64 protein-coding genes (1 of these 64 running past the window's edge) are annotated in these 54,260 nt (G+C 67.5%); 48 read left to right on the top strand and 16 right to left on the bottom strand.

Translation table 11 applies throughout. From position 1 onward, the window contains the following. The 8 genes from RMO01_RS09360 to RMO01_RS09325 form a co-directional block, all read left to right on the top strand. A protein-coding gene (locus tag RMO01_RS09360) for an isoaspartyl peptidase/L-asparaginase (RefSeq protein ID WP_309628783.1) crosses the window boundary here: on the top strand, window positions 1-216 show its 3' portion. 843 nt of this gene lie to the left of the window's left edge; 216 of the gene's 1,059 nt are visible here — the last part of the coding sequence; its start codon lies off the left edge, out of view; the stop codon is at window positions 214-216. Further along, entirely contained in the window at window positions 213-689 is a 477-nt protein-coding gene (locus RMO01_RS09355; RefSeq protein ID WP_309628782.1) for an isoprenylcysteine carboxylmethyltransferase family protein, read from the top strand. Before RMO01_RS09360 ends, RMO01_RS09355 begins: the two co-directional genes overlap by 4 nt. Beyond that, window positions 680-946, top strand: coding sequence for a hypothetical protein (locus RMO01_RS09350; protein ID WP_309628781.1), 267 nt, complete (start codon window positions 680-682; stop codon window positions 944-946). Before RMO01_RS09355 ends, RMO01_RS09350 begins: the two co-directional genes overlap by 10 nt. Before the next feature lie 114 nt (window positions 947-1,060). After that, window positions 1,061-1,828, top strand: a complete 768-nt coding sequence (locus RMO01_RS09345) for a hypothetical protein (protein ID WP_309628780.1) — start codon at window positions 1,061-1,063, stop codon at window positions 1,826-1,828. 59 nt (window positions 1,829-1,887) lie between these two features. Then, entirely contained in the window at window positions 1,888-2,895 is a 1,008-nt protein-coding gene (locus tag RMO01_RS09340) for a fumarylacetoacetate hydrolase family protein (RefSeq protein WP_309628779.1), read from the top strand. An 83-nt stretch (window positions 2,896-2,978) separates the two neighbouring features. Beyond that, the gene (locus RMO01_RS09335) at window positions 2,979-3,515 is read left to right on the top strand and encodes a CcdC protein domain-containing protein (protein WP_309628778.1); all 537 of its coding nucleotides are present in this window, start codon (window positions 2,979-2,981) and stop codon (window positions 3,513-3,515) included. 25 nt (window positions 3,516-3,540) lie between these two features. Next, window positions 3,541-4,326, top strand: a complete 786-nt coding sequence (locus tag RMO01_RS09330) for a hypothetical protein (RefSeq protein ID WP_309628777.1) — start codon at window positions 3,541-3,543, stop codon at window positions 4,324-4,326. A gap of 4 nt (window positions 4,327-4,330) precedes the next feature. Further along, window positions 4,331-5,140, top strand: coding sequence for a hypothetical protein (locus RMO01_RS09325; RefSeq protein ID WP_309628776.1), 810 nt, complete (start codon window positions 4,331-4,333; stop codon window positions 5,138-5,140). 3 nt (window positions 5,141-5,143) lie between these two features. On the opposite strand, the gene RMO01_RS09320 is transcribed toward RMO01_RS09325, so the two are convergent. From RMO01_RS09320 to RMO01_RS09250, 15 genes are all read right to left on the bottom strand, one after another. Beyond that, window positions 5,144-6,187: an LLM class flavin-dependent oxidoreductase gene (locus tag RMO01_RS09320; RefSeq protein ID WP_309628775.1), complete on the bottom strand. Its 1,044-nt coding sequence runs from the start codon at window positions 6,185-6,187 to the stop codon at window positions 5,144-5,146. Then, on the bottom strand, window positions 6,184-7,137 hold the full coding sequence (locus RMO01_RS09315) for an alpha-L-glutamate ligase (protein WP_309628774.1): 954 nt from the start codon (window positions 7,135-7,137) through the stop codon (window positions 6,184-6,186). The genes RMO01_RS09320 and RMO01_RS09315 overlap by 4 nt, the downstream gene beginning before the upstream one ends. Before the next feature lie 437 nt (window positions 7,138-7,574). Then, window positions 7,575-8,819, bottom strand: a complete 1,245-nt coding sequence (locus RMO01_RS09310) for a site-specific integrase (protein WP_309628773.1) — start codon at window positions 8,817-8,819, stop codon at window positions 7,575-7,577. Window positions 8,820-8,909: 90 nt separating this feature from the next. After that, on the bottom strand, window positions 8,910-9,092 hold the full coding sequence (locus RMO01_RS09305; protein ID WP_309628772.1) for a hypothetical protein: 183 nt from the start codon (window positions 9,090-9,092) through the stop codon (window positions 8,910-8,912). A gap of 71 nt (window positions 9,093-9,163) precedes the next feature. Next, window positions 9,164-9,394: a hypothetical protein gene (locus tag RMO01_RS09300; RefSeq protein WP_309628771.1), complete on the bottom strand. Its 231-nt coding sequence runs from the start codon at window positions 9,392-9,394 to the stop codon at window positions 9,164-9,166. Further along, window positions 9,391-10,107, bottom strand: a complete 717-nt coding sequence (locus RMO01_RS09295) for a DUF2786 domain-containing protein (RefSeq protein WP_309628770.1) — start codon at window positions 10,105-10,107, stop codon at window positions 9,391-9,393. The genes RMO01_RS09300 and RMO01_RS09295 overlap by 4 nt, the downstream gene beginning before the upstream one ends. Next, window positions 10,100-11,359 (bottom strand): hypothetical protein, encoded by a 1,260-nt coding sequence (locus tag RMO01_RS09290; RefSeq protein WP_309628769.1) that lies wholly within the window; start codon window positions 11,357-11,359, stop codon window positions 10,100-10,102. Before RMO01_RS09290 ends, RMO01_RS09295 begins: the two co-directional genes overlap by 8 nt. Beyond that, window positions 11,356-11,721, bottom strand: coding sequence for a hypothetical protein (locus RMO01_RS09285; RefSeq protein WP_309628768.1), 366 nt, complete (start codon window positions 11,719-11,721; stop codon window positions 11,356-11,358). The genes RMO01_RS09290 and RMO01_RS09285 overlap by 4 nt, the downstream gene beginning before the upstream one ends. 98 nt (window positions 11,722-11,819) lie before the next feature. Beyond that, window positions 11,820-12,095: a hypothetical protein gene (locus RMO01_RS09280; protein WP_309628767.1), complete on the bottom strand. Its 276-nt coding sequence runs from the start codon at window positions 12,093-12,095 to the stop codon at window positions 11,820-11,822. 19 nt (window positions 12,096-12,114) lie between these two features. Next, window positions 12,115-12,408, bottom strand: a complete 294-nt coding sequence (locus RMO01_RS09275; protein ID WP_309628766.1) for a hypothetical protein — start codon at window positions 12,406-12,408, stop codon at window positions 12,115-12,117. Further along, complete coding sequence (locus RMO01_RS09270) at window positions 12,405-12,935, bottom strand: hypothetical protein (RefSeq protein ID WP_309628765.1); 531 nt, start codon at window positions 12,933-12,935, stop codon at window positions 12,405-12,407. The genes RMO01_RS09275 and RMO01_RS09270 overlap by 4 nt, the downstream gene beginning before the upstream one ends. Further along, window positions 12,932-16,186 carry a ParB/RepB/Spo0J family partition protein gene (locus RMO01_RS09265; protein ID WP_309628764.1) on the bottom strand — a complete coding sequence of 1,085 codons (3,255 nt, stop codon included), beginning with the start codon at window positions 16,184-16,186 and terminating at the stop codon, window positions 12,932-12,934. The genes RMO01_RS09270 and RMO01_RS09265 overlap by 4 nt, the downstream gene beginning before the upstream one ends. Window positions 16,187-16,193: 7 nt before the next feature. Next, entirely contained in the window at window positions 16,194-16,562 is a 369-nt protein-coding gene (locus RMO01_RS09260) for a hypothetical protein (protein WP_309628763.1), read from the bottom strand. Beyond that, window positions 16,559-16,798, bottom strand: coding sequence for a hypothetical protein (locus RMO01_RS09255; protein ID WP_309628762.1), 240 nt, complete (start codon window positions 16,796-16,798; stop codon window positions 16,559-16,561). The genes RMO01_RS09260 and RMO01_RS09255 overlap by 4 nt, the downstream gene beginning before the upstream one ends. Further along, window positions 16,798-17,217 carry a helix-turn-helix domain-containing protein gene (locus tag RMO01_RS09250; RefSeq protein ID WP_309628761.1) on the bottom strand — a complete coding sequence of 140 codons (420 nt, stop codon included), beginning with the start codon at window positions 17,215-17,217 and terminating at the stop codon, window positions 16,798-16,800. Before RMO01_RS09250 ends, RMO01_RS09255 begins: the two co-directional genes overlap by 1 nt. 213 nt (window positions 17,218-17,430) lie before the next feature. On the opposite strand from RMO01_RS09250, the gene RMO01_RS09245 reads away from it, so the two are divergent. Then, on the top strand, window positions 17,431-17,883 hold the full coding sequence (locus RMO01_RS09245) for an Ltp family lipoprotein (RefSeq protein WP_309628760.1): 453 nt from the start codon (window positions 17,431-17,433) through the stop codon (window positions 17,881-17,883). 22 nt (window positions 17,884-17,905) lie between these two features. Here the strand turns inward: RMO01_RS09245 and RMO01_RS09240 are convergent, their stop codons facing one another. Next, window positions 17,906-18,676 (bottom strand): helix-turn-helix transcriptional regulator, encoded by a 771-nt coding sequence (locus RMO01_RS09240; RefSeq protein WP_309628759.1) that lies wholly within the window; start codon window positions 18,674-18,676, stop codon window positions 17,906-17,908. 132 nt (window positions 18,677-18,808) lie between these two features. Between RMO01_RS09240 and RMO01_RS09235 the strand changes: the two genes are divergently transcribed. From RMO01_RS09235 to RMO01_RS09045, 39 genes are all read left to right on the top strand, one after another. Further along, window positions 18,809-19,123 (top strand): hypothetical protein, encoded by a 315-nt coding sequence (locus tag RMO01_RS09235; RefSeq protein ID WP_309628758.1) that lies wholly within the window; start codon window positions 18,809-18,811, stop codon window positions 19,121-19,123. Then, window positions 19,120-19,458, top strand: coding sequence for a hypothetical protein (locus RMO01_RS09230; protein WP_309628757.1), 339 nt, complete (start codon window positions 19,120-19,122; stop codon window positions 19,456-19,458). Before RMO01_RS09235 ends, RMO01_RS09230 begins: the two co-directional genes overlap by 4 nt. 78 nt (window positions 19,459-19,536) lie before the next feature. Beyond that, the gene (locus RMO01_RS09225) at window positions 19,537-20,001 is read left to right on the top strand and encodes a hypothetical protein (protein ID WP_309628756.1); all 465 of its coding nucleotides are present in this window, start codon (window positions 19,537-19,539) and stop codon (window positions 19,999-20,001) included. Beyond that, window positions 19,994-20,896, top strand: a complete 903-nt coding sequence (locus RMO01_RS09220) for a 3'-5' exonuclease (RefSeq protein ID WP_309628755.1) — start codon at window positions 19,994-19,996, stop codon at window positions 20,894-20,896. Before RMO01_RS09225 ends, RMO01_RS09220 begins: the two co-directional genes overlap by 8 nt. Next, window positions 20,893-21,480 (top strand): ASCH/PUA domain-containing protein, encoded by a 588-nt coding sequence (locus RMO01_RS09215; RefSeq protein WP_309628754.1) that lies wholly within the window; start codon window positions 20,893-20,895, stop codon window positions 21,478-21,480. The genes RMO01_RS09220 and RMO01_RS09215 overlap by 4 nt, the downstream gene beginning before the upstream one ends. After that, a complete protein-coding gene (locus RMO01_RS09210; RefSeq protein WP_309628753.1) occupies window positions 21,477-21,728 on the top strand; it encodes a hypothetical protein in 252 nt (83 codons plus the stop codon). Before RMO01_RS09215 ends, RMO01_RS09210 begins: the two co-directional genes overlap by 4 nt. Next, window positions 21,725-22,390: a hypothetical protein gene (locus tag RMO01_RS09205; protein WP_309628752.1), complete on the top strand. Its 666-nt coding sequence runs from the start codon at window positions 21,725-21,727 to the stop codon at window positions 22,388-22,390. Before RMO01_RS09210 ends, RMO01_RS09205 begins: the two co-directional genes overlap by 4 nt. Further along, window positions 22,387-23,106: a hypothetical protein gene (locus tag RMO01_RS09200; protein ID WP_309628751.1), complete on the top strand. Its 720-nt coding sequence runs from the start codon at window positions 22,387-22,389 to the stop codon at window positions 23,104-23,106. Before RMO01_RS09205 ends, RMO01_RS09200 begins: the two co-directional genes overlap by 4 nt. Then, window positions 23,103-24,911: a bifunctional DNA primase/polymerase gene (locus RMO01_RS09195; RefSeq protein WP_309628750.1), complete on the top strand. Its 1,809-nt coding sequence runs from the start codon at window positions 23,103-23,105 to the stop codon at window positions 24,909-24,911. The genes RMO01_RS09200 and RMO01_RS09195 overlap by 4 nt, the downstream gene beginning before the upstream one ends. Beyond that, a complete protein-coding gene (locus RMO01_RS09190; RefSeq protein WP_309628749.1) occupies window positions 24,911-26,587 on the top strand; it encodes a phage/plasmid primase, P4 family in 1,677 nt (558 codons plus the stop codon). Before RMO01_RS09195 ends, RMO01_RS09190 begins: the two co-directional genes overlap by 1 nt. 278 nt (window positions 26,588-26,865) lie before the next feature. Next, window positions 26,866-28,035, top strand: coding sequence for a hypothetical protein (locus RMO01_RS09185; protein WP_309628748.1), 1,170 nt, complete (start codon window positions 26,866-26,868; stop codon window positions 28,033-28,035). 232 nt (window positions 28,036-28,267) lie between these two features. Next, window positions 28,268-28,864: a hypothetical protein gene (locus RMO01_RS09180; RefSeq protein WP_309628747.1), complete on the top strand. Its 597-nt coding sequence runs from the start codon at window positions 28,268-28,270 to the stop codon at window positions 28,862-28,864. 268 nt (window positions 28,865-29,132) lie between these two features. Beyond that, complete coding sequence (locus RMO01_RS09175) at window positions 29,133-29,879, top strand: hypothetical protein (RefSeq protein ID WP_309628746.1); 747 nt, start codon at window positions 29,133-29,135, stop codon at window positions 29,877-29,879. Between the two features lie 3 nt (window positions 29,880-29,882). Next, the gene (locus tag RMO01_RS09170; RefSeq protein ID WP_309628745.1) at window positions 29,883-31,913 is read left to right on the top strand and encodes a terminase gpA endonuclease subunit; all 2,031 of its coding nucleotides are present in this window, start codon (window positions 29,883-29,885) and stop codon (window positions 31,911-31,913) included. A gap of 3 nt (window positions 31,914-31,916) precedes the next feature. After that, on the top strand, window positions 31,917-33,545 hold the full coding sequence (locus RMO01_RS09165; protein WP_309628744.1) for a phage portal protein: 1,629 nt from the start codon (window positions 31,917-31,919) through the stop codon (window positions 33,543-33,545). Then, complete coding sequence (locus RMO01_RS09160) at window positions 33,523-33,783, top strand: gpW family head-tail joining protein (RefSeq protein WP_309628743.1); 261 nt, start codon at window positions 33,523-33,525, stop codon at window positions 33,781-33,783. The genes RMO01_RS09165 and RMO01_RS09160 overlap by 23 nt, the downstream gene beginning before the upstream one ends. A gap of 55 nt (window positions 33,784-33,838) precedes the next feature. Then, window positions 33,839-34,963 (top strand): head maturation protease, ClpP-related, encoded by a 1,125-nt coding sequence (locus tag RMO01_RS09155; protein WP_309628742.1) that lies wholly within the window; start codon window positions 33,839-33,841, stop codon window positions 34,961-34,963. A 73-nt stretch (window positions 34,964-35,036) separates the two neighbouring features. Continuing rightward, the gene (locus RMO01_RS09150; protein WP_309628741.1) at window positions 35,037-35,702 is read left to right on the top strand and encodes a head decoration protein; all 666 of its coding nucleotides are present in this window, start codon (window positions 35,037-35,039) and stop codon (window positions 35,700-35,702) included. 56 nt (window positions 35,703-35,758) lie between these two features. Continuing rightward, the gene (locus RMO01_RS09145) at window positions 35,759-36,793 is read left to right on the top strand and encodes a major capsid protein (protein ID WP_309628740.1); all 1,035 of its coding nucleotides are present in this window, start codon (window positions 35,759-35,761) and stop codon (window positions 36,791-36,793) included. Between the two features lie 4 nt (window positions 36,794-36,797). Then, entirely contained in the window at window positions 36,798-37,202 is a 405-nt protein-coding gene (locus tag RMO01_RS09140) for a hypothetical protein (RefSeq protein ID WP_309628739.1), read from the top strand. A gap of 2 nt (window positions 37,203-37,204) precedes the next feature. Next, a complete protein-coding gene (locus tag RMO01_RS09135) occupies window positions 37,205-38,017 on the top strand; it encodes a hypothetical protein (RefSeq protein WP_309628738.1) in 813 nt (270 codons plus the stop codon). Window positions 38,018-38,020: 3 nt separating this feature from the next. Continuing rightward, a complete protein-coding gene (locus tag RMO01_RS09130; RefSeq protein ID WP_309628737.1) occupies window positions 38,021-38,575 on the top strand; it encodes a phage baseplate assembly protein V in 555 nt (184 codons plus the stop codon). 21 nt (window positions 38,576-38,596) lie between these two features. Then, a complete protein-coding gene (locus RMO01_RS09125; RefSeq protein ID WP_309628736.1) occupies window positions 38,597-38,986 on the top strand; it encodes a GPW/gp25 family protein in 390 nt (129 codons plus the stop codon). Continuing rightward, entirely contained in the window at window positions 38,983-39,867 is an 885-nt protein-coding gene (locus tag RMO01_RS09120; RefSeq protein WP_309628735.1) for a baseplate J/gp47 family protein, read from the top strand. The genes RMO01_RS09125 and RMO01_RS09120 overlap by 4 nt, the downstream gene beginning before the upstream one ends. Then, on the top strand, window positions 39,864-41,120 hold the full coding sequence (locus RMO01_RS09115; protein ID WP_309628734.1) for a phage tail protein I: 1,257 nt from the start codon (window positions 39,864-39,866) through the stop codon (window positions 41,118-41,120). Before RMO01_RS09120 ends, RMO01_RS09115 begins: the two co-directional genes overlap by 4 nt. 11 nt (window positions 41,121-41,131) lie before the next feature. Beyond that, on the top strand, window positions 41,132-43,405 hold the full coding sequence (locus RMO01_RS09110; protein ID WP_309628733.1) for a hypothetical protein: 2,274 nt from the start codon (window positions 41,132-41,134) through the stop codon (window positions 43,403-43,405). Between the two features lie 14 nt (window positions 43,406-43,419). Next, window positions 43,420-43,641, top strand: coding sequence for a hypothetical protein (locus RMO01_RS09105; RefSeq protein WP_309628732.1), 222 nt, complete (start codon window positions 43,420-43,422; stop codon window positions 43,639-43,641). An 11-nt stretch (window positions 43,642-43,652) separates the two neighbouring features. Then, a complete protein-coding gene (locus RMO01_RS09100) occupies window positions 43,653-44,648 on the top strand; it encodes a hypothetical protein (RefSeq protein ID WP_309628731.1) in 996 nt (331 codons plus the stop codon). A gap of 119 nt (window positions 44,649-44,767) precedes the next feature. After that, window positions 44,768-45,478 (top strand): glycine-rich domain-containing protein, encoded by a 711-nt coding sequence (locus tag RMO01_RS09095; protein ID WP_309628730.1) that lies wholly within the window; start codon window positions 44,768-44,770, stop codon window positions 45,476-45,478. 3 nt (window positions 45,479-45,481) lie between these two features. Then, a complete protein-coding gene (locus tag RMO01_RS09090) occupies window positions 45,482-45,952 on the top strand; it encodes a hypothetical protein (RefSeq protein WP_309628729.1) in 471 nt (156 codons plus the stop codon). Window positions 45,953-46,071: 119 nt separating this feature from the next. Next, window positions 46,072-47,322, top strand: a complete 1,251-nt coding sequence (locus RMO01_RS09085) for a hypothetical protein (protein WP_309628728.1) — start codon at window positions 46,072-46,074, stop codon at window positions 47,320-47,322. A 50-nt stretch (window positions 47,323-47,372) separates the two neighbouring features. Then, window positions 47,373-47,909, top strand: coding sequence for a phage major tail tube protein (locus RMO01_RS09080; RefSeq protein ID WP_309628727.1), 537 nt, complete (start codon window positions 47,373-47,375; stop codon window positions 47,907-47,909). 3 nt (window positions 47,910-47,912) lie between these two features. Then, window positions 47,913-48,236, top strand: a complete 324-nt coding sequence (locus RMO01_RS09075; RefSeq protein ID WP_309628726.1) for a hypothetical protein — start codon at window positions 47,913-47,915, stop codon at window positions 48,234-48,236. A 113-nt stretch (window positions 48,237-48,349) separates the two neighbouring features. After that, entirely contained in the window at window positions 48,350-51,031 is a 2,682-nt protein-coding gene (locus RMO01_RS09070; RefSeq protein ID WP_309628725.1) for a phage tail tape measure protein, read from the top strand. Then, entirely contained in the window at window positions 51,031-51,453 is a 423-nt protein-coding gene (locus RMO01_RS09065) for a phage tail protein (protein WP_309628724.1), read from the top strand. Before RMO01_RS09070 ends, RMO01_RS09065 begins: the two co-directional genes overlap by 1 nt. Beyond that, on the top strand, window positions 51,450-51,677 hold the full coding sequence (locus RMO01_RS09060; RefSeq protein ID WP_309628723.1) for a tail protein X: 228 nt from the start codon (window positions 51,450-51,452) through the stop codon (window positions 51,675-51,677). The genes RMO01_RS09065 and RMO01_RS09060 overlap by 4 nt, the downstream gene beginning before the upstream one ends. A gap of 3 nt (window positions 51,678-51,680) precedes the next feature. Next, on the top strand, window positions 51,681-52,754 hold the full coding sequence (locus RMO01_RS09055) for a contractile injection system protein, VgrG/Pvc8 family (RefSeq protein WP_309628722.1): 1,074 nt from the start codon (window positions 51,681-51,683) through the stop codon (window positions 52,752-52,754). 18 nt (window positions 52,755-52,772) lie between these two features. Continuing rightward, window positions 52,773-53,327, top strand: coding sequence for a DUF1353 domain-containing protein (locus RMO01_RS09050; RefSeq protein WP_309628721.1), 555 nt, complete (start codon window positions 52,773-52,775; stop codon window positions 53,325-53,327). A 53-nt stretch (window positions 53,328-53,380) separates the two neighbouring features. Further along, window positions 53,381-54,061, top strand: a complete 681-nt coding sequence (locus tag RMO01_RS09045) for a hypothetical protein (protein ID WP_309628720.1) — start codon at window positions 53,381-53,383, stop codon at window positions 54,059-54,061. Window positions 54,062-54,260: the final 199 nt, after the last annotated feature.

Genomic DNA, 54,260 nt, shown 5'->3' with positions numbered 1-54,260 from the left:
CGCGACATCTGCGCCCGCATTGCCGGCGGTGCGACCGGACAGAGCGCAGCCCGGGCCGAGGTCGATGACGCCCTGTCGCTGGGCGGATCCGGCGGCGTGATCGTTATGGACGCGAACGGCGCACCCGCTTTCGCCATGACCACCTCGGGCATGTATCGTGGCTCCATCCGCCCGGAGGCCCCCGCAGAGGTCGCCATCTACGCGGACGAGCCATGACGGCGCCGCGTCCCGAAGTGCCCGGCGTCCTCGCCCCGCCGCCGCTGATCTTTCTCGGCTTTCTGATCGCTGGCTGGGGCCTGGGCCGCCTGATCGGCGAGCCGTCTCTCGGCCTCGACGTCCCGATCCGGCGCGGCCTGGCCATCGCCGGCCTGGTGATCGGCCTCGGGATCGAGGGCTGGGCCATCGGTCTGTTCCGCCGCGCCCGCACCGCCCCCGAGCCATGGAAGCCGACTACGGCCCTGGTCACCGACGGCGTCTATCGATTCACGCGCAACCCCATCTACCTGGGCTTCGCTGTCACCTATCTGGGCCTGGCCTTCGGCCTCGACAGCCCCCTGGCGATCCTGCTGCTCCTGCCCTGCCTCGTCGTGGTCGACCGCTTCGTGATCCAGCGCGAGGAACGCTATCTGGCCGGCCTGTTCGGCGACACCTACGATGCCTACCGCCGCCGGGTGCGCCGATGGCTGTGACACCGCCCGACGAACTGACTGTCATGGCCCAGGAGGAGCTGAACGCCGCCTGTTCCCTGAGCTGGCCCGAGCTGAAGCGGATCACCCCCTGGGGCGACAGTTTCGAGGGTTTCGCCCCGTCCGGCCGCACGGTCGAGGTCGAGCGTCGCTACCTCTGGGCGCTGGATCCCGAGGGCGCGATCATCGTCGAGGTCGAGGTCCGAGACGCCGCCGCCCGCGAGGGCGTCGAGACCCGCGCCATCCTTCACGCGCCCTGAGTCGCCGGGTGGGGACGCCCACAACCTTCACAGTCCGCCGTTAACCTTTTCCGTGGTCAGGCGTTCGCCCCTGCGGCATGATCGCACGGCGTTCGACGATTGCGGGGACCGGGCATGTATCCATCGGATTTCGAGGCCGCCGACGCGGTATTCACGCCCCAGGACGACAGTCCGTTCCTCGGCCTGCCGCCCCTGATGGCCCTGATCCTGTTCCTGCTGCTGCTCGCCATAGCGGCGGGCATGTTCTTCTTCGGCCGCTGGCACGCCGAACAGTCGGACGGCAATGACGCCGACCGCGCCCCCGACGACATCCACCGCGCCATCCTGCATGCCTCCGTGGCCGCCATGGCCGCCTCCTCCGACGAGCTGAAGTCCCGCGCCAAGGCCCTGCGCACCACCATCGACGACCACCTCGGCCCGGTGCTGGAAGTCGGAAAGGGGGTCAACGGCCCGGTCAGGGATCTCGATGCAGCGCTCAAGGGAGAGATCAAGGAAACACCCAAGGCCGATGACAAGGGGCACGGGCACGATCACGACCACGCTCATCCAGCCGCGCCGGCCGGCGTTCCCCCCGTGACGGTGAACCAGATCTTCGTCGGCGGCACGACGCCTCCACCCCATCCGCCCCACGGCAGTCACGACGACGGCCACAAGCCCGACAAGCCGAAGCACGAGCCGAAACCGGAGACGCGTCCGATGACCGGCCCCGAACAGATCGAGGCCCTGTCCAGGGCCGTCCGCGCCTTCCACGACCACTGGTCACGCGGCCCGGAGCGGATCCGCGAACTGCGCGAGGCCCGTCGCGCCCTCTCGCGCCGCCCGTCTTCCGCCGCCCTGCGCGCGCCGGGCGGTCGCGTCCGGGACCAGTCCCGGTCCAGGTGATCGTCGATCAGGCGACGGGGACGGTTCACCTCCGCGTCGATCCGGCCTAGACCAGAGGCATGAAACTCGCCTCGCTCAAGCACGGCCGCGACGGTCGCCTCGTTGTCGTCTCTTCGGACCTCGCCTGGTTCACCGACGCCTTCCTGATCGCCCCGACGCTTCAGTCCGCGCTCGACGACTGGGAGCGTTGCGAGCCCCGCCTCCGCGCCCTGGCCGAGAGCCTCGACCACGAGGCCGTTCCGCGCGGCCGCTTCCATGAACGGGACGCCGCCGCCCCCCTGCCGCGCGCCTATCAGTGGGCGGACGGTTCGGCCTATGTGAACCACGTCGAGCTTGTGCGACGTGCGCGCGGCGCCGAAATGCCGGCCAGCTTCTGGACCGATCCCCTGATGTACCAAGGCGGGTCCGACCACTTCATGGGAGCCCGCGACCCGATCCCGCTCGCCGACGAATCCTGGGGTTGCGACCTTGAGGCCGAGATCGTCGTCGTCACCGGCGACGTGCCCCAGGGCGTCACGCCGGAGGAGGCGCGCGGCCATATCCGCCTGGTCGGCCTCGTCAACGACGTGTCCCTGCGCAACCTGATCCCCGGCGAACTGGGCAAGGGATTCGGCTTCGTCCAGTCCAAGCCCGCCTCGACCCTGTCGCCCGTGTTCGTCACCCCCGACGCGCTCGGCGATCGCTGGAAAGACGGCAAGCTCTCCGGCGCCCTGTCGGTCCAGTTGAACGGCGCGGACTTCGGCAGTGCCGACGCCGGCGCCGACATGACCTTCGATTTCGGCGTCCTGATCGCCCACCTGGCGAAGACCCGGTCCCTGGGCGCAGGAACGATCATCGGATCGGGCACGGTCTCGAACAAGGGCGCCGACGGCGGCCCGGGCAAGCCGGTCTCCAAAGGAGGCCACGGCTATTCCTGCATCGCCGAGATCCGCACGGTCGAGACCATTACCGGCGGCGCGCCCGTTACCCCGTTCCTCAAGCACGGCGACACGGTCCGCATCGAGATGCTCGACGACAAACACCACTCGATCTTCGGCGCCATCGAACAGGTCGTTCAACCCGTCTGACGAGATATTTTACCTCTTCCCGGCACACGCTGGACGCGCTTATCTGACTCTCAGGGCGACACGTCGTCGCGGAGAGGCCGGCCATGACGCCGCAACAGTACGCACCCCTGATCGCGCTCGTGATCATGCTGCCGATCATCCTGCTGCGGAACCGCGCGCCCCGGACGCTGCGACCGGAATGGATGTGGGTCACCCCCGCGATCATCGTCCCCCTGATGGGTCTGGCCCTCTGGGGAACCAGTCTGGAGCCCGGCGTCGATCACACGCCGTTTGATGCGATCGCCTGGGCTATTCTCGCCCTCGGCCTCGGCCTCGGCTGCGCCGCCGGCTGGTGGCGAGGCAAGATGACGACGATCGAACGCCACGCGGACGGCACGCTGAAGGCCCAGGCCTCGCCCCTCGGCGTCATCCTGATCATCGGCCTCTTCCTCGGCCGCAGCACCCTGCGCTCGGTGCTGGAACCCCATGCCGCCGCCTGGCATCTGAACGCCTTGGCCGTCGCCGACGCCTTCCTGCTGTTCGTCGTCGGCATGATCGTCGTCCAGCGGATCGAGATGTTCATCCGCGCCCGCCGCGTCCTCGCCGGGGGAACCGACAGCCACGTCGAGGCCGCCGCCTGATCCCCTTCCAGTCGAGAGTAAGCGTATGCGTTCCAGAGCCCTGACGACCCTCTTCCTTCTCGCCGGCGCCGGCGGCGCCCTGGCCCAGGACGTGACCGACGACTGGGAGATCGTCCGTCAGCCGGAAGACAAGACCGTCTTCGCCTTCGTACCGACCACCACCGGTCTCACCATCGCCTTCCGCTGCGTCGACGGAGTCTACGGCGCCGTCATGGCAGGCCTGCCCGTGGCCCCGCGCCAGGCCCGCATCCGGACCCTGAGAATCGGTCCCTCCGCCGAACACCTGCATGACTCGGTCTGGAGCGTCACCACAGACCGCACGGTCGCCATGGCCGACTATCCCGCCAGCCTGGCGCGTTCGCTCCGTGACGGCGGCCCCGTCAGCATCGTCGTCCCCGGCGGAGGCGGCGAAGGCCGGAACCTGCGCCATGACCTCACCCTGCCGGCCTCATCGGCGGCGATCGACGAGACCCTGACGGCCTGTGGCCGGCCATTGGAAGATCCACGCGACGCCCTCCTTCCGGAGATCGAGGAGAACGGCCTGCCTCGCGGCGTGGTGTGGACCCGACAACCGCGGCCGACCTATCCCGCCACCAACTATGCCGAGGGCTTCGCGGTGCTCACCTGCGTGGTCCAACCCGACGGAGGGGTCGATCAATGCCAGGTCGAGTCCGAGTTCCCGCTTGACGGCGGCTTTGGCCGGGCCGCCCTGCGCTCCACCCGCAACGCGCGCCTGACCAGTCCCGGCGAGACCGCCGGCCAGTACGCCCCCCGGATGATCGGCTTCCGCGTCAACTACAGGATGCGATAGGTCCATGATCATTCGGACACGCAGGTTCGCGTCGGGCGGCATGGCCGTTCTCCTCGCCGCAGGTCCCGTCTCGGCCCAGGACGCGGGCGAGGACTGGGATTTCGGCCAGGACCCGTCTCGCGAACTCAGTATCGCGGCCGTGACCTTCGACACCTTCGGGGTCGCTGTCCGCTGTCAGGACGAGACGCTGAGCGTGGTCGTCTCCGGCCTGCCGACGCGCCAAGGCATCCAGACCTTCGACTACCAGATGGGCGAGCGAACCGACGACGACAGCCTGTGGGTCAGCGGCGGCCGGAACCAGGCCGCCTTCGCCCTGTGGCCGGCCCACGTCGGGCGGGATCTTCGAGGCGGCGGCCGTTTCGCCCTCGGGGTTCCCGACGGTGAGCGGGTTCGACGGATCGCCGTCGACCTGCCAGCCTCGCCCTCGGCGATCGGACGCGTCTTCGAGGCCTGCGATCGCGAAATGCCGGAGGACAGTACGGATGCGCCCGACCGGGAGAACCTTGCGGGGCTCCAGTGGCGCAGCAGGCCCACGCCCACCTTCCCCGCGCGGGCGAACTCTGAGATGGGCGTCGCGGCCGTGATCTGCGGGGTCGAGAGCAGCGGCGCACTCCGCCAATGCCGCGTCGAGAGCGAATTCCCGGAGGGCGGCGGCTTCGGCCGCGCCGCCGTGCTCGGCGCGCACCGGACCGGACGGGTCGAGATCAAGGACGGCGAGACGGGAACGATGGAAGACCGCCGGGTCTCCTTCTACGTCCGCTATGGCCTCGGGCTCGACCTGCCGCCGATCCCAAGTCGCCTGCCTCCGCGCTGACCCTCAGTTCGCCCGGATCACCTGGGCGGAGAACCGTTCCATCTCTTCTTCCTGCGGCGACATCTGCAGCAGGACAAGGTCCAGGCCGGCGGCCTCGAACGCCTCCATCCGTTCCCGGACGGTCTCGGGCGTGCCGACGAACCCCGGACGCAGGCCGCGGTTAGAGACGCTGTATTCGCGGATCTTGAGCTCCCGCTCCAGCTCGGTCCCCGACAGCCACTGGTCGAAGTTGGCGAACCCCGCCGGCGGTGTCCCGTCCGCCAGCCCCGGGATCGTCGTGATCCGCTCCAGCTCGGCTTCAGCCTCGGCCTCGGTGTCCCGCACGATCGCATAGCCGGCCATGCCGTACGACATCGGCGGCAGGCCGAAACGCTCGCGCCGTTCGCGCATGTCGGCGATCTTCGCCGCGATATGCTCCGGCTCGTCGCCGTGCATGACATAGGCGTCGCAGTGTTTCGCGATCAGGGTCTTGGCCGCCTCGGACTCGCCCCCGGCATAGATGACCGGGCGCGGCCGTTCGGGCGACGACGTCGGCTTGGGCTCCACGATGGCGTCTTGCAGGGTGTAGTATTTCCCCTCGAAATCGACCCGCTTCTCCGTCCACAGACGATCCAGCACCTGCAGCCATTCGGTGGTGCGGGCATAGCGGTCGTCATGCTGGTCGAACTGCAAACCATAGCTCTCCGCCTCCTTGGCCCACCACGACGAGACCACGTTCAGCGCCAGCCGACCGTTCGAGATCCGGTCGATATTGGCCGCCTGTTTGGCGAACAGGGCCGGCTGGTGGAAGTTCGGACGGACTGCGACCATCAGTTCGATCGTCTCGGTCACGGCCGCCAGGGCCGCCGCCGTCGACCAGGCGTCCAGGGCCGGCGCCTCGATCCCCTTGATGTCGTTCAGGTTCAGCTCGGCGATCAGGGTCAGGTCATAGCCCAGGGCCTCCGACCGTTTGACCAGCCGCGACGCATTCTCCCACGAGGCCTCGCGCTCGTCGGCGATGTTCCTCAGCCAACCGCCGAAGACCGGCGCCCAGTATCCGTACCTCATGCTTCGGCTCCCTTGGCGCGCTTCGCCTTCTCTTCGGCCACGATGCCCTTGAGCCATTCGACCAGATTGTCATGCGGGTCGAAGCCCAGCACCTCGACCGGCTTCGCCACGAAGTTGGACAGGCCGTTGATATCGTAGAACAGGGCCGACCCGTCCCGGTCGTCGATCAGATATTCGATCCCCCCGACCTCCAGCTCACCGGCGACGGCCAGCCGTTCGACGGCCTCGATGATCTCAGGCGGCGGCGTGGTCTTCGTCATGGTCAGGGTCGGCGCGCCCGGCCGCACCAGACAGGCGTCGGCCGGGCACAGGTCGAAGGCGTCGCCCGGGCTCTCGATGTCGATGGCGTACAGATACTTCCCGTTCAGCGTCTCGACCCGGGTGATCTTGCCGTCCCGGCGCGGCGCGTATTCCTGGATCAGGGAGATGCCGTTGACCCCGACCGGGCACCATTTTTCACCGGCCGCCTCGGCCAGCTTTTCCGGCGTCTCATAGCGGGTGATGCCCGCCCCCGCCCCACCGATGTCCGCCTTGACGAGCACCGGATAGCGCAGCCCCTCGGCCGCCCCCGGAATGTCCGCCTGGCGATGCGCGACCCGCGTCGCCGGCCCCTTGAGCCCCAGCCGGGCGATCAGCGACATCTGCCGCGCCTTGGAGGTGTCGATGTTCAGGGCCGAAGCGTTGACCACCCGCGTCCCCTGCCCCTGCCAGTGCTCGAACAGGCTCTGGGCGTAGAAGATCGGATGCTCGGGCTCCCTCAGGAAGGACGACATGGCCACGCGGCTGAACACCACCGTCCCCGGTGCCGGCGACCCGGCCGGATCGAACGTGCTCCCCGCCAGCGGGACTTTCACATAGCTGACCCCATGCCGGTCCAGCGCCGCGAACAGCGGCTCGAACCATTCGGGGTGCTCGTAGACGATGGCGAGGTCGGGCAGGGTCTCAGTCATGAAGGCGCAAATGCGTTACACCACGATGGAACGCAAGGGGCGACGCCGAGAATCTGGCTCAATCAGCGAGCGATCGCGTCGCGAGCGGTAGCCCACCACAAATGGGCTCAAGCAGCGAGCGACCGCGTCGCGAGCGGTAGCCCACAAAAAATGGCAGGCTTGCTGTAGCGCGAGGCCTTCCCTCGCTCTACAGCAAGCCTGCAGGCCCCTGTGGTGGAATTGGTAGACGCGCCGGACTCAAAATCCAGTCCGCTGCCCCCTATAGACAAACGTCGCGGTCGATTAAGTCCCATGAAAAACAAATAGTTAGGCCGGCTGCAAGGTCTATTCTGCGGCGCTGGAAGCGATCTGCGGCGTCCCTTGATTTTCCTAGGCTTTCCGAGCGTTTCCGAGGCTTCCCGTTTTCTCCGAGCGCCGCAAGAGCGCCGCAAGGTTCCTCAAACGTTCCGCTTTCCAGGCGCTGCGATCAGGCGCTCGGAAGCTTGGGCGAGAGCCGCGTCCTCGGCTTCGTCGCGCCAGAGGTGGCCGTATAGATCCATGGTCATTGCGAGGGTCGAATGCCCTAGCAGCTCCTGGACTTTCTTCGGCTTCAAGCCCTGCTCGATCCAGAGGCTGGCGGCGACGTGGCGCAGGACGTGCGGCCCGAAGGCGATCACCGGCCGGATCTTGCCCTTGGCGTCCGGAAGGTACTCGACCAGCTCGGCGCGTTGCATCAGCTGCAGCCAGCATCGGCGCATGAACTCGTCATAGTCCCAGAGGTCAGCGCCCTCGGGATTGGGGAACAGGCGGCCGGGGACGCGTTGCGGCTTCCCCTCGCCGGACTTGTGCACGAACGCGGCCGAAGGTCCGCGCTTGAGCCTCCAGGCTTTCACGGCGCGGGCTGCGGCCGGGCCGATCGGAACGTCCCGCCGCGCCTTGGCCGACTTGACGCGCCCGAGCTGCGTATATTGGCGCTCCAGCTTCTCGCGGATCTTCACCGTCGCACCGGCGCCCGCGAACGCGATCGCGTCGTCGGCCAGGCCGCGCAGCTCAGAGATTCGCAGGCCGCCGAACATGAGCAGACGAACGATCGCGGAATCCATGATCGGCTGCGGGCCGATCTCGGCGGCCGCGAGCAGAACGGCCAGCTGATCCTTGCTCGGGATCTCCAGCCGCTCCTCCCCCGCCTCGGGCCGGACCATCCGCTCGACCGTGCAAGCCTGCGCCGGGTTCGCGATCAGCCAGCCCTTGCGCTGGCCGAACTTGCACCAGGTCACAAGGCTGCGGCGCAGTCGCTTGACGATATCGATCGAGCCCGATCGGGGGAGGAGATCGTCCAGGAACTGCTGACACTTCGGCGTCGTGAGTTCCGACAGCCTGAGCTTCGCAAAGTCGCGATCGGTCTCAAGGTGGCGGCTGATATGCAGGCCATAGCCGTCCCGGGTCGACGTCTCGCGGATCCCCTCGCGGACCAGGCTGTCGAAATAGGCGTAGTGAGCGCGCGCGAGATCCAGAACGGACATACTGGCCGAGCCGCCGACCAGGCCCGAGCCGATCGACTTGAGGAAGGCGTCCGCGTCACCTTTTTTCGGGAAGTTCCTCGACTGGCGCTGGCCGTCGGATCCGGCCCAGGTCGCGCGCCAGCTGACCTTTGTCGAGCCGTCTTTCCGCGCGCGTTGTGTGACCTTGCGAACATTCGCCAAGGCGTCCTCCTGTCGTGTCGCCTTGTGTCTTAGACGGCTTAGGCCGCCCTGGTCGAGCAAAGAGGGGCCGCCCTAAGGCGACCCCCGATTTCAGGCGGCCACTCGGCCGAGCCGCCACTTTTCGCCGTTCTTATCCGTCGCGATGATCTCGCCGGCGTCGATCACGATCGTATCGACGTTCGGGACTTTTTCGGGGTGGCCTGTTTCGTCGAGGCCGTTGATCGTGATGCGGCCGCCCGAACGGCGCGCGCTCCAGTTCTTTAGTGTTTCCATCTTCGTTTCCTTGCGCTGGCGGATTGAGCGACGACGTCGGCGGCCAGCTGCGCCGGGTCGAAGTCGTACACTCAGGCCGCCTTGGCCGTCGGAAGGGTCGAGGCGTCTTTAAGCCAGATCTCCAGCTCAGACCGAAAGGCATAGAGGCCGAGGCCCTCGCGCTTGCGGATCGGGATCGTCCAGCCTTCCTCCCGGGCCCGGTAGACCTTGCGGGCGGACCAGTTCAGGAACCCGGCGATCGCCTGGACGCCCTCTAGAAGATCCTCGGCGACACTGGCTGGATCTGCGGTCGCGGCGGTCATCGTGAAACTCCCTGATCGAGTCGGCCGGCCGGGCGCGAGGCCGTCTGCAGGCCGGGGTTAAGGGCGACGGCGTCGGCGGCGCGGCGGCCGAGCGCGTATTCCGGATCCAGATCGCGCGATCGCGGCGCGGCCGAGGACCGGATCTGGATCCCGGCCTGGGCCAGGCCTTCGGCGAGCAGCTGGTCGCGGACAACGACTAGGCCGGTCCCCGTCGCCGGCGGCGGCTTGAGCGCGCGGATCCTCTGGGCCAGACGGTCGCCCATACCGTCGAGATAGGCGCGGATCCGCCGGTCCCTGATCGTCGGGCGAAGGATGGCCAGCCCAACCTGGAGCTTGTCCGAGGCCGCGTTCATGGCCCGGGCGCAGATCTCCAGGAGATAGGCCGAGATCTCGACCTCATGGGCGAAGCCGAAAAAGTCGACCTGGACCGGATGAACGCCGGCGGGCGAGGTCCAGTAGGTCGAGCCGACCAGGTCCGCGATCGCGCTCGCGACCTTCCAGAGCTGTTTTCCGACGGCGTCGACGTGGCGCTCGCTATGGCGGGCGAACGGCGTCTCGCGCAGCTCGGCCTCCTCAAGCGTCAGGTTGTAGTCGCGGAGCAGCTTCGCAGCGAGGGCGGCGGCCGAGAGGGCCTCCTCCTCCGTGCACCCGGCCGCGACGGTCTTGGCCCGCAGCGCGCGGATCCGCGCCGAGATCTTGTCGCGCTCAGCCATGGGCCGCGGCTCTGAACCTGATCGGGCCGCGCCAGTGCTGGCCCCGGTTGTTCTTTCCCTTGGACAGGATCCCGTAGTGCTTGAGGGCGCTCCCGAAGGGGGCGATCAAAAGCGGCCGAACGACGCCGTGCTCGGCGCACCAGGCGCAGTAGGAGTCGTAGAGATCGCGGGCCAGCTCGCGAGCATCCGGGAGGCAGGCCGGGCCCGTCAGGCAACGCGCCTGCAGCCAAGCCTGGACCGGGTCATTGGCATACTGAAACGGGTTCCCAGCGAGGGGAGCCTCTATGTCTCGCCCGGCGAGCAGGACCACGGTCTCTTTGCGGAGAGGTTCGCCGTCCGGATCGACCATGTTGGCGGCGCGCATGATGTTGGCGATCTCGCATGCGACGTCCCCCTCGACGCTTTCAGACCCGTCGCCCTCGGTCCACGCCTCTGCGCCGAGCTGGCGACCGACCTGATTGAGCGTCCAGCTGATCGCGCGCTGCACAATCGGATCGTAGAGGTCGATACTGTCCTCCCCTCCCGCCTCGGGTGGGGCTTGGGTGCGGAGGGATGCGCGAGCGGTCTGGGTGATCAGCTCGTGCTTGAGGTTGATCAGGTCTTTCCGAAGGACCAGCGCCATTTGATCGGGAGCGCGCGGGTCTGCGATGTCGCCGGCGAAGTTCAGGCGGCGGACAGCCAGATCAAGGCCTCCCCCGCGCAGCGGCGGGTCGTTTCGCCAGTTCCATTCTTCTGACGTCTTGGGATGGCGGTCGTGTCTGTCTTCATCGGTCCAGTGCGGGGGCGCCGTTGTGCTGTCCACCTCCCCGCCGACGGGCCGCCAGCCGACGACGTCGATCTCTATGCGATCGGCGGAAACATCGAGGCCCGCCGTCAGCAACACGGCCTTGCTGGCCGGCGCGATCGAGGCTGCAACGAGGATCCGGGACGATACGGCTAGGCGCGCGGCGTGGATCCCGACCCGCGCACCGTGAACGTCTGGGCTCGGACGGCTCAGGCGATCATCTGCGTCGCGGAGCATGGTGACGACCGGGTCATCGCTCGTTTCCGCGTGAGCGCAGACGGCTTCGTGATCGCCCCTGGCCGCTAAGCCGTGCGGCCGCGTCGCGGGGCAAAGGGCGTTATCGTGATACGGCGCTTCGTCGACTTGGCCGCAGGCGATGCAACGGACCGTCCCGTCGCGTACCTCCTGAGGCGGGGTGACGAAGCGTTGAACCCTCCGATTGCCGATCCTGACTAGACCGCCGGTCATGCCGCCACCTGTCCGCGCGGCTTGTGACCGTTCCGGATCCCGGCCTGGGTCAGCGCATAGAACAGCGCCTCGCGGCCGCCGCCCTTAAGCCAGGCGAAGCCGAGGGACCGATCTCTAGAACCGTCCGGAAGCAGGGTGAAGATCTGGACGCCGCGATCGCGCAGGCCTTCCGGCGCGCGAGGGCTGTCGCCGACGACCATCCGCCGGCGTTCGTGAATGTCCTCAATCTCGTCGAGGACGATCGTCCGATCATCCCGCTGGCGCTCGACATAGGCAGCCAGCTTGTCGAGCGAGGGGAAGGCGACCGGAATCGCGACGGCGTCGACGCGGGTCAGGAATGCGAAATCGATCTGCTGTTTCATGAGACGTTTCCAAGGGGTGTCAGGTTTAGGGAGAGGCCCGGCGGCGAATCCGGCCGAGGCGAGGAGGGCGGAGCCCTCGGACCAGGGGCGGCCGCGCATCAGCTGTCTTCACGAAGGCGCAGGCGGGCCCCGGGCTGATCGCCGCGCCATTCGTCATTGAAACGCCGGTCAACCTCTCTCTGGTTGGTCCCCGTCAAACAGGTCCAGCCCCGCCGCTGCGCGACCGGGACCGCTCGGGCGATCCGGGTTTTCCCGCTGGCCGGCGGGCCGACCATCGTGACCAGACGCTGGCTCGCGTCGACCGTGATCTTGATATTCGAGGGGACGGGCGTTCCGAGCGCTGTGCGGGCGGCGGCATTGATGATCTCACGCATCTTGGATCTCCGGTGAAGGTCAGTGGAACCGGCGCGCTTGGCGGGCCGGGAGGGGATGGGCGTCGTTCGCCGCGATCGGGGTGCGCGCTCGCCTGGTCGCCCAGCCGCGCAAGGCTTGTTCCCGATTGCAGCCGCCGGTTTTCGGGCGCGGCCCGTCGAAGCGGACGCCGCAGTCACGCGCCCGGCCGATCACGGTGTTTCGCGTGACGCCGAGGAGCAGCGCCGCCCCGGCCGTCGACAGGCCCGCGTCGGCGAGCGGCTGCAGCTGGGTGCGCATGGCCGCGAGTTCGCAGGGTTTGCGCGGCGGCTTCATCCCCGGCCTCCCGGGATGACGCGCAGCCGGAAAGGCCGGCTCTCGGGATCCGCTGCGGTCGCGCGGGCTATGTCGGCGATCAAGGCGGCATGCCGCGCGATGGCGGCCGCGCGTATCGCGTGATCCGGCTCCTCGGCGAGGAGATCCGAGGCCACGGCCGCGAGCGCCGTCAGCGTCAGGTCACGATCCCTGATCACCCGCCCCTGATCGTCACGCGGGGCGCAGCAAATCGCGGCGGACTCGAGTCCCTCGATCATCGACTGCAGAGGCGACGGCGGTTCGACCCGCCCCTCGGCCTCGCGGAGAATGTCCGAGACGATCGTCCCCAGATAGGCCGCTATCTTGTCGCGGCCCGCTCCGGGATCGCGGCGATCCCAGACCAGCCGGACCAGGGCGCAGAACGCCCCGATCGTGAAGCTCCCCGCGTGGTGATCCGGCGGGAGGGTGGCCAGATTGGCGAGCATGGCCGAGCGCAAGGCGCCATGGCCGGCGGCGTAGTCGTTGAGGTTAAAGGCGGGGCGGGTCATGCGGCTTCCGTGGCGGGCCAGTGCGCGGCGCTGCGCGCGAAGGCGTTGAGGGCGAAGGCGATCAGCTCGGCCCGGGCGCAGGCCAGATCCTCGGGCTCCAGGCGGTGCGGATCGGCGGCGGCGACGTAGACAAGCGTCCCGCCGCCCTTTGGGCTGAGCGTGATCCCTGCATCCGCGTCGGCGACGAAGTCGCCAGCCAGGCCGACCAGCTTGAGCAGCTTCTCCGGATCCGGGGCGCCGGCGGCCAGTGCTGCGCGGATCTCGATCAGGAGTTCGGACTCCTCGGCCGCGTCGTCGTCGCCGCGATCCACGCCCAGCTGCTCGCCGATCGGCGTCCCTGCGTGACGCAGCCATGCGCAGGAGTAGCCCTCGCGCTCGACCCGCATCGTCAGGGCGAGAGGATCCATTTCGACGTTGAGCAAGCGGACGACGTTCCGGCCGACGTCCGTCAGGCAGACGGTCCAGGTCGAGCCGGGGGCGGCGGTGAACGACAGGAGCGGATCGGGCGCGCGCTTCCACAGACCGACCGCATCGGCGTCGAGCCAGTATTGGCCGACGGGCACCGGCTCCCCCAGCCCGGCGGCCGAGGCCTGCTCCGCGAAGCCGACCTCGCGCAGGACGCGGATCTGCGGCTTCGTGAGGTCGCCGAGGATCGCGGGATCGTCCGCGCCTGGGGCTTCGCCGTCACGCGCGGCTCTAGCCTCGGCTGCACGGCTGGCGTTGTAGTAGTCGTGTCCGTCGACGACATGATCGCCCTGCAGCTGGTCGAGCCAATCCATGACTTCGACCGGAACGACGTCGCGCAGGCGTCGCTGCAGCCCCTCGGCCTTCCGGGCGAGCGCAAAAGGCTGGTTCGGGAGGAACTCCGTTGCCTCAACCGTCTGGGCGGATCCCAGGCGGGCGATCGCCCGATAGCCGGTGTTGCCGGCGGCATCCTGCAGCTCGACGATCGTGACCCAAGGCAGGCGCCAGGCTGGAGCGAGAACCGGGCATTCCAGAACCTGGCCGGTCCGCCGTGGTTCAGCTTGAGGCGTCGCGGCGGCGGTGTTCAGCCATGGCGTGGCGTAAAGTTCGCCCTCGGCCAGTGTCTCCAGATCCGCCTGAGAAAAGCCTGCCTCAAGGCGCGCCTTCTCAAGCGCGGCCTGACGGTCCGAGTAAAACCCGAGGCGCGTCAGCGCCCCATGGATCCCGCCGCTCTCCGTCGCGGTCCCCGCCGAGAAATGCAGCTTCGCGGCCGGCTGCAGCACTTCGGAGTCGGGACGGAGCGCCTCCCCGAACGTGACGATCCCGCCGTGAAGACCGCCCAGCTCGGACGCCGGCGGCGCGGAGCTGATCGCCGTCCAGTCCGCCGCATGGGCGACAGTCTGGGGGTCGTTCAGGCTCTTGTCCGCCAGCTCCAAAAGGATCAGGCGTTCGGCCGGGCTATGCCAATCGGTCCCTGAGTGCGAACCGTATGGATCCTTGGCGGCGGCTCCGTGTAACGGAGAGCGCCAGCGGGCCAAGTAGTCGTGGGGCGACGCGGTCGGCGGCGTCGGGCTCGGGCGCGAGGTCTGCCCCCGGAAGCTCAGCCAGTCCGTCGCGTATTCGCCAAGAGCAAGGGCGCGGGGTGTCCAAGCATCCGACCAGGTTCTCGCGATCCGGAGCGCCGTGTCGGCGTCCATATCGTCGCGCCAGAAGCCGCCAACGGACAGAGCGGCCTCAACGGTCGTGTGAAGGCGGACGTATTGCTTTCGCTCGCCGCCGTCGAAATCGACGATCGTCATGATCAGGCCCGGATAGTAGGCCCGCTCGAACCGCTCCGGGAGTTCATGGAACAGCCGGGCGGCACCATACGCGACGTGCTGCTTGCGCTTCACGCGGGCGGCGATCTCGACCAGCGCCAGAAGGTCCGAGGCCGGGATCGCGCCAAGCCTGGCGACCATTTCGGCGACGGCGGGATCCTCTGCGGCCGTCGCCGGCGGCGTCAGGCTCAGGAAGGGCGTCGCCCATTGATCGAGCTTCTGCAGCTGACGCGCCTGATCGGCCGAGAGTCCCGCCTCTCGCCTCAGGTGAAACAGCGCGCGGGGATTGTCGGCCGGGTGAAGATTCTCAAGGCGCAGCCTCAGATGGCCGAGATCCTCCACGCGCGCCCCGGCGGGTGAATCTTCGGCCTGGCCGTCGATCAGGAGGGCGGCGAACTTGGCGCTGCTCAGTCTGCCGAGCGCCTCGCTGGCGACAGCCTTCTCCGAGTCGACGTCGACGACGGGGCGCGGCGAGTCTGGGAAGCGCACTGAGCGCCGGGCGACAGAGGCGGCTGCGATTTCGCCGAGAATCATCAGCTCGCGCGGCGTCAGCTTCGGCTTGCGGGCTGCGGCTTCTGCCTCAGCTGAGACGGCCGCGACGTCCGCGCCCGGGGCAATCTCCTCGATATCGCGCTGATCCAGCGCCGCTCCCGAGATCTGGCGCAGGTGCTGGACCATTTCCCGAGCCCGTGACGGGGTCAGGTGTTCGGGATGATCCTTGGCCAGCCGCATCCGGCCTTGCTGGACCGGCGTCAGCGTCAGGAGATCGAGACGCTGCTCGATAAAGCGGCGCGTCTTGCTGGCCGTCTTGGCGATCCGCCCGACGCCCCAGCCGTGAACGACCTTGAGCGTCCGGAAGGCATCGGCCTCCTCCAGAGGATGCAGCTTTGCGCGCTGCAGGTTCTCGACGACCTGATCCGCCAGGATCTCGGCGTCTTCGGTCTGGACGCTCAGATGATACGGAACCGACCGATCGGCGGGCCAGCGGGGATCCGCAGCCGCGATCAGGATCCCGATCGCGCGCCAGCGACGCTCGCCGGCGACCAGCTGGGCCGAGCTATCGCTCGTCAGGCGGACAAGGATCGGTTCGAGCAGGCCGCGATCGGCGATGCTCTCGGCCAGCTCCTCCAGCTCAGCCTGATCGAACTGCTTGCGGGGCTGGTCCGGATCCGGCGTGACCTGGTCGCGGGTCAGGACGGGAAGGCCAGCTTGCAGGCGACCCTCGGCGACATAGATTCCGGCCAGAACCGCTCGGCCGGCTTCCGTCAGCGCCGCTTGCGGCTCGCCCGGGCTGGCGGCGACCTGGAGGATCCCCTCGGCGGCCAGGCCCTTGAGGCTCTTGCGCAGGTTCGACGGGTCGCGCTGCAGCTGCTTCGCGAAGGCGTCCAGCGTCGACGGCGCGGCGTTCTGGTCGAGAGACTCGAGGATCGCGCGGTTTTCGATCGCGAGGCGGGTCAGGGTAACGGTCATGGGGGCCTCAAGCCTTCTGTTCGCGGCTGAGCCAGGTCAGGGACTCGGCGATTTCGTCCTCGGAAAAGCCCTCCAGGAAGGCGACCGGCTGGACAGTGTTGGGTCCGTATTCGCGAGGGGCGTCCGCCGGCATGCGCCGCAGGATCGCGACGTCGCCGAGCATCTGGGCCCGGGCCTGGAGGAGGCTGGGCGAGATCTTGAGCACCCGGAGCAGGCTGCGGACGGCGGTGTCGGCGTCCTTCGCCAGGGTGGTGATCCAGATCCGGCTATCGCCGATGAGGGCGAATGGCGTCGTCCAGGCCGTGACCAGTCGACCGCCGATCGCGGGCTCAATGCGAACCGGGTTCGCATCGTGTCGGGCGTCGGCGGTTCTCACGCGGACCGCCGCAGAAGCCGAGCGAACAGGACGTGAAAGCCGCGACGGCTGCGCAGGACTTGGACGACGCCGGCGGCCACGGCGCCCTCGGCGGCCTGCAGCTGGCGGTGCTGGCGGTCACGGATCCGGGCGAGCCGCTGGGCCGCGTCGCTGGTCGCCTGTTCCTGCGAGACGGCGAACGTCCCGCTGCGGGGATCCCATGCGCCGACGGGATCGAGATCGACGGCGGCGCGCATCAGGCGACGGCCGGGGCTTGGCGGGCGAGGGCAGAGGCCAGATCGGCGACGGCGCGTCGCATCGTCTGATCCATGCGCGGGAAAGCTCGCAGGATCGAGCGGCCCTCCGGGGACTCCAGGATCCCGGCCTGTTCATTGGTGAACTCGCCCGCGCCGTCAGTGTCGAGGCCTTCGAAGAACCACGCGGGCGGGGTGTTCAGCGCGGCCGCGATCTGGACCAGGCGGGAGTAGGAGACGCGGTTCGAGCCGCGCTCGTACTTCTGGATTTGCTGGAAGGTGACCCCGCATTTCGAGGCAAGGTCGGTTTGGGTCATGCCGAGGGTTTCCCGGCGCTGTCGGATCAGAGCGCCGGCGCGGCGATCAAGGGGGTTGGAGGTTGCCCGGCCGTCGGCGGGGTTCTCGGCTTGCTGGTGAAACATGACGTTGTCTCCGAACCGCGAAATGCTCGCGTCGGAGGCATACCGAACCAAAACGGTTCGCACGTCAATGTTGCTAGGCGAACTTTTTTGGTTCGACTCCCTCTGCTTTTCCGAACCGGCAGGGGCTAGGGGGTGGTTTAACGCGCAATCAGGAGGCTTGCTTGAAGACCTGGACGCTCGGTAAGGGTGCTTAAGCCTGAGGGGGTTCGCGCCATGAAGTTGAAGCTTTCGATCTTTGCAGCCATGGCCGGGGGGGCGATGCTCGTGTCATCGTGCGGGGTCGATACAACGTCGACTGACACTGCCGCCGCCGAATCCGCCGATCAGGAGGAAGCCGCTGAAGCGGTATCCGCTTTGACGGGCCCGCAACGGAACGCGGCGCGGTCGGCGCGAGATTATCTGACGGTCGCCGGCTTCTCGCGGGATGGCCTGATCCAGCAACTTTCATCGAGCGCCGGCGACGGCTACAGCGAGGCTGATGCGACGGCGGCCGTCGATAGTCTCGACGCTGATTGGAATGCAAACGCCGCCAGATCGGCCCGTGATTATCTGGAGATCTCGGGCTTTTCGTGCAGCGGCATGGTGCAGCAGCTGTCATCGCGTTCGGGCGATAAATACACCCGAGAGCAAGCCGAGCATGGCGCGAGAGAGGCAGGCGCGTGCTGATCTCCGGGGCGGACGTGATCCGCTAGCCGAACCGCCGGTGAAGGCCGATCACAAGGCCACGGATCCGCACCTCGATCTCCTCACCGTCGCCCGTTCCTTCCCGCAGCTCCAGCGGTTGTGACCAGCGCTGATTGGTCGAGCGAGGCCAGAGAAGCATGCCGTTCGGGACAAGCTCGATCTGCTTGATCGTCAGCTCGCGCTCTGCCCCGCCGTTACGGATGCGCTCCACCTCCACCACGTCGTCGGTCCTCGGGTGGTAGCCGATCGCAATCGCGTCCACGAGGTGGACCATGTCGCCTTCGAAGATGTTCAGGCGGTTGACGCTATCGCCCATCACTTCCGACAGCCACTGATCAGCGTAAGGATAGCGCCCGTCGCGAACAGCCGGAAACGTCCTGTAGCTGGCTTGTCCCGTATCGTCGGCTTCTAGCCAGTTCCCCGCTTGGACGCGGTCGCGCACGATCAGGCCGGCGTCGCTGGGTGACGGGGTGTAACTGGCGACGCGGTCCAGATGGCTGCGCGCCGTCTGCGGGGCGGGAGAGCCCCCGACAACGGCCGCCTGTTCCATCAGCAGCGTGTCTCTGTCGAACCCGATCGCCTGAACAAGCTCGATGAGTTTGTCCAGGGTCACGCCGCGCATGCCCTTCTCGTACCGGCGCCAGGTGATTTCAACGATCTGAGCGCGGTCTGCCGCCTCTGCCTGGCTGATCCCGGCTCTCTGACGAAGGCGCTTGAGGGCTTCGCCGAGACTTTTCTGCTCCGAGGGCAAGTCGGTTCGTTGGGTGCTGGTCATGCCCCACAAGGGCATAAGCGCCCGGTTCGCAGTCAGACCCGCCATGGCTCCCTTGTAACCGAACCAATTTGGTTTGCAAACCGGACCAAATCAGTTCCCTTTTTGTCGTCGCACCGAATCACAGAGCGACAAATGGACTGCCAAACCGCCCCGCCGCCCCTCGACTGGTCCGATCGACCAGATCTGGCCCGGTTCATCGCCGAGCGAGATCTGACGTTCGTCGCCGTCGGGGCCGTGATCGGCGTCGGGCCGCAACAGGTTCGCCACTATTGCCGGCGCTGGGACGACCCGAAGCGACAGATCCCCCGACAGGACGTTCTGGAGCGGATCGTCGCCTGGTCTCAGGGCCTGCTGGTCGCGGGAGGCTTCTACCCGCCGCATCTGCGCAACGCTGCCGACGGCGCAAACGACGACAGGGCTCTCGCTTCGCTTGAGGCGCGGCCGTGAAGACGACCGTGATTGATCCCGCACCCTGGCGTCGGCTCGCGAAAGAGGCTCGCAAGGCCGCTGACGCGCCAGGCCAGACGGCAAGCCCGCTCGCTCGCGCCGAGAAGGCCGCGCGCAAGGCTGCGGTGATCGGCGAGCTGTCGAAATCCAATCCCTGCGTCCAGTTGGTTCGCCAGTCCCGCGCCTTCGTCGCCGCAACGGCGCGTGGCCGCCGTGAGCTGACGTCGCGCCTCTTGGCCCTGGTCGGCCAGGTCGAACAGCTGGCCTCGACCCCCAGCCAGACCGCTGATCCCGATCCGCCGACCCTGCCCTACCGCGCCGATATCGACGGCTGAACCGTCGGACGGCCAGACCATCGCGGGCCCGTCGGGGGCCCGCTCCAGCGAAATCATCGAACGCTTAGGGGTGTCATAGTGACCATAATCGACGATCAATCCCTGCTCGCTATGCAGGCCGCGCGCATGTCGCGAGCCTCGATCGCGCAAACCATGGGCTGGCGACTGGCCCGCGTAGAAAAGCGCCTCGACGAACTCGCCGAGATAGCCAGCCGCGCAGCATCCGCTTTCACGACACTGGGCGAGGGTTTGGGCGCAGCTGCGGCCGCCATGGAAAGCCGGTTCGCCGCGCCTCGGGAGAACCCAGTCGTCGCGGAGAAGCCGATCGCAGCGGGTCAGGCCCTGATCCTGCGCAGCTGGAGCGTCTGGGGCGGCGGCCACGCCTCGCATGGGGAGCTGGCGGATGGGCGACGCGTCCGGATCTGGACCGGGGAGCCGAAGCTGTCTCCCGGTTCGCGGCCGAAGGTCGAGGCCATGCCTGACGACGCGGCGAACGCTGCGGACTTCAAATGGCGCGCGATCATGGAGATCGCCAATGCTTGAGGCCCGCTTCGCTCTCAAACCCGGCTGGGTCCGCAGCCGCCATGATGGCCAGTCCCACTACATCGGCGTCAGCCGATTGCAGCGGCTTTACGGCCTGCAGTGCGGCGAGTTCGTCCACCTTCTGCCCTGCCATCACCCGACGCATCTGGACTTCCTGGCGCGCGGCCGGATCGTCCTGGGTCCGCGCGAGGATGGCCTCTACGCAGCGGCGAAAACTGAGGCAGTGATCGCCCATGCCCAGACCCGGCTGACGCAGATCGACCGCTCACTGCGCGGGCTGGAGAGCCGCCACCGGAAGCCGCGTCGGCGCTCTCACGTCATGGTCGATCTGGAGACCATGGGGACAACGCCGGGCTCGGCGATCGTCTCGATCGGCGCGACCGTATTCGACCCGGTCGAGGGGACTATCGGCGAACAGCTGTATGTTCCGATCAAGCTGTCGTCCTGCGCCAGTTGGGGCCTGACCGAAGATCCCGCTACCCGGAAATGGTGGGCGGGCCAGAGCCCGGAAGCTCAAGCCGTCCTGACGGATCCGGATCAAGTCACCCTGACGACTGCGCTCGACCGCTTCGACGCGTTCTGGCGTCAGGTTGGCGGGTCCGAGTTCTGGGCCCATGGGCCGAACTTCGACGATCCGATCCTCGCTGCGGCCTATCGCGCCGTCCGTCGGCGGCCGCCGTGGTCATTCTGGAACGCGCGCTGCACCCGCACCGTCTACGCCGCCGCGCGCATCGCGCCGAACCGGGCCAAGGGCGTCCATCACAACGCTCTGCAGGACGCGGTCAATCAGGCCGAGGCCGTGATCGAAGGCTTCCGGATCCTCGGCCTCGGCCGTCGTCCGCTGGCCTGGACGCTGCGCCGGATCTGGCGCCGGATCGTCGAGGGCCGGTCATGAGCGTCGAGCATGAGATCAAGATCTGGCCCGCCTATTTCGACGCGATCGAGAGCGGCCGGAAGCCCTTCGAAGTCCGGTTCAATGATCGCGACTTCAAGGTCGACGACGTCCTGCACCTGCGGGAGTTCGATCCGACGGAGAACAGCTACAGCGGTCGCGAATGCCGGCGGAGGATCTCCTGCGTCCTGACGGAGGAGCGGTTCGGGATCCAGACGGGGGCGTGCGTCCTCGGCCTGGACCAGGGCGTCGCCGAGCTGGAGACGGAGGTTGCTCGCCTGGTCGATCTCCTCAACGCGCCTGAACTGGTCGACTTCGCAAGCGGCGTGGTCCGCGAGGCGGCGCATCAACGCGAGCGCTGGGCGGCCGATCATGACGGCGGCAAGCAGCCGCAGGACTGGTTCTGGCTCCTCGGATACCTCGCCGGAAAAGCCCTGGCGGCCGCGCTCTCGGGCGACCGCGACAAGGCCCTGCATCACTGCATTTCGTCGGCGGCCGTTCTGGCGAACTGGCATGCGGCCCTGCTCGGCGCGGATACGCGCATGCGGCCGGGGATCGAGACGCCCGTCGGGGAGCCGGCGGCATGAGTGGCGACTGCAAATGGCCCGGCTGCGGCGATCTGGCTTCGCGTCAGGGCTGGGGCTGCCCAACGCATTGGGGCCGCCTGCCGGTGAAAATCCGCCAGGCGATCGGCCATTCGTATCAGCCCGGCAAACCGGCGGACGTCTACCGGCTGCGCGCCGAGGGTTCGGCTCGCGACTTCATCGTTCGCGAGGCGAGCCGGACCGCCAAGGTCCGAAAGGGCGGCTCAGGCGACACGGATCCGCTCGTATGAAGCCGCGCGGTTTCAGCGCCACCATGGCGCACGTCAACCCGGCGCGCGACGCCGTGAACCTGTTTCCGACCGCGCCCTATGGCGGCCGCGTGATCGGCGAGCTGATCCGACGGCTGGATCCGCGCGCGCGGACGGTTTGGGAATGCGCCTGCGGGCCCGGCATGCTCGCGCACGGCCTGCGGGACCATTTCGAGGCCGTCTACCTGTCGGACTTCGTCCAGTATGGCGCGCACCGGATCTTCGACTTCGTCCGGGATCCGGAGGACCACGTCCCGTTCGAGGCCGACTGGATCGCGACGAACCCGCCGTTCGACCTGGTCGAGGAGTTCGTCCGCCTCGCCCTCGCCCGGGCCCGTCGCGGCGTGGCCATGCTGGTCCGCCTGCAGCTTCTGGAAGGTCAGGAGCGCCACCAGCTGCTCTATGACGACTGCCGATATTATGCGGTCGCGCCTTTCTCCGAGCGACTGCCTCTGGTCATGGGGTGCTGGGATCCGGACGCCTCCTCGGCCGCCGCCTATGCGGTGTTCCTCTGGCTCAAGGATGGCGTCGGGCCCCGGATCCGGCCGCCGCATCCGTACGTCATCGATATTCCGCCGGGGACGAAGGCGCGCCTGTCGCGCCCCAGCGATCTGCAGTTCGCGGCCATGAGGGCTGCGGCATGAAGATCCTGATCGGTTGCGAAACCTCGGGCGTCGTCCGCAACGCCTTCGCCGCTCTGGGTCATGACGTCTGGTCCTGCGATCTCCTGCCGGCCGAAGATCGTTCGAACCGCCACATCATCGGCGATATCCTCGACGTCCTCGACGATGGCTGGGATCTGCTCGCGGTCATGCACCCGCCCTGCACCCGACTTTGCAACTCGGGCGTCCGCTGGCTGAACAAGCCGCCGAAAAACCCGCCGAACATGGCGACCGTTGACGAACAGCGACGCTGGCCCGGGATGAGCGAGAGCGAGCAGCTGACGATCATGTGGCGTCTCCTCGACGAAGGGGCGGCCCTGTTCTCGGCCTGCTGGAACGCCCGTATTCCACGCATCGCGGTCGAGAACCCGGTCATGCACCGTCACGCAAAGGCGCGGATCGCAAACTTCGAAAGCGCAACGCAGACCGTTCAGCCGTGGTGGTTCGGCGAGCGAGCCTTCAAGGGGACCGGCCTCTATCTGCGGGGCCTTCCGCCGTTGGCTGCGACGAACCGCCTGACGCCGCCGAAGGCCGGGACCGCTGAACACAAGGCGTGGTCGGCGATCCATCGGGCCCCGCCGGGCCCGAACCGCTGGGCGTTCAGGTCGAAAACCTTCCAGGGGATCGCGGACGCCATGGCGGACCAGTGGGGGAACCTTGACGGACTTTCCGTCGAGGCCCGGGAGCGGGCGGTATGACGGCCGAGATCAGCACCCTTCCCGGGGCCCGCTTCTCCGCAGCCGCCCAGGCTTACGCGCGGATGGGGATCGCTGTCTTTCCGCTGCGCGAGCGCGAGAAAAAGCCCTTGGCGTTCTCGACCGGGCTCTCGGCCGCCTCTGCGAACGACAGCGTCGCTGCTCAGCGCTGGGCGGGGGAGGCCGACATTCCGATCCGGGAGCCCAAGTTCGAAGGCGAGCGTCTGCCGAAGCGGATCCGGGCGAACCGGGCCTGCAACGTCGCCTGCGCGACGGGCGAGATCTCGGGCTTCTGGGTTCTGGATCTCGACGGGCCTGAGGCCGAGGAGGATCTCGCGTCCCTGGTCGCCGTCCATGGCGAACTGCCGGAGACCGTCGAGCAGGGGACCGGCAAGGGCCGTCACCTCTGTTTCGCCTGGGATCCGGCGTTCGACGTCAAGAACTCGGCCGGCAAGATCGGGCGCGGGATCGATGTCCGGGGCAACGGCGGATACATCGTCCTCCCGCCCTCCATCCATCCCGGCGACGCGGCCAAGGGCATTCTCCCGGGCAGGATCTATGCCTGGACGGCGGGCAAGTCCCCGCGCGAACGCCCTTTCGCGGCCGCGCCGGAATGGCTTCTGCAGCTGGTCTGTCCGCCCGCGCCGGCGGCGTCGTCGACGCCCGCCAAACCCCGGGAGTTTCGCGCCAGCGGGGGGACGACCAGGTTCGGGGCCGCGACGCTGCGGACCGCCTGCAGGACCGTCGCCCAGGCCCAGCCGGGCCAGCAACAATCTTCGCTGTTCGGCTATGCGGCGTTTATCGGGGCGTACGTCGCCGGCGGCGAGATCGAGCATGCGCAGGCTCGCGACGAACTGATCGCGGCCGGACTGCAGATGACGGCCGTCAAGGAGGCCTGGACCCGCAAGGACGTCGAGAGCGCCGTCGTTCGCGGCATGGAAAAGGGCGCGGCGCATCCGAAGTCCGCGCCGACGCCCGAGACGTTCCGATCGGCGGGCCAGCGTGAGCCGTCGAGACCGGCCGAGACCGCAGCCCATGCCGCCGGCGAAATCCAGGGGGCGCGTCGTCTCTGGGACGGCGCGCAGTCGGCCGACTGCAGGGCGGTTCGCTCCTGGTTCAAGCATCACGGCCTTGATCCGGACGGACTGCCCGGCGGGCTTGCCATGCTGCGCGCCCATGCAGCGGCGCCCATAGGGGTCGGCGACTATGGCGAGGAGCTGACGGGCCCGGCGATCCTGATCCCCATGATCGCCACCCTGGACGATCTGAGCTGGAACCAGGCCCCGGACGCGCTGGCGATCCTTCCGCTGGAGGGCTCGCGCATCGTTCAGTTCGTCGGGCCCGCGCGCGGCCGCGTCGGCTGGCTGTCGCCCTTGCCTGAGGACGGCTCGATCCTGATCGGGATCGACTTCCTGGACGTCTGGACCCTTGCCGAGAACGCTCAGGGGAACGGCCACCAGCTGGCGGCGATCGTCGCCCCTTCCCTGCGCACGTTCGCCGGCGCGGCCCTCGGCGATCGCTGGGGGCGCATCGATGCGCGGGCGCCCCATGCGGATCCGGCGAACCCGCCCTGGACGCTGGACGGCGAGCGGCCGGTCTTTCTGGCCGTGCGCGGAGATCTTCGATCGCCCGAGTTCAAGGGCCGCCGGACGTTCGGCGGGTCCGAGCGCTTTCGCCTGCAGGGCGAAGCAGCGGCGCGATTTTACGGCGGCTTGGCCGATCAGGCCTGGCGGCGCGCGGGTGCGAACCCGGTTCGCATCCTCAAGCCCTCGACCGGGGCCGGTTTCAGTGAAGGGAGGCCTGCGTAGTGGCCGCGAGTAATGTTGTTGAGCTGTCCGCGTTCGGGGACCGCGTGAAAGAGGGCGGCGGGGGGCCGAGCCCGGGCGAGCTGGCCGCATTCCCCCTGAACGATATCGGCAACGCCATGCGGCTGATCCTGCTGGCCGGCGGGGCCGTGCCGCGCAGCGGCGTCGTCGACTCCACGAACTCGACGCTGCTCTATCTGCTCGGCGCGGGCTGGGTGGGCTTCAACGGGGTCTATTGGGACTCCAAGTTCGGCGAGGATCTGGCCCGCAAGCTCGCGCACCAGGTCGCGCACCAGCTGCCGTCGCTATTCGAGCATCTGACGTCCGGCGTCCCGGCCAAGGATTTCTACAAGTTCGCGAACGATGCCGGTTCGGCCGGAAAGACGTCGGCGATGCTGCGCCAGGCGCAGTCCTATTTGACGGTCGAGATCGGCGTGTTCGATGCGGATCCCTTCGCGATGAACGTCACGAACGGGACACTGAAACTCAAATGGACGCCGCCCGTCGAGGATCAGGAGGGGGAGTTTGACGTCGAGCTGATGCCGCATGATCCGTCCGATCGGATCACCCGCGTTTGCGGAACCGCCTATGAGCCGAGCGCGACGGCGCCGCAGTTCCTGAAGGTGGTTCGCGAGTCGATCTCAGACCCGGCTGAGCTGCGGTATGCGCACCAGTCGCTCGGCTACGGCTCGACCGGCTGCGCGCATGAGCAGGTGTTTTTCATGTTCCAGGGGCGGGGTCGCGACGGCAAGTCGACGATCCTGGACGCCTGTCGCGAGGCGCTGGGGACATACGGCTTGGCTGCATCGCCGGACACCTTCCTCGAGGGCGGGATCCGCTCGGGCTCGGATGCCGCACCGGATCTGATCGCGCTCTCGGGCGACACCCGCCTGGCCGTCCTGTCCGAACCCAAGCGCGGGTCCAAGATGAACGAAGGCCTCCTCAAGGCCTGGACGTCCGGCTCGCCGATCTCGGCGCGCGATCTGCATTCGAAGCCGATCAACTTCCGGCCGAAGGCGAAGCTATTCTTTGAAATGAACAGCTTCATGGTCGCACGCGGCGATGACGACGGGATCTGGCGTCGGATCCGCCCGATCCTGTTCCGGCGACAGGTTCCCAAGGATCAGATCGACCGCCTGCTGCCGCAGAAGCTCGCCGAGGAGAAGGCGGGGATCCTGAACTGGTTGATCGAGGGCGTCGGCGACTGGCTTCGCGCCGGGAGTCTGCAGCCGCCCGCGAGTCTCGATCAGGTCCTTGAGGATTATCGCCGCGCGTCGAGCCCGTTCGGCGACTGGCTGGCTGAACGATGCCTGACAGGGGACGCCTGCAGCGCGGGCGATCGAGAGCTTTCCGGGGTCCTCTACAAGTCGTTCCAGGACTGGAGCGAGGAGAACGGCAACGATCGGGTGATGAGTACGAAGGCCTTTGGCGACGCCCTGCGTGACCGCCAGGTCGGCGTGGCCGGCAAGAACGCGGCCGGGCTCAAGTATCGCGGGCCAATCCGACTCAAGTCACTGGAGGAGCGCGCGGCCGAGTCCAACGCGGCCGAGGCTGCGCACCGCGCTCGAACCGGGGCGGCGGCTGATGAGCCCGCCGTGAGCGTCGGCGACGGAATCGAGGTCGATCAAGCCCCGGCGGACGGCTTCACGGACGACCCCGCTGATTGGGCGGGCCAATGACGGACGATAACGGACGAACGGACGATGCCGTCGCGCTCGGACGGGCAAGGGGGCGGCGCAGGCCGCGAAAACGGACGGTCGGTCGTCCGTCCCTACCGGATCGTCCGTTCCGTAACCCCCTGACCCGCAAAGGGAAACGGAGGGAACGGACGATACGGACGATGGTCCCGCCCTAACCGCTATGCCTGCTGCGCCCATGCGAGACACGCCTGTTCTGTGTGTTGTCCGTCCGTCCGTTCCCTGCCTTCGGCTCTGCCTTTCCCTTCGGGATTTGAGAAATGATCAATCAAAATAAAAACTGCTTCCAAAGCTTGGGAACCAGCGCCAAGGGCGCGTTCCAGGTCCTCTCCGTCGGCGGCGTCGCCTTCGTCCAGCCGACGTCGTCAGTCCTGTCCGGGGCTCAGGTCTCGGCCCTCAACGGGGCGGCGCGTCTCGCCGGGATCGGCCGCCGCGCCGTCGCCGAGGCGATCGTCGCCCATGTCCAACGCGAGCTGGGCGTAAGCGGAGAGATGCACGTTGCCGGCGTCGAGCTGGCGGCGGCGGCCGTCGCCCGGGCCCAGCGTGAGGCGCGTCGACGTCAAGTCGGCCAGGTCCGCCGTCGCGTCGTCCAAGCGAACCGCGACGTCGCAGCGCCCGAACCCTCCAAGGAAGTCCGCCGGGCTGTCGCCGCCGTCGAGGAGGCGGCCGTCAGCCTGCGCGTCGCCCGGGCCCATGTTCAGAAACTGAACGCGGGGATCGCCCAGCTGCGAAAGCAGGAGGAGGAGATCCCGGCCGTGATGCTTGCGGATGCGAACCGGGCTCGCACCGCGAGCTGGGAAGCGCTCGGCCTGGTGCGAGAGACATCGGCTGTCGCCGCCCGCCTGCGTCATGAACAGCTGGAGGCGACCTGGTCTGAACGCGCGACAGTCGAGACGTCGGCACGGGCCGAGCAGCGGGGCGAGCAGCTCGGCAAGGTCTCGGCGGCCGACCTGGAGGGCCGGGTGTCCGAGGAGGGCGTTCACAAGCCGGTCCGGATCTCCAGCCGCGACGGCCTGGCGACCCTGTTCGAGACCGGCAAGCTTTCGAACGGCCAGTATGGCGCGCTGCGGACTTATCGGATCGCGTTCGAGCTGGCGTCGGCCGGCTTGCGGGTCGCCAACCTGAACCCGTCCGGCGTCTCGGCCAGCCGCCAGACGGCGGGACTGGTCGCCCGGTCGGCGTCCGAGCTGCAGCGCGCGTACGTCCTCGCCCGCCTTCGTCAGATCGAGCTGGCGGTCGCCGGGAAAGGGGAGCGCGAGCTGCGCGTTCTGCGGGCGATTGCCGGTGAAGGGCGGACCATCCGGTCGCTCGGCGGGAGCGGAAACGCGCGCGAGGCCGATACGAAGGCTCTGGTTCGGGCGGCTGAGGCGGCGCTCGACGTCCTGACGAAGCCGGTCCATGCCGGGCTAAAGAAATCGGCGACCACCTAAAGCCGTCGCTCAAATGGGACTTGAGGGCGGGGCCGAATCGAGGCCCTCTTAGGTCACGTCCAGAAAAACGACTGAAACCCGCCCGGGGTCTCCCGAGGCGGGTTTTTCGTGTCTGAAACCCTGGTGCGTGAGTGGGCCTAGTGGTCCAGAAGCCCTCCCCTAAGGGCGTCCGAGTATCGAGGGGCGGCGCGTGGTTAACAGCCGCGCGCCGCTTCGGTTCCGGGAGGGTCGAATGTCCCGCCAGGTCCTGACGATCAAGGCGGGCGACGAGGTCCTGCGCCGGTTCGAGAACGGCCTCGGCGCGCTCGGCAAGGATCGGGCCCAGAAGGTCATGGCCCGCGCCCTCAACCGGACGGGCGGGCCGACGCTGACGAAGATCCGCCGGGTTCTCGCGCAGCGAACCTCTACGCCCATGAGCATCATCCGCCGTCAGGTTTACGCGTCCAAGGCCTGGGCTGGGGCGGCGGGAGGCGAGGGCAAGCTAGATTTCAAGATCATCGCATCCGGGCGGCCCTTGCCGCTGGCGGTGTTCAAACCGACTGAGTTCAAGTTCGGCGTCCGGGCGAAGGTCTGGGGCCGCGTCCAGCGGTTCGACGGCGCGTTCATGCGCGGCGGCAAGTGGCCGAACCGCGTCGAACTGAACATGGGAACGGGTCAGGTGTACGTCAGGGCCTCGGCCAGACGGACGCCGATCGAGCGGGTCTATGGCCCGTCACTCCCGAAAGAGCTTGTCGAGGAGGAAGTGTTCGACGCGTTCGAGGCATCCGTCGCCCGCCTGGGCGGCGACATCGCTCATGAACTCGATCGGGAACTGTCCAAGTTCGACTGACGGCCTCGCCCTTCCCTCCCCGGAAGGGCTGAGCGCCTGCGGCCTGGCGGTGCGCGCGCGGCGTGCTGCACCTGTCGGGCCGCAGGCTGACCCCTTCACCCTGTCGAGGTCGAACCCTCCCCTTATAGGGCGGGGGGTCCCCCCCCTATCGCGGGTCCTCTCCGGGGTCGGCCTGTATGCGGCGGCGCGGCGGCCCGGGTCAGGGCCAGTTGCAGTCTAAAATCGAAGCCTAAACAGCTAAAGCCCCGGCTAAAGAGGAGGGCTGCGCATGACTGCAGAAGCCTTTCTCCAAGCCCAGCTCGTCGCGGATCCGATCGTCACGAAAGGCCAGTTCGCCGAGCTGATCGGCGTCTCGCCCGGGCGCGTTTCCCAGATGATCGCCGAGGGCAAGATCGGTCCCGAGGCCCTGGTCGGCGAGGGCCGCAGCGCAAAGATCCGCATCGAAACCGCGCGCGCCCAGCTGCGCGAGCGTACCGACCTGGGCCAGCGCCTCGGAAACGGACTGACAACGCGCCTGGACGGCGCGTTGTCAGTCGTCGCCGACACTCCGCTGATCGACCGCTTCGCGGAAGCCGCGCCGCGGCTGGCCGGGGCCGAGGATAGTTTCCGCATATCGCCGACGCCGCAGCCGAGCCCGACGGACCCAGTCGCGGACCGCCTGAAGCAGCTCAAGCTGAACGACGCCGAGCGCCGCGAGCGCCAGGCGCTGGAGGACGATCTCGCTCGCCGAGGCGTCTACATTCGCGCGGACCATTCCCGGGCCGCGCTCCTGGGCGTCGCGCAGACGATGCTCAACGTATTCGATGGGTGCGTCGCTGACCTGGCTCAGGCGCTCGCAACGGAGTTCGAGATCCCGCAGCGGGATCTGGCTCACGTCCTGCGCCGGGAGTTCCGGGCGCTGCGGTCGAGAGCCGCTGACGCCGCCAGGAAGAAGGCGGGGGAAATGCCGCTGCTCGTTATCGATGACGGCTCCGCAGGCCTGGTCGAGGAGGCGACGGGAGCCGAGGAGGGCTGACGAATGTCGATCCACCTCATGAACCCCGAACGGATGATCGCCGAGGCGGTCGCCGAGGTTCTGGAGCCGCCGCCGCCCGTCGATTATCGCTCCTGGGCGATCGACAATATCGAGTTCAGCGATCGGGAGAGCCCGATTCCGGGCAAGTATAATCCGGAGCTGTTCCCGGAGTTCGATGAGATCCTGCGGGCCGCGAGTCCGGAGGATCCTTGCCGGATCGTGACGCTGGCGAAGTCGGCCCAGCTGGGCGGGACGATCCTGGCGAACATATTCACGCTGGGCTCCCTCCATATGGACCCCTGCGACTTCCTCTACACGCACCCGACGGACGACAACGGCCGGCGCTGGTCGAAGCTGAAACTCAAACCGATGCTGCGGGGGACCGCTGCGCTGGCGGCGTTGTTCCCTGAGCGCTCGCGCGACGGCGGCGACAGCGTCATGTTCAAGGAACGCGCGGACGGCCGGGGCTCGATCCAGGTCTCGGGCGCGAACTCTCCCGCGTCGCTGTCGCAAGTCAGCATGCGCCGCCAGGTCCAGGACGATCTGTCGAAATGGGAAATGAACTCGGCGGGCGATCCGGAGCGCCAAGCCGACAGCCGCTCGCGGGCGTTCGAGTTCGCGAAGATCCTCAAGATTTCGACGCCCTTGGTCCTGCCTGGCTGTCGGATTTCCCGCTCGCTGCTGGCGGGATCGCAGGAATATCCGGAGGTCCCCTGTCCGCACTGTGACGCCTTCCAGGTTCTGGAATGGGAAAACATGCGGGCCACGATCGAGGCGAACCCCGAAGATCCGCACTTCACCTGCATCGAATGCGGGTGCGAGATCCGCGAGCATCACCGCGCCGAGATCAAGAAACGCCTGCGCTGGAGCGTCCGAAACCCGAAGGTGAGGGGGCATCATCGCAGCTTCTGGATCTGGTCGGCCTACAGCGTCCTGCAGTCGTTCGCGCGGATCGCTCAGGAGTGGCTGGCGGCGAAGGGCGACCCCGCCGCCGAACAGACGTTCATGAACGATACCTGCGGCCTCGCGTATGAGGCCGCAGGCGAAACAGTCGCTTGGGAAACGCTGCGCGATCGTGCGGCCGAGAGCCATTACAAGGCGGGTCAAATCCCCGCCGGTGCGCTCCTGATTACACTCGGGATCGACTGTCAGGACGACCGGGTCGAATGGCAGCTGGTCGGCTGGGGCCGGGATCTGCGGCGCTGGGTGATCGCCTACGGCGTGATCCCGAAGCATATCAGCGATGAAGAATGCCGGGCCAAGCTCGACGATCTTCTGCAGCAACGCTGGCTGAACACGGTCGGTCGACGGATCGGAATCGATCTGGCCGCGATCGACGGCAACGCTTGGACGGAGGAAGTCTGGGCTTGGGCGAAGCGGCATCCGGCGACCCGCGCCATCATGGTTCGCGGCGTCGGTTCCGAGACCGCTCCGCTGTTCGCCCGCGTCAAGCGCGAGCGGAACCGGCAGGGCAAGCTGCTCAAATATTCGCGGCGTTTCTACAACTTCGCGACGTCCGTCCTGAAGATGGCCCTCTATCGCAACCTGGCGAAGGCGGATCCGCTGGAGCGCGGTTTCGTCGGAATGCCCGAGGGTCTGGACGACGACTATTTCCGCCAGCTCACGTCCGAGCGGCGCAAGCCGAAGCGCAACCGCCAAGGCTTCACCGTCTATCAGTGGGTCAAGGACGCGGCCCAGGCGAACGAAGGCCTCGACACGCATCTGCAGGCCGAGGCCGCCGCGATCCGCCTGGGGATCCGGACCCTTCCCGACGCGACCTGGTCGCGGCTGGAGGAGGAACGGGAGACGCCGCCCGAGGATCTCCAGCTCGACCTGGAGGATCTCATGAACAGGCCCGCGACGGTCGAGGATCCTCCTCGGCCATCGCGGGCCGAGGTCGCGCAACGCGTCCGCGATCTGACGGCGGCCGCGACCCAGGCGGCTCCGCCGGATGCGAACCCGGTTCGCACCTCCGAGGCTCCCAAGGCCCGGCCAACCCTTGCCGAAATCGCGGCCCGCATGAACAGGAGGTAGTCAATGTTTGGCGGTCTGCAGCGCGTCCTTTTCGGATCCAAGGAAACGCAGTCCCGCCAGGACTCGCGCCCGACGGCCCGCTACATGCGGCCCGACAGCTCGAACCTCCTCGGCGGCTGGAGGCCGGCGCTTCGCTCCCAGCGGCAAGACGTCAAGGAAGCCTGGACCGGCGTCGCGGCCCGGGCCATCGATGCAGCCCACAACAGCGGCTGGATCACCGGCGCGATCGAGCAGATGGTCGCCGACATCAACGGGCCCGAGGGTTTGACGATCAACGTCGCGCCCGATCACCAGGCGCTGCGATGGTCCTATGACTTCGCATACGCCTGGGCGTCCGACGTCGAGCGGGAGTTTGTCGCGTACGCGAACAGTCCGCTCGAATGCGATGCGCGGGGCAAGGCGACATTGGCGACCATGGCTGACGCCATAGTCCGCTGGTACATGCCTTTCGGAGAGGGCCTGGGCCGGATCCTGCTCCGCGAGCGGGCCGGCGCGACCATGCTGACGAAGGTCCAGCTGGTTTCGCCTATTCGCCTGTCGCAGCAATCGTCCGAGCTGGAGGATCTCCATCAGGGCGTGTTCTTGGACGGGGACGGTCAACCGATCGGCTACCGCTTCCGCGCCAGAGCCAACGGTTACGATCAGGATCTCGACGTCGCCGCCCGGGATCCGGACGGCCGCCCACTGGTCGTTCACGTTTTCGACGGTGATCCGGACGCAACCCGGGGGATCTCGCCGTTCGCGCCCGCCCTCAAGGTCACCCGCCAGTATGACCAGCTCGCTGACGCGACGCTGACGACGGCGCTCCTGCAGACGATTTTCGCCGCGACGTTCGAGAGCGCCCAGCTCCCGGCCGAAGCGCTTGAGGGTCTGCTGACGGAGAACGACTTCGGGGCCGGTTCCGGCGGCCAGGTCGATCCGACCGCCCCGGGCGGAATGGCGGCCCTCATGGGCGCGCGGGCCGAATGGTACGGCGCGTCGGGGATCGACTTGGGGACGCATGGGCGGATCGCGACCATGTTCCCGGGCGATCAGCTCAAGTTCACGACGGCTGAAACGCCGGGGAGCAACTATCTCCCGTTCTCGCAGAACCTGAACCGCGAGATCGCTCGCTGCATTGGGACGTCATACGAAAAATACACCGGTGATTATCAGGGCGCGACGTTCTCCTCGATCAAGATGAGCATCGCCTCGGACTGGCCGGTCGTCGTTCGCCGCCGTCGGGTCATTCCTCGACCGTTCCTGCAGGCCGTGTTCGAGGCCTGGCTAGAGGAGCGGATCGCCCGAGGCCTGACGCCCTATCCGGGAGGCTACTCACGGTTCCTGAAACAGCGAGCCGCCGCGACCCGGGCGACCTGGCGCGGGCCTGCGAAACCCTCGCCGGACGAACTGAAAACGGCGATGGCACTCAAGGTCCTGGTCAAGGATCTTGGGGTTATGTCGGTCTCGACCGCTGCGGGCGAGATCGGCCTCGACGCGGATGCGGAACAGCAACAGCGGGCTCAGGACCGGGCGACGGCGATCCGGCTCAATCTGCCGGATCCCTACGCGCCGCCCCCTGGCTCGCTCCCGTCTCCCGATCCCGCGAAGCTTCTGGAGGACGCCGAAGATGGCCCTGCTCGACGGCCTTGACCTGACGGATCCCTGCCTGGTCTGGCCGCGTCTCCAGGAGGCTTATTACAAGCTTCTGGCGGGCGAGACTGAGGTCCGGGTCCGCTTCCGCGAGCGAGAGGTCGAACTCGGCCGGGCGAACCTGCAGCTGCTCGATCGCGAGATCCAGAAGCTCAAGGCGGCCTGCGAACGCAAGCAGGGCCGCCGATCTCGATACGCGATCCGCGCGGGCTTCAATCCACGCGGCCCCGGGGCCTAGCCCCCTCACCTTCGCAAGGCGGTCCTGACGGGCCGCCTTTTTCATTGGAGGACCCATGGCGGTTCAAATCCAGGACGGGGAAATCATCCTGTCCGGCATGGTCGGCGATGACTATTGGGGCGACGGTTTCACGTCGGGCCAGGTCATCGCCGCGCTCGCCCAGGTCGGCCGAGGCACGGACGTCACGATCCGCCTGAACTCGGGCGGCGGCATCGCGACGGAAGGGGCGGCGATCCATGCCGCGCTGTCGTCGCACAAGGGTCGCGTGACGATCCTGGTCGAAGGGATCGCCGCCTCGGCGGCCTCGCTGATCGCCTGCGCCGGCGACGTCGTCGAAATGGCGCTCGGATCGGTGTTCATGATCCATGACCCGGCCACGATCACCTGGGGGACTTCGTCGGATCATGAGCTTGCGATCCGCATGCTCGAAAGCCTCGCGACCTCCTACGCCGCGACCTACGCCGAGAAGACAGGCGGCGAGGCCAACGCGATGCGGGCGCTCATGCGGGCTGAAACCTGGCTGACCGCTCAAGAGGCGGTCGATCAGGGCTTTGCGGACCAGCTCGCCACGGCGAACGACAACGCCGCTCCCGCCGACCCGACCGCCTTCGCCTACAGCATGTATGCCAAGGCCCCCGCCCGCATTGTCGCTCTCGCGAGCGCCAATGGCTGGAAACCCCCTCAATCGATCAAGCCTGCGGCCGCTTCGGCCCCGGGCCCAGCGTCGGCACCCGCCGCCGCTTCGCCGGCGACTCCGGTCGCCTCAACCCCGCCGGCGGCTCCTGCCGCCCAGCCAGACACACAGGAGCCCCCCTTGGCTGATACGAACGAAGACACCATCCGGACGGACGAACGGACGAAGGCGACCGCCGCCGCGAACACGCGAATCCAGGCGATCCTTTCGAGCGACGAAGCGCGCGGCCGCGAGACCATGGCGCAGCACCTGGCGTTCGCCACGGCGCATTCCGCCGAGGATGCGATCGCTCTGCTCAAGGTCGCCCCGAACGGCGGCGACGCTGCGGACGACAAGGATCCGACGGCGTCGTTCCTGGAGCGCAAGGAAGGTCAGGGCGACGGCCTGGGCGGTCCCGCGCCGAAGATGACGGACAAGGCCCAGGCCAAGGCCGGTTGGACGAAGGCCGTCGCCAACGTGAACAAGCGGATCCCGGGCGCCCGCTAAGCCGCCCGATCCAAACCGTCGCCAGCCCGCCGGGCGCGACGTTCCCCTCAATCCCTGAACACGGGACATTCCTATGACCATCCTGACTGCAGGCCGCGTTGCAGCGGCCTTTGTGCTGTCTGAAGCCTTCGGCATGCGCTCCCGGGCGGCTGAGTTCCTGGGCGCAAGCCAGGACATTCAACCCGGACAACCTCTCGCCCGCGTCCTCGAAGTCGCCGGCGTCCAGGTGACGTCGGCCGCCGTCGCCGGCAACACCGGAAACGGCGTCCTGACACTCGCCAATCCCGCCTACAGCCGCGCGGCCAAGCCCGGCGCCTACAAGGCGATCTGCATCGCTGCAGCCGCAAACGGCGGACGGTTCCGGATCGACGATCCGGCCGGCGTCGAAATCGGCCAAGTCAACGTCGGCGCGGCCTTCAACAAGGCCGTCAAGTTCACGATCGCGGATGGCGCGGCCGACTTCGTCATCGGCGACACGTTCGAGATCGTGGTCGACCTCGACGCCGGCGGCGAGACCGTCGTCGCTTGGGATCCGACGGCGAACGACGGGACCGAAATCGCCGCCTGCCTGCCGTTCTACGCCGAGAAAACCGGCGTGGGCGAGCGTAAGGCGATCGCCACCATGGCCCGCGATGCGGAGATCATTTCCGGCAACATCGCCTGGCCCGAAGGCGCCACGGCCGAGCAGAAGGAAACGGCTCTGCAGCAAATGGCGCTGCACGGCCTGATCTCGCGCTAAGCGCCCGCCGCTCCGCTTCCTCCCCGAAACAACCGAACTAGGAAAGACCAGCTCTCATGTTGGATATCTTCAATAACGACGCGTTCTCTGTCGTTAACCTGACGGACGCGATCAACGATATCGCCTTCGTCCCCGGCCGGATTGCCGAAGCCGGCCTGTTCCGCGCCGACGGCATCACTACCACGGCCGCCGCGATCGAGCTTAAGGGGACCAGCCTGATCCTGGTCCCGCCGACCCCGCGCGGCGCGCCCGGAACGACCGTTTCCGACAGCAAGGGTCGCAAGCTGATCGACGTGCGGGTTCCGCATTTCGAAATCAATGACGCCGTGATGGCCGAGGAAGTCCAGGGCGTCCGCGCCTTCGGCTCCGAAACGGAACTGGAGACCGTTCAGGGCAAGGTCGCCGAAAAGAGCGCCGACCATAGCCAGTCGTTCGCGGCGACGACGGAGTTCTCCATGCTCGGCGCCATCAAGGGCGTCGTGACTTACGCCGACGGGTCGGAGCTGGACCTGTTCAACACCTTCGGCCTCGCTGCGCCGGCCGTCATCAACTTCAATCCGGCGGCTCTGAAAGCCGCGAAGGACGACGGCGCGTTCCGCAAATGGTGTGCTGGCGTTATCCGCTCGATCACCGCCGAGCTGGGCGGCCTCCCCTGGTCGGGCAAGGTCCGCATGCTCTGCGGTGATGACTTCTTCGACTACGTCCTCGGCCTCCAGGAGGTCCGCGAGACCTTCATGGGCTGGAACGAAGCCAAAATCCTGCGCGAGGGCTATATCGAGCCCAACGGCAAGAGCTACGGCGCGTTCGAGTTCGGCGACATCGTGTTCGAGAACTATCGCGGCCAGGTGGGCGAACATAAGTTCGTCGAGGCCGACGAAGGCCACGCCTACCCCGAGGGCGTCCCCGGCCTGTTCCGTACCTACTGGGCTCCCGCCGACTATGAGGAGACGGTGAACACGAAGGGCAAGCGCCTCTACGGCAAGCAGTACCCGATGCCGAACGGCAAGGGGCGCCACTTCGACGTTCAGATGAACGAGCTGAATATCTGCACCCGTCCCCGGGCGCTGCGGACGTTCAAAAAGACCGGCTAAGCGGGTGTCTCGCTGGGCCAGCGCGGCCGCCCGCCTCAACCGGGCGGCCGATGACTTCTATGGCGAGCTGGTCACGATCCTTCGTCCCTCAGGGGGCTCCGCGTACGTCAAGGGCGGCGCGGAGCCCGCAGTCGTTCTGCAGCTGCAGGGCGTAATCAGCGAGGGCGAGGGCCAGGGCCCAGCTGACGGCCAGACTGCGGGCGATCGGTCGTTCAACCTCGATCTGGTCGGGGGCGATCTCCAGGCGTCGTTCATGCGAACCGGGTTCGCATCCCGGGCCGATTGGCCGCGCAAGGGCGACCTTCTGCGTATCGAAACCGGCGACCAGGCCGGGCAGATGTTCGAGACCCTCGACGGCGCGGCCGACGACGGAAACCGCGTGAACGTGCCGCTCATTCGAAAGGGCTGACAATGGCGATCGCGTCCCTGTTCCTGCGCCTTGCGACGGTTCTCTCCCTCAAGGGGCGGACCATCGCCGGCGACAGGGTTTCAGACTCCGCGATCGCTCCCGTCGATCAACGGTTCCAGGAGCAACGTCAGCCGGCCGTCGTGGTCTATACGGACGACTTCGCCGCCGACCAGATTGAGGGCAGGGATCTCCTGACGGGCCAGCGCTCGATACAGCTCTCGATCGAGATCGTGGTCGCCGACCAGTCCGAGCGGGAAGTCGAGGGCGCGGACGGCTCGGAGACGGAAATCTCCGTCACCATCCCTGAGACAGACGAAGGCCTGGAGCTGCAGCTCGACTTGCTGCAGCGCCAGGTCATTCGGGTTCTACAGGTCGACGCCGCGCCCTGGTCCGAGCTTTGGCGGTCTTTGGTCGTCAGGGTTCGAAAGATCGAAGGGCAACGGGGCGCGGGCCTGAAAGAGGGCGTTCGCTTCGCCGCCCGCCAGCTTCTCCTGACAGTGCAGCCCTTGGCTGAACCGGGCTTCGGCGAACCCGTCGCCGGCGTCTGGCGTCGGTTTCTAGACCAGCTGGCCGTGGAGCCGGCCTTGGCCGATCTGGTCCCGCTCCTGGAGCGCGAGATCGAGGGCGAGCCGATGACGGACTGGCGCGTCGCGCAGGGTCTTCTGGGCCTGACCCGCGAGGGGATCGAAGGGATCGGTCTCGCGCCGCCGTTCGAAGCGCTTCCCGAGGAGGGCGCGCCTCCGCTGGTGCGGATCACGATCGATGGCGGCGACGGTGACGGAGAGCGCGTCATTGAAGCGGAAGCGGAGGGCTAGTTCATGCGCGAGCTGGCCGATCTGGCGCGCCGCGTCGCCGACCTTGAGCGGCGCATGTCGAACACGATGCGGGAGGGAACGGTCGAGGCAGTCGATCCGGCCCGCAAGCGCGTTCGCCTGCGTCTGGGCGGATCCGGCGGCGAGCCCTTCCTTTCGCCCTGGGTTCCCTATTCCCAGACGGCGGGCGCGCTAAAGATCCATAGTCCGCCGAGCGCGGGGCAACAGATGACGCTGCTCGCGCCCGCTGGCGATATTCGCCGGGGGCAGGCGGTCCCCTTCACCTGGTGTGACGCCGAGCCGTCGCCGAGCGACGAAGGCGATCAGCACGTGCTGACGTTCGGGGATCTTCGGATCGAGATCACCGCTGACGGAATCAACCTCCGGCTCGGGTCCAGCGAGATCCACGTCCGACCCGATCAGATCCTGCTCAAGGGCTCTGAAATCGTGACGGACGGCAAAACCCGTCTGGATCGGGGCGAGCGCGGCGTCGTCTTCAAGGGCTCGGGCGACTCGGGCGGCGACATCAACAACGCCGGTTCCGAACGCGTCTTTGTCTAACCCCATATCGCGGAGGCCAGCATGGCCGGTATCGACGCCTGGACAGGCGGGCCTCTGAGCGGCTGGCCGCACGTCGTGCAATCGGTTGGGCTGCTTCTGACAACCCGGCTCGGCGAGCGTCAGATGCGCGGGTACGTAGGCGCGGTAACCGCCGCCCTGCTCGGCCGCCTTGTCAACAAGGCGACGCTGCTTCGCCTGCTCCAGTCGATCGTGGTCGCGATCGAGCTGTTCGAGCCGCGCTTCAAGGTGTCCCGCGTCGTCCCCGTCCGTCTCGAACGAAGCGGACGGGTCGAGATCTGGATCGAGGGCGAATATCGCCCGCGCGGTCATCTCGGCGACCCTCGGCCGGAAGGCACGCGCCGTATCACCCTCGCCACCGGCGACCAGGGCCAAGGGATCACCACGTCATGAACCGTTTCCAGGCCGAGACCCTGGACCTGTCGCGGCTTCCGCCGTTCGAGCTGGTCCGCCCGAGCTATGAAACCATCCTCGCCGAGCGTCTCGCCTCTCTCCGCGCACGCTTCGCCGCGCATGGGATCCCGGCCGATCACCTGAACCTGGAGACGGACCCTCTCGTCATCCTGGAGCAGGAGGACGCCTACCGCGAGCTGCTCAATCTCACGGCCATAAACGACCACGCGCGAAGCCTTTCTCTGACCCGGGCGATCGGCCCGGTCCTCGATCATCTTGCGGCGACCTATTACGCCCAGATCGGGATCCGGAGACTCGAGGGCGAGGACGACGACCGTTTCCGGCGCCGGATCGTTCTCGCGCCTGAAGCGGCCTCGCCGTTCACGCCGGGGGCCTACAAGTACGCCGCCCTCACCGCGACCCTGGACGTCGCGGACGCCGAGGCGTTGAACCACGCCAGCGGCCTGGTTGATCCCGGCGAGATCCTGCTCGTCGTTCTAGGCCGTCCCGGGATTGACGAAACGGCCCTCGCCGAAATCGTCCGGGACAATCTCGACGCCCGCCCGATCAAGGCGCTGACGGATACGGTCACGGTTCGGGCCGCCTCGCATTCCGTGGTCGACGTCGCCGCTGTCATTGAAGTCGCGCCGGGGCCGGATCCGGAACTGGTCGTGGTCGAAGCCTCCGCGCGATTGGCGGCTTACGCCGCCGGGCGACGACGGATCGGACTGCGCCTGACCCGTTCGGGAATCGCGGCCGCGCTGCACTTGCCCGTCGCCGACAACGTCCGCCTCGACCCTTCTCTCCTGACGACCGATCCCGGCCCGGCCGGGGTCGCCGAGCTGGGCGAAGTGGCAATCTCCGTTGAGGTCCCCGCATGATTGACCAAGGCCTCCTGCCGGCGAACGCCTCCCCTCTGATGCGGGCGTTCGCCGCTGAGAACGCGCTGCGGCGGGACGCCTTTCCGGCCGAACTGGTCGGTCAGTCCTGGGATCCCTGGTCCTGCGGCGTCGATATCCTGGACCGGCTTGCCTGGGCCCTGAGTGTCGACGTCTGGGAAGGCGGCTGGGATGAGCTTCGCAAGCGCGAAGCGATCGCCGCCTCGCCCCGCCTCCATTCGCTCAAGGGCACGGTCGAAGGCATCCGCCTTCACCTCGCCCAGGCGGGCGCATCCCTTCGCCAGGCTGTCACCCCGACAACGCGGCTGTTTGCGACCCCTGTCGTCGACAAGGCGACGCGGGACGCCTGGCTCGCTCGCATGCCGCAGATCCGGATCTATCTCGCCAGCGAGACGGGGATCGCCAAGGTCGAAGCCTTCGCGGGATCCGCCAGGGCGTTTGCCGGGCGCATGTTCGCGAGCTTCGATGCGGGCGAGGGGCTGTACGGCCGGCGCGCGGTCCTGGTCGACGGCGATCAGGTCACGCCCCTGCGGAGGGCCCGGGTTGATACCGTCGTGCGGGTGGCCGACGCGGTCGAGCTCGAGCGTGTCTTCATTCCGGGCGGGAAGGCTCCAGCGCTTTACGCTGGCCGCTCCTTCCTCGGGCGCTCGTTCATGGCGGCTCCCGTCTCGCCGCCCCGCGTCGTCACCTTCGCGCTGCGGAGAACGTACTCGCACCAGCATAGCCAACTGCATCTGGACACGGTCTCCCCCGGCCTTGAGCCAATGGAGGTCGCCCACGACCGCGTTGCTGGGACCGGAAAGGCTGGACTGATGCAGTTCGCCGGCCGAGGGCCCGCCAGGCGGTTCGCCACGCCGGATGGTGGCGCGGGTCTGCTCTATGACCGGGTCCTCCTGCAGGACGGCAAGCGTGATGGCCCCTGGGTTCGCGCCCATAGTTTCGCGGGGCACGCGCGGCTGGGCCCGAAACCCTTCAATGCGACCCTCCTGATCGACGCGCCGGGCCGACTGCAGACAAGGGCCGCCGTCGCCCGCCGCTGGATCGCCGGCCGTTCGGTCGCCGCTCCGCATGACACCGCGAAACTGGAGGCCGCCCTCGCGGCTGTTCGCGTCTCGAAAGCGCACCGTGACCGGATCCTGGTCGACGGTGCGACCACTCGCTCCCGCCAGTTCGGCGACCGCATCCCTCTGGATGGGTCCTTCCGGTTCGGCGGCCACGTATCCCGATCCCTCTAGGAGATTTCGCCATGGGCGAACGCATCATCAAAATCCATCCGAACCAGCAAGTCTCGGACGCGGACCTGAACAATATCGGTCTGTTCGGTCGTGAGAGCCTCGATCATGTGGTCCGCGATGCCGTCGACGCGGGTCGTCGCTACACCGGGTTCCAGTCGCTCCAGACCTCCGCTGCGCAGGTGACCGTCGGCGGCGGCCGTCTGTACGAGAACGGCAAGGTGTTTTTCCGTGACGACGTCGGCGGCGTCATCCTGGATCTGATCACCGTCCTCCCGGCCGTTACGCGCAAGATCGTCACCATCGTCGCCTGGGGCACGGAGAGCGATGCTGACGTCGAGGCGCGGACCTTCCTGGTCGACGTCGACACGGAAACCACGCAGGGCCAGATGGTCGCGACGCAGGTTCGCCGGTTCGCGAATATCGACACGGTCAGCGGCGTCGAGAGTTCGGATCCGAAGGTCCCGGCGATCGACGCCAACCTTCTCGCCATCGCGGACGTCGTACTGTCACCGGCCGGCGTCGTCAGCGTGACGATGCGCGAGGACAACAAGCTCTCCAGCGTTCAGGGCAACGCCGAGCAGCTGCGCGGCCTGCAGGCCTGGCGCGGCCAGGCGGGTTCGCGACTGGACGTGCTGGATACGAACGTCGCCGGTCTGTCGGCTCAGGTCCGTGGCCTGGCCTCGACCTCGCTGGTTCTGGAGGTGGCGCGCGACGTCGCCCGCCTCAAGGAACTGTCAGAACTGCCGGCCACCTTCAGCAGCTATGACGCCGACCGTTTCCTGACCCCTGCGAAAACCGACACGGCCCACGCGGACAATCTCGCGACCGTTCGGGAGGGCGTCCGCTTCCCGCCGGCCGCTGTTCGCGTCGCCCAGCTCGCCCTGGCGAACGCGATCGATCCGACCGTCATCAAGCGCGGCAACTTCGTCCTGCCGAAGTTCTCCGAGGTCGAGAGGATCAAGATCGACGGCCGGGACGCGGAGCTGTCGCTGTCGCAATATCAGTATCAGACGACCCAGGTCGTTCAGAGAACGATCACTCGCGAGCTGGTGCGCTTCGGCGCGGAAATGCACCCCTGCACGAACTCGGCGTGGTGGCAGTCCGGCCAGTACGATCCGACGTCGGCCGTTCTGTCGCGCGCCGGGGAGACCTGGATCGTCGCTCCCGAAGATCGTGCCCGCGCCCTGATCGATCACCAGTTCGTCCGCACGACGCAATACTGGATCGACTATTATGAGGAGCCCTACTGGGACTACATCACGGTCACTGAAGGCGTGAACGGCGCCCTGGTCTCGCAGACGTTCCTGTCGTCCGAGGCGGCCTGGGTCTCGGCGATCTCGCTCCCGTTCACGCGGGTCGCGAACACCGGGGACCTGACGCTGATCCTCTGTGAAACGGAAGGCGGCAAGCCGCGACTGGACGCCGCGATCGCGAAGGTAACGATCCCGGCTGCGGACCTGAAAACGCTCCCGGCGCTGACGAAGGTCGCTCTCCCCCTCACCTACCTGGAGAAGGGAAGGCGCTACGGGTTCGCGATCATCACGGCCGGAAACCACTTCATCGCGACGGTCTCCGGAAACAAGAACGTCAACGGCTCCCTGTTCTATTCGACGGACGGGGCGTGGATGCAGGGCGACGTGACGAAGGATATCCCCTTCACCCTTCACGTCGCGCAGTTCGAGTCGCCCCGCGTGGAGGTCGCGCTGCAGCCTCTGCAGCTGGAAAACGGGATCGCCTCGATCTCGATCAACTCCGACGTCGTCACGCCGCCGGGGACTGAGCGGTTCTATGAGGTCCAGCTCGCCGACGGCTCCTGGCGGCCGATCAAGAGCTATGCCGAAACGCTCCTGACGGGGCTTCCGCCGATCCTCGCCCTGCGCGTCGTCCTCCTCGGAACGACGGACGTCATGCCGGGCTTTAGCGTCGGCGCGGCTTCGGAGGTGACGACGACGCGACCGCGCCTCGACTTCAAGCATGTTTCCAAGGCTCACGTTCTGCCCGGGAACTGTTCGAGAATCGAGGTCACGGCGCGTCTCGAGAACTATGACGAAGCCCGTCACGACTGCGTTGCCGAGCTGCTCTGCGGCGCGACGTTCGCCACCCTCGAAACCGCTGATGTCGTCACCGATCAGCCGACCCCTGATCCCAAGGCCATCCTGCGAACCTGGCGCTTCAACACGGCCGCTCCGATCGGCCAGTTCAAGATCCGGACGAAGGGCCTGACGGACAACGCTCTGATCACGTTCCACGTCGCCGAACGCTACGACCTGGCGTTCACCTCCTAAGGAAATCCCCGACCATGACTGCCCGCCCCAAGGCCGTTCCGGCCCGTACGTCGTCGCCTGCCTATGAGCCGGCGACGACTTACTCCGTCCAGCTCACCCGCCCTGTCCCTGTGACCGGCGGGGAGCTGCTTCCCTCTCACAAGCACCGGATCAAGGGCGGCGTCCTGGCGACGCTTCCCGCCGATGCGATCGGTTCGGCGACCGCTCTCCCGCCCTCGCCGTTCGACGCCGACTGAGCGAGGACGCCATGCAAGAGGCATTCGAGAAGGCGTTCCACGTCGACGGCTCGACCACGTTCGATCAGTCGTTCTGGAACCGCTTCGTTCTCGAACTTGCTGCGCGGCTGCGCGGGTTCGAGAATATCAAGATCGCCTGGGCCGAGGTTTCTCGCCAGGGGATCGACGTCGCCCTCGCCCGCATCAATGAGGCGATCGGGCCGGCGGCCGAAAGGATCCGCCGCCTGACTGAACTCGGCTTCCTGGTCGCGGCGTCCGAGACGCCCGCGACCCTGGAGGCCGGGGCTCTCCTGGAGCTGGAGGTTGCGGCCGGCGACGCCCGCGATTTGTTCGCGCCGTCGCCGTTTCTCCTGCTCGGCCGGACGCTCTCGGCCGACGACTACGCCGTCGTGAAGCTGAGGAGTTACGATCCCGAGACAGGTCTCCTCTCGCTGGAGGTTATCACCGTCGCGGGTGACCCCGGCCCTCACTCCGACTGGAGCATCGGGGCCCTCGCGGGCTCGACCCTCGCCCAGCTTCTCATGCTGGAGGAGGGGCGGACCCTGGCGGCCACCATCCTGGCGGCCGTGGCCAGCGCGGAGGGGGCGGCGAGCGACGCTCTTGGACACAAGGAGTTCGCTGAGGCGGCGATCCAGATCGTCCAGGAAGCTCGTGACGCCACCATCGCCGCCGCAACGCCCCTGACTGCAGCTCGCGTACTGGCCGCCTTGGCTGGCCAGCGGAAGGCGGCGGCCTACACCGCCGCGCACGGCGAGGTCATTCGGGCTGACACCTCGGCCGGGCCCTGGACCTTCACGCTCCCGTTGGATCCGGCGGACGACGTCCAGGTCTCAGTCATCGATCCCGACGGCTCCTGGCCGGCGAAAAACCTCACCATCAACCCGAACGGCAAGGTGATCCGGGGCTGCACCGGAAACCTGGTCCTCGATATTTCGGGCCGGTTCAACTTCATCTTCGACAGCGTCGAGGATCGATGGACCGCGACCTATGAGAAAGGCGCGACCTGATGACATCGGCAAGTGAACTGTTCCCGGCCGCCGGGCCGGGGATGCAGAGGGGGGGCCGGTTCGTCTACCTGGCGACCGCCACGAAGACGATCGCGACGGAGTATCCCGCTCCTGCAGGAATGGTTCTCGACGGCTTCGAAATTATCCCCTGCGGCGGCGGCGCCGGCGGATCGATCAACAATGGAGGTGCCGGCGGCCGCTCGCCACGCGTTTACGTCACCCTCGCCGAAATGGGCGCTCCTGCAACGGTCACGATCACCGTCGGCGCGGGGGGCGCGCGCGAGGCTGACGGCGGCGACTCCAGTTTCGGGCCTTGGGCGATAGGCCATGGGGGTCGGGCGAACGGCGTGAACACGCTCAGTCTCGGCGATATGCCGATCATCGCCACGAACCAGAGCCAGAACAGCTTTGCGATCGAGGGCCAAGGCGGAAACCGTCTGAACGATTACAGGCACGGTAAGGGCTCCCGGCGCGGGGACGTCGCCGGCGGCGGCGGGTCCACGACCCCAAATCTCGAAATCAACGGTAATGGCGGTGCGGTCCGGCCGTTGTCCAAAGGCATCGGGCTCCCCCTGGCTGGAGTGTTCGCGTTCCAAGCCGGCCAGATCGGTGACCTCTACGCCGGTGACAATCCGAACGCTGCGGCCGGTGCGGCGGGACACGCCGGCGTCGGCGACAACCCCGGCGGCGGCGGCAACGCTGCTCACAACGCTCAGGCCGGCAACGGCGGCTTTCCGGGCGGCGGGGGCGCGGGTTCCTCTACGGCCGGCTTGCATGGCCTGGGCGCGGCGGGCCGCGTCATCATCTACCCTTGGTTCAAAAAGGCCTGACCCATGCGCCTCGCTCTTATCCGCGCCGGCGTCGTCGAGAATGTGATCCTCGCCGCCGATGACTATCAGGCCCTGGCTGACGTCCAGGCAATCGAAACGGACGTTGCGGGCCCGGGCTGGACCTATGAGGCTGGAGCCTTCGCGCCTCCAGTGCCCGCTGTCCCCGCGCACCCTGCTGTCCCGGTCGAGGTCTGGACCTATCAGGCCAAGACCGTGATGAGCCTCACCACGCTCGGAAGCCTCGGCCTGGACGGCGCGGTCTTTGGCCTCAACCCAGAGGCTTCGCTGTATGACGCTGTCGAAGCCGCGATTGAAGGTCTTCCCGAGCAAATCCGCATCGCCGCTCAGATACAGCTGGCCGGCGCCCCGGGGACGCGCCGCGACGCCCCCCTCCTGGCCGCCCTGTCAGGGCCGCTGGGGCTGACGTCCGAGATGATCGATCAGCTGTTCATCGCGGCGGCCGCGATCCCATAGGCGGCCGCTTCTCGCGCCGCTCAACCTGACTGCCCCGTCAGCATGCGAACCCGGTTCGCATCTGGCCTCACCCGAGCCGCCCCTCCGGGCGGCTTTTTTCATGCTCCAGGAGAGACGCCATGGCCGATCCCACTTTCGGCTTTTCCATCAATCAAGAGACGACCGAACCGCGCAGCGCGGCCGGTGCGAATATGTCCGTCATCGCCCTGGTCGGCACGGCCCCGGCGGCCGACGTCGCGAAGTTTCCGGCCGATACGGCGGTCCTGATCTATTCGAACGATACGCAGGCCCTGACCGATCTCGGCGAAACCGGCTCCATTCCGGACGCGGTCGCCGGCATCAACGCCCAGCTCGGCGAGTTCCAGGCGGCGGCGCAGATCGTCATCATCCGCGTCGCCGAGGGTGCCGGTGGCGATCAGGCCGCCAAGGATGCGGCCACGATCGCCAACATCATCGCCGTGAACAAGGGCATCAACGTCCTGAAGACGGCGGCGACCCTGCTCGGCGTCACGCCTCGCCTGGTCTCCGTCCCCGGGTATACGCACCAGCGCGTCGGCAACGCCGCCAACGCCGTCTGCGCCGCCTTGGGATCGGTCCTGGACAGCCTGCTCGCCGTCGCCGTCGTCGAGGGCCCGAACGACACTGACGCAAACGACAAGGCCTGGCGCGCGACCATCGCCCACAAACGTCTGATCCCGGTCACCGGCGGCTGGAAGGTTATGGTCGGAGCGACCCCGACGGTCGTTCCGCTCGCGCCCCGGATCCTCGGCCTCGCGGTCAAGGTCGACCATGAGAACAGCGGACGCCCGTTCAAGAGCTGGGCGAACCGACCGATCCTCGGCGGCATCGGTCCTGCGCGGGCGATCCCGTTCAGCCTGACGGACGGCGCGATCAGCGGCCAGGATCTTCTGGCCAGTCAGATCGGGATCGTCGTTCGGGGCGAGGGCGGCGTCGACGGCGCGATCGCGGATGGCGGCTTCGTGTTTGTCGGAACCGAAAACGCTGGCCCGGACGAACTCTGGCGCCAGTATCACCAGGTCCGGGGCCGCGACTACGTCCACCTGTTCTTCCTGCGGACGCTGCGCTTCTACCTCGGCCGCTTCAATCTGACGGGCAACGTCCTCCGGACGATCCTGAACACGGTGAAGTTCGAGCTGCGCGATCGTGAGGCCGACGGCGATATCCTCGGCTTCCAGGTCGAGTTCCGGAAGGATCAGAACCAGCCTGACCAGCTCCGGCTGGGCCGGATCGTGATCCGCGCCGCGTTCGAGGAGGCTCCGGTTCTCCGGCATATGACGATCCAGTCTGCCCGCTACCGCGACGCCCTGGACGATCTGCTCGAAAGCCTCTCGGGCCAGGCCTCGGCCTGATCCGCGCCGCGCCTTCCTTTCCCTAAATCCTCACACAGGAGCGCAGGCCCATGGCCGCATCTAAATTCTATCTCATGGAAGCCGTGAACCTTTTCGCGGGCGACCATGATCCGTCGAACTCCAAGCACCTGACGCTGGAGGAGTTCAAGCTTCCGGACCTCCAGGAGATGTTCCAAGAGCATATGGCCGGCGGCGCCGCCGTTCAGGTCGAGTTCGCCGTCGGGATCCAGAAACTGGAGTCGACCTTCAAGCTGAAGGGCTTCGATCCCGAACTGCTGACGCAGTTCGGGCTGGGCTCGAAAAAGCTGACGCGCTTCACCGGCTACGGTGTGATGCGCGATCAGCGCAGCGGCGAGGCGATCCAGTCGATCGCCACGATCGAGGGCCGCCTCGGCAAGGTCGCCCCCGACGCCTACAAGCGCGGCGAGCTGAACGGCGACGAATACGGCATCAACCAGATCATGCACTATGAGCTGAGCTTCGGCGGTCGCGAGCTGATCTACTTCGACTGGTTCACGAACACGATGCGGATGAACGGGGTCGAGCAGAACGCCGAAACCAATCAGATGCTCGGGATCCGGGGCTAACCCATGGCTCAGATCATCCTGAAAAAAGCGATCCACCACAACGGCAAGGATTGGACCGTCGTCGATTTCGACCCCTCCCTCGGCGCTCTGGAGAAGTTCCAGGACGACGTGATGGCGGGAACTAACGAGATCAAGGCCATGATCGAACTGGTCGCCTTCGACGGCGACACGCCGATCGAAGTCGTCCGCAAGATCCGCCAGTCTCAGCTGGAGGCGGCGATGACCGAGATCAAACCGCTCGACCCTTTGCCCTCCTCGACGGCCTCCTCGCCGGCCGAGACTGGCGCAGCTGGCGAGCCCTCGCAGCCGATACTGCACACGTCCTGAACACAGGCGGCCTGGACCAGCTGCTTCGGCTTCGCTGGTCCAGGCTGCGCAAGTGGCATGACGAAGCGACCCGGATCGCGCGGGCGCGCGGCTGGACGAAATAGGAGCCTCAAATGTCCCGCCGCACCTCGCAGCTGATCCTGTCACTGATCGACCGCGTCACCGGCCCCGCTCGGCGGGCGGCGCAGTCGGTTCGGGGGATCACTCAGGCGATCACCGAAGGCAACGGCCAGCGGCTGCGCGCCATGTCGGACGCCAACCGCCAGAACATCGGCCGCCTGCGGACGGATCTGGTCGACGCGGCCGGAACGGCACTCGCTCTGGGCGTGGCGCTGGGGGCTCCGATCCGGGCGGCCATGTCGTTCGAAAGCGCCATGGCGGACGTGCGCAAGGTCGTCGAGTTCGACAAGCCCGAGCAGTTCGAGGAGATGGCGCGAGATCTGCGGGCCATGTCCCGTCAGGTCCCGATCTCCGCCGAGGGGCTCGCCTCCATGGCTGCAGCTGCAGGCCAGGCCGGGATCGCGCGAGATCAGATCCTGGAGTTCGTCCGCTCGGCCGCAATGGTGGGAACGGCCTTCGATATTTCGGCGGACGCCGCAGGCGATGCGCTGGCTCACCTGCGGACGGGCCTGAGCCTGACGACGCCGCAGGCCGTATCGCTCGCCGATGCGATCAACGAACTGTCGAACAAACAGGCCTCGGCCGCGCCGGACATCCTTGAGGTCGTGACCCGCGTCGGGGCCCAAGCGAAGCAGTTCGGCCTGGCGGGGGAACAGGTCGCGGCATACGCCTCGGCCATGCTCTCGACCGGCCAGGCGCCCGAGGTCGTGGCGACCTCGATCCGGAACATGGGCAAGGCGCTCACGCGCGGCGAGGCGGCGACGAAGCGTCAGAGTGAGGCATTCGGTATCCTCGGCCTGGACGCGACCGACGTCGCAAGGCGAATGCAGACCGACGCGGTCGGGACGATCGAGGAGGTCATCGCACGCCTCGGCCGCCTCCCCGCCTACATGCAAGCCGCCGTTTCGACCGACCTGTTTGGCGACGAAGCCCGCGCTCTTGGACCGTTGCTGACGAACCAGCGCCTCATGGCTGAAAGCCTGGGGATCGTCGGCGATCGGGCCAAGTACGCTGGAAGCGCTCAGAGGGAGTACGATGTCCGATCGCGGACCTCCGCAAACCGGGCCATCCTGTTCGCCAACGTCATGCGGAACCTGTCGATCACGATCGGCACGATCCTCATTCCGGCGATGCAGGCGATAACGGACGTCCTCGCGCCGGTCGCGGACGCGATCGAGAGGCTGACTTCGGCTCACCCTGGCCTGACGCGCGCCATCGTCGTGACAATCGGAGCCCTGGTCGCCTTCCGCCTGGCGACGATCGCGTTCCGGTTCGGCAAGGCGCAGATGCTGCAGGCCCTGATCGATCTCGGCCTCGGGCTGGGCGTCTTCCAAGGAAAACTGAGCAAGGGTCGGGGCGCGCTTGTCGCCTTCGGCGGCCGCTTCGCTTTCGTCCGGACTGGCGCGGCCGGGCTAGCCACAGCGCTCCAGGGCAAACTGGCGGGCGCCTATATCGCGGCTACGCTGCAGGCTAAGATTTTTTCGCGCGCTCTCAAGGCCGGCAAGGCGTCCGTTTTCGCCAACCACCTCCTGCAGGCGATCAACCCCCTGCGGCTGTTCAGGCGCGGTCTGGGACTTAGTCGCGCAGCTCTGGTTGGAGTATCTGGGGGCTTCCGTCAGGCGACGGTGCGGGCCGGGATCTTCCTCGCCACCGTGAAGCGCGGCGGTTTGGCCGGCATGCGGACGGCGGTCATCGATCTCGCGCTCGGCCTTCGTCGCCAATTGGTCGGCGCATACATGGCGGCCACGCTGCAGGCGACAGTCTTCTCCCGCAGCATGAAGGCCGGGGGCGTTCGGGGCATGGCGACCGGGCTGCTCACGATGCTCAATCCGCTGCGGATGATCCGGGGCGCTCTGGCCCTGACAAAGCTCGCCTTCCGGGGCCTGTTGATCGGGAGCGGGATTGGGATCCTGGTTCTCGCGGCCGGCTGGATCATCGAGAACTGGTCGAAGGTCAAAGCCTTCTTCACCGGCTTTGCGAGCGGGTTCATGGCGGCGATCGCGCCGGTTCGGCCTGCCCTGCAACCGCTGATCGACGGGATCGCGACTGTTGTCGGATGGGTGCGAAGGCTCCTGGGCGACAGCGGCGGATCCGAGGGTAGCTGGAAAAACTGGGGCGAGTCCGCTGGTAAGGCGATCGGCGGTGTTGTGGTCTGGATCGCCCGCCTGATCGGCGGCATCGCGACCGTGATCCAGAAGGCCGGGGAAATGTGGTCTCGGCTGCGTAACGGCGGCCAGGCTCCAAACCTTCCAACGCCTCGAACGGGCGGCGCAGCTCCCGCCCCGGGCGGGGGCCGTCCAGCTATGCCTTCTGCAGGGCGGCAACTGGCCGGCGCTCGGGCGGGCGGCGGCTATGTCCGTCAGGGCGACGAATACCTCGTCGGCGAGGAAGGCCCCGAGATCTTCAAGGCTGGCCGCTCCGGAACGATCTATCCGAACGGCGAGCTGCAGCGCGTGGCCGGCGACGGCGCATCACGCCCGGTCGGCGGCTCGGCTCCGCAATCGTCGCAAGGCGGGCGCGGCGAGAGGCGATTTGTTTTCGCCCCTCAGATCGGACCTTTCCACGTCACCGGCGCCGACGCTCAGTCGGTGTTCCGCGACGTCATGGCCCAGCTCCGCGCCGAGTTCCGCCAGTTCATGGGCGGCATTCATGCCGACAACGGAGAGTTTGCCTGATGCTCTACGCTCTGGGTTCGATCGTGTTCGAGGTCGCCCCGCTCAACGTCGACGAAGTCGAACGTACAAGCGGGGCGGACTTCGCCGAGAAGCCGATCCTCGGGAGGCGGCCCGGTTATGAGTTCATGGGCGAGAGCGCCCAGGAGCTGACGTTCCGGGGCAAGCTGTTTCCCGAGGCGCTCGGCGGCGAGGAGGAGTGGCGAGAGCTGGTCCAGCTGAAAAGCACTGGCTCCGCCCAACACCTGATGCGCGGTGACGGCCAGCCCGTGGGATGGTTCCTGATCTTCAGCCTCAGGGAGACGTCGCGGAACCTCAACGCGCAGGGCGTGCCCCGCCTGATCGAGTTCGAGATCCAGCTCCGCGAAGGCGATCCCCCGCCGGAAGGGGAATATCAGGGTGCGCAGATGGGGCTGATCCAATGACGACGTCCGCGATCGTGGTGTCTGCGGATCAGCTGACCCTGGCCGACCTGATCTGGCGACAGTATCGCCGCCCGATCCCTGGCCTGGTCGAGCAGGTTCTCGATCTCAATCCGGGCCTGGCGCAGCTGGGCCCCTTCCTTCCCGTCGGAACCCGCGTGGTTCTGCCGATCCTGCAGGCGGCCGCCCAGCCTGCCGAGCGGGCGGTCATCCAGCTCTGGGATTAGATCATGGCCCGAGACGCGGCGGCTGCAGCCGTCTTCCTGACCCGCTTCCGCGTGACAGTGAGCGGCAATGACATTTCGCCGGCGATCGCGCCGATCCTGCAGTCGCTGCGGATCCGCGACGCCGCCGGCCATTCGTCGGACACGGCCGAGATCGAACTCGACGACAGGGCGGGAACGATCGTCTTTCCCCGCCCCCGGGCTCCGATCGAGATCATGTTGCGGGACCCTCGCGGCCTGGCCCTGGCCTTCTCCGGAACGGTCGACGAACCGCGCTCGCGGGGGGATCGCAGCGGGGGCCGAATCCTGACAGTTTCCGCTAAGGGCGCAGACGTGACGGGGCGGGCGAAGCAGCTCCAGGAACGCCACTTCGACGACACAACGATCGGGGAAGCGCTCAGACAGGCGGGCGAGGCGGCCGGGATCTCAGACGTTCGTGTCGATCCTGATCTCGCCAGCATTCAGCGATCGTACTTGGCGATGGAAAGCGAGAGCTTCCTCGCCTTCGGCCAGCGCATCGCGCGCGAGGTCGGCGGATCCTTCAAGGTCATGGGCAATCGGGCGATGCTGGTCCGCCGCAACGCCGGAACCTCAGCGTCGGGCCGCTCGCTCGATACGGTTCTGGCGGAATACGGGCGCAACCTTCTCAGCTGGGATATCGCACCCTTTGTCGGGCGGCCCCGGCATAACCGGGCCCGCTCCCGCCACTATGATCCCGACGCTGCGACCCTTCGGGAGCAGTCGACGGCGATCGACGACGATCAGACGGACGCCGAACTGTTCACGCGCTATCCGGCCGCCGACGAAGGCGCGGCTCAGGATCAGGCCAACGCCTCGGCCGCAGAGGTCGAACGCGCGGCCGGATCCGGAACGGTCACGATCGACGCTGACGTCAGCGCCAAGCCCGAGGGCGTCTGCAGCGTCATCGGCGCGCGGGCCGGGATCGACGGAGATTACCGGATTGATGCGGTCGAGCATTCGATCGACCGATCGGGCGGACTGACGACCAGTCTCGAACTCGGCCAGCCGCAAGGATCCGCCGGTCGCGACGACCGCGCCAGGACAGCGCCGACAACCTGAAACAGTCGGGGGGCTGGCATGAGTTCGTTCACGGAGGACCTGGTCGTCCGCGTGGCGTATCGGACCGAACACGGCCGCCGTTGCGTCGACGTGGTCCAACCCTTCGCCTATGAGGTCGGCTTTCCCGGATCCGGGGACCTGGTCGAGATCGAGGTCGGGGCCGGATCCGACTACGGGAGTACGCCCCGTGTCTCCTGGCTGGTCGATCCGCCTTTCGGTCTCTGCGCCAAGGCCGACGTCGTTCATGACGATCTCTATAGAACCGCCGCGCGGCCCCGGGCCGAGGCCGACCGGATCTGGCTTGAGGCGATGGGCGTCGAGTCCGCCAAGCTGAAGGCCGAGGGCCAGACCTACGCGCCGTTCTGGTGGCGTCTGCTCCGCTATGTCGTCGTCCGCCTGGTCGGCTGGCGCAGCTTCGGTCCCCGTCACCCGTCGCGCCATCCGCCGAGATCCAGGATGCTGAAAGACGCGGCGATCGCCTGGACGCTCGGCGTCCTGGTCGCGGCGACGTGCTGGGGATGGGTCGGCTGGGCGCTGATCGAGATCCTGTTCGCCCTCCTGCTTTCCCTCTGAGGACTGCGAACCCGGTTCGCATTGCCTCTCAATACCTAGATCGGAGATCCCAAATGACGGCGAAGGTTCGCCTTGAGTGGCTGGCCATGGCCAGCGTCGATTCCGCGCGCGGCCAGGTCGAGGAGGCGGTCGCCCGCTCCTATGGATCTGAGACCCTGAACGTCGGATCCGTTTCCGTTCAGAGCGAGGTCGCCCCGAACTTCGTCGGCGGACGCGGGCTCGCGCGGATCATCGTCCTGGCCGGCGCCGTCTACGCCACGGCCTGGGGCGACGCCACGGCCGACGGGGAGGATATTCTCGTCTACCCGGGCGCACCCCAGACGATCGCGGTCGAGCCGGGCCAGCATCTGGCCTTCGTAGAGACGGCGGCGATCGCTTCACCGGTCGGTAACGCGCCGCTGGGCGAGATCTCCGTCGGCTTCGGCGCCGGCGAAAGCCTCTCGGCCGAGATCGATATCGCCCCGGCCAAGGTGGTCGGCGTGACGGTCCCCAACGGCTGGACGACGGCCGACCTGGCCGTGTCGGTCGCCAACGGGGCGGGGTTCACGCCGTCGTTCGATCAGCTCGGCGTCGAGCAGCTGATCAAGGTCGGAGCCCTGGCCGCTGCGCGTCGCGTGGCGATCGAGCCCGGCGCCTTCCTCCACCTCGGCCGGTTCAAACTTCGCAGCGTCCTGAGCGGCGCGGCGGTCCCCCAAGTCGGGGCCCGGACGCTGACGCTCATCATCCAGCCCTAGGGGTTTTGTCATGCTTGCTGGTCCGCTTTCCCGCCGCGCGGCCACCCTCGCCCGACCTATGGGAGGGGGGGCTCCTTCGTGGGTCGAAGACCCGTCGTGGCTCCAGATCGACTTCACGCAGGGTCGCATTTGGAACCCTGAAACACGGCAGGCCGTCACGCTGGAAAGCGAGCTGACCGTGTCGTCCCCGGCGGGTTAT

Origin of the sequence: Brevundimonas sp. (genome assembly GCF_031412435.1) — a bacterium.
Classification (GTDB): domain Bacteria; phylum Pseudomonadota; class Alphaproteobacteria; order Caulobacterales; family Caulobacteraceae; genus Brevundimonas.
This window is presented reverse-complemented; position numbering and strand designations above follow the sequence as displayed.

Coding starts and splice junctions, on each gene's coding strand:
- RMO01_RS09355 (WP_309628782.1), top strand. CDS start 213: ATGACGGCGCCGCGTCCCGAAGTGCCCGGCGTCCTCGCCCCGCCGCCG.
- RMO01_RS09350 (WP_309628781.1), top strand. CDS start 680: ATGGCTGTGACACCGCCCGACGAACTGACTGTCATGGCCCAGGAGGAG.
- RMO01_RS09345 (WP_309628780.1), top strand. CDS start 1,061: ATGTATCCATCGGATTTCGAGGCCGCCGACGCGGTATTCACGCCCCAG.
- RMO01_RS09340 (WP_309628779.1), top strand. CDS start 1,888: ATGAAACTCGCCTCGCTCAAGCACGGCCGCGACGGTCGCCTCGTTGTC.
- RMO01_RS09335 (WP_309628778.1), top strand. CDS start 2,979: ATGACGCCGCAACAGTACGCACCCCTGATCGCGCTCGTGATCATGCTG.
- RMO01_RS09330 (WP_309628777.1), top strand. CDS start 3,541: ATGCGTTCCAGAGCCCTGACGACCCTCTTCCTTCTCGCCGGCGCCGGC.
- RMO01_RS09325 (WP_309628776.1), top strand. CDS start 4,331: ATGATCATTCGGACACGCAGGTTCGCGTCGGGCGGCATGGCCGTTCTC.
- RMO01_RS09320 (WP_309628775.1), bottom strand. CDS start 6,187: ATGAGGTACGGATACTGGGCGCCGGTCTTCGGCGGTTGGCTGAGGAAC.
- RMO01_RS09315 (WP_309628774.1), bottom strand. CDS start 7,137: ATGACTGAGACCCTGCCCGACCTCGCCATCGTCTACGAGCACCCCGAA.
- RMO01_RS09305 (WP_309628772.1), bottom strand. CDS start 9,092: ATGGAAACACTAAAGAACTGGAGCGCGCGCCGTTCGGGCGGCCGCATC.
- RMO01_RS09300 (WP_309628771.1), bottom strand. CDS start 9,394: ATGACCGCCGCGACCGCAGATCCAGCCAGTGTCGCCGAGGATCTTCTA.
- RMO01_RS09295 (WP_309628770.1), bottom strand. CDS start 10,107: ATGGCTGAGCGCGACAAGATCTCGGCGCGGATCCGCGCGCTGCGGGCC.
- RMO01_RS09290 (WP_309628769.1), bottom strand. CDS start 11,359: ATGACCGGCGGTCTAGTCAGGATCGGCAATCGGAGGGTTCAACGCTTC.
- RMO01_RS09285 (WP_309628768.1), bottom strand. CDS start 11,721: ATGAAACAGCAGATCGATTTCGCATTCCTGACCCGCGTCGACGCCGTC.
- RMO01_RS09280 (WP_309628767.1), bottom strand. CDS start 12,095: ATGCGTGAGATCATCAATGCCGCCGCCCGCACAGCGCTCGGAACGCCC.
- RMO01_RS09275 (WP_309628766.1), bottom strand. CDS start 12,408: ATGAAGCCGCCGCGCAAACCCTGCGAACTCGCGGCCATGCGCACCCAG.
- RMO01_RS09270 (WP_309628765.1), bottom strand. CDS start 12,935: ATGACCCGCCCCGCCTTTAACCTCAACGACTACGCCGCCGGCCATGGC.
- RMO01_RS09265 (WP_309628764.1), bottom strand. CDS start 16,186: ATGACCGTTACCCTGACCCGCCTCGCGATCGAAAACCGCGCGATCCTC.
- RMO01_RS09255 (WP_309628762.1), bottom strand. CDS start 16,798: ATGCGCGCCGCCGTCGATCTCGATCCCGTCGGCGCATGGGATCCCCGC.
- RMO01_RS09250 (WP_309628761.1), bottom strand. CDS start 17,217: ATGTTTCACCAGCAAGCCGAGAACCCCGCCGACGGCCGGGCAACCTCC.
- RMO01_RS09245 (WP_309628760.1), top strand. CDS start 17,431: ATGAAGTTGAAGCTTTCGATCTTTGCAGCCATGGCCGGGGGGGCGATG.
- RMO01_RS09240 (WP_309628759.1), bottom strand. CDS start 18,676: ATGACCAGCACCCAACGAACCGACTTGCCCTCGGAGCAGAAAAGTCTC.
- RMO01_RS09235 (WP_309628758.1), top strand. CDS start 18,809: ATGGACTGCCAAACCGCCCCGCCGCCCCTCGACTGGTCCGATCGACCA.
- RMO01_RS09220 (WP_309628755.1), top strand. CDS start 19,994: ATGCTTGAGGCCCGCTTCGCTCTCAAACCCGGCTGGGTCCGCAGCCGC.
- RMO01_RS09215 (WP_309628754.1), top strand. CDS start 20,893: ATGAGCGTCGAGCATGAGATCAAGATCTGGCCCGCCTATTTCGACGCG.
- RMO01_RS09210 (WP_309628753.1), top strand. CDS start 21,477: ATGAGTGGCGACTGCAAATGGCCCGGCTGCGGCGATCTGGCTTCGCGT.
- RMO01_RS09205 (WP_309628752.1), top strand. CDS start 21,725: ATGAAGCCGCGCGGTTTCAGCGCCACCATGGCGCACGTCAACCCGGCG.
- RMO01_RS09200 (WP_309628751.1), top strand. CDS start 22,387: ATGAAGATCCTGATCGGTTGCGAAACCTCGGGCGTCGTCCGCAACGCC.
- RMO01_RS09195 (WP_309628750.1), top strand. CDS start 23,103: ATGACGGCCGAGATCAGCACCCTTCCCGGGGCCCGCTTCTCCGCAGCC.
- RMO01_RS09185 (WP_309628748.1), top strand. CDS start 26,866: ATGATCAATCAAAATAAAAACTGCTTCCAAAGCTTGGGAACCAGCGCC.
- RMO01_RS09180 (WP_309628747.1), top strand. CDS start 28,268: ATGTCCCGCCAGGTCCTGACGATCAAGGCGGGCGACGAGGTCCTGCGC.
- RMO01_RS09175 (WP_309628746.1), top strand. CDS start 29,133: ATGACTGCAGAAGCCTTTCTCCAAGCCCAGCTCGTCGCGGATCCGATC.
- RMO01_RS09170 (WP_309628745.1), top strand. CDS start 29,883: ATGTCGATCCACCTCATGAACCCCGAACGGATGATCGCCGAGGCGGTC.
- RMO01_RS09165 (WP_309628744.1), top strand. CDS start 31,917: ATGTTTGGCGGTCTGCAGCGCGTCCTTTTCGGATCCAAGGAAACGCAG.
- RMO01_RS09160 (WP_309628743.1), top strand. CDS start 33,523: ATGGCCCTGCTCGACGGCCTTGACCTGACGGATCCCTGCCTGGTCTGG.
- RMO01_RS09155 (WP_309628742.1), top strand. CDS start 33,839: ATGGCGGTTCAAATCCAGGACGGGGAAATCATCCTGTCCGGCATGGTC.
- RMO01_RS09150 (WP_309628741.1), top strand. CDS start 35,037: ATGACCATCCTGACTGCAGGCCGCGTTGCAGCGGCCTTTGTGCTGTCT.
- RMO01_RS09145 (WP_309628740.1), top strand. CDS start 35,759: ATGTTGGATATCTTCAATAACGACGCGTTCTCTGTCGTTAACCTGACG.
- RMO01_RS09135 (WP_309628738.1), top strand. CDS start 37,205: ATGGCGATCGCGTCCCTGTTCCTGCGCCTTGCGACGGTTCTCTCCCTC.
- RMO01_RS09130 (WP_309628737.1), top strand. CDS start 38,021: ATGCGCGAGCTGGCCGATCTGGCGCGCCGCGTCGCCGACCTTGAGCGG.
- RMO01_RS09125 (WP_309628736.1), top strand. CDS start 38,597: ATGGCCGGTATCGACGCCTGGACAGGCGGGCCTCTGAGCGGCTGGCCG.
- RMO01_RS09120 (WP_309628735.1), top strand. CDS start 38,983: ATGAACCGTTTCCAGGCCGAGACCCTGGACCTGTCGCGGCTTCCGCCG.
- RMO01_RS09115 (WP_309628734.1), top strand. CDS start 39,864: ATGATTGACCAAGGCCTCCTGCCGGCGAACGCCTCCCCTCTGATGCGG.
- RMO01_RS09110 (WP_309628733.1), top strand. CDS start 41,132: ATGGGCGAACGCATCATCAAAATCCATCCGAACCAGCAAGTCTCGGAC.
- RMO01_RS09105 (WP_309628732.1), top strand. CDS start 43,420: ATGACTGCCCGCCCCAAGGCCGTTCCGGCCCGTACGTCGTCGCCTGCC.
- RMO01_RS09100 (WP_309628731.1), top strand. CDS start 43,653: ATGCAAGAGGCATTCGAGAAGGCGTTCCACGTCGACGGCTCGACCACG.
- RMO01_RS09095 (WP_309628730.1), top strand. CDS start 44,768: ATGGTTCTCGACGGCTTCGAAATTATCCCCTGCGGCGGCGGCGCCGGC.
- RMO01_RS09090 (WP_309628729.1), top strand. CDS start 45,482: ATGCGCCTCGCTCTTATCCGCGCCGGCGTCGTCGAGAATGTGATCCTC.
- RMO01_RS09085 (WP_309628728.1), top strand. CDS start 46,072: ATGGCCGATCCCACTTTCGGCTTTTCCATCAATCAAGAGACGACCGAA.
- RMO01_RS09080 (WP_309628727.1), top strand. CDS start 47,373: ATGGCCGCATCTAAATTCTATCTCATGGAAGCCGTGAACCTTTTCGCG.
- RMO01_RS09075 (WP_309628726.1), top strand. CDS start 47,913: ATGGCTCAGATCATCCTGAAAAAAGCGATCCACCACAACGGCAAGGAT.
- RMO01_RS09070 (WP_309628725.1), top strand. CDS start 48,350: ATGTCCCGCCGCACCTCGCAGCTGATCCTGTCACTGATCGACCGCGTC.
- RMO01_RS09065 (WP_309628724.1), top strand. CDS start 51,031: ATGCTCTACGCTCTGGGTTCGATCGTGTTCGAGGTCGCCCCGCTCAAC.
- RMO01_RS09060 (WP_309628723.1), top strand. CDS start 51,450: ATGACGACGTCCGCGATCGTGGTGTCTGCGGATCAGCTGACCCTGGCC.
- RMO01_RS09055 (WP_309628722.1), top strand. CDS start 51,681: ATGGCCCGAGACGCGGCGGCTGCAGCCGTCTTCCTGACCCGCTTCCGC.
- RMO01_RS09050 (WP_309628721.1), top strand. CDS start 52,773: ATGAGTTCGTTCACGGAGGACCTGGTCGTCCGCGTGGCGTATCGGACC.
- RMO01_RS09045 (WP_309628720.1), top strand. CDS start 53,381: ATGACGGCGAAGGTTCGCCTTGAGTGGCTGGCCATGGCCAGCGTCGAT.